Raw genomic sequence first — 45,702 nt, 5'->3', positions numbered from 1 at the left:
GCGGTCATCGCGTCGAACTCCTGAAGGACTGTGAGAGGTCTCCCAGAAGATCACGCGGTGGCCGCCTCGACGTTCAGGGCCCGCTACTCACCGGGCCGTCGCACACCACCCTGGTGGACGCCACTCAGGCGCGGAAGGTGAGCGCGAGAGCTCACCCGATGACCCACCCGCTCACGCTGATGCGCGACCTGCGGTTTCACTGCTCTGAACAGCGCTCTCGGGTCCCGCTCGCCGAGGATGCCGGAGGAACCGATGCGGGTGCACCCAGCCGCGCCAAGCGTCCTACCAGCGAGAACAAATGAACAGACCGTCGAGGCAGAGGGCAAGCACAGCGCTCACTTGCCGGACAACCCGGCCACATGCCGATTCGCCTTGACGCCTACGCCCTCTGTCCGGCGAAACCTGCGAGCCGCCACCAAGGTGCCCCCAACGACCGAGCTCTACCTACAGCCAGCGGTCCGGTACTTGCCCCAGTGGCTGGCCGCGCAGGGGCCGCTCGAAGTCACCCATGGGGACGGGCGCCTTGGTGTGCCCCGACTCCGGGGGCCAGGGGACACACCAAGGCGCCCGCCTGACGGGGGTCACGTCACCGGCCCCGTTGATGGAGGAAAGGGCCAGGCGGGCTCTGCCGGTGCGGTCGCTGAACGGCTTGGCCATGAGGGTCCCCGACCTGCCACGCCGCTCTGCCAGCACGCTGAGCAGGTACCGCAGGGTGACCACCCGGTCGGCGGTCGAGAGCGCGTCGGCGTCGGCGTCGGCGAAGGCCTGCTCGAGCCGGCCCGGGTCAGGCCACCGGGCAGTCACCCCCGGGCGCGGTGTCAGCCACCATCTGCGCCAGTCGTCGCAGGAGCTGGTGGCCCGACCAGTCACCGACCTCGAGGCGTCGGGTCAGCAAGGGCGGGTCGCCGCAGCCCGCCAGCGGCACGTCGTCCTGGACGTCCTGGTGAAAGGCCACGTCGAAGCGACTGGCCAGCACCTCGGCGAGCACTCCCTGCACCCGGGGATCGTTCGTGCGGTCCCCGCCGTAGGCACCGAACGGGTAGGCGAACGCCACCGGTTCGACCCCGGTGTTCTCCTCGATGGCCCGCCGTGAGGCATCCAGGTCGGCACTGAGCCGCTCCCGGTACTCGGCCAGCGTCTCGTTCGGCCGCAGACTGGTCAGCGCGGGCAGTCGATGGCCTCCCGCGGCACCCTGCTCGTGGTGGAGGCCGGCGGTGTGCGACTGGATGTCCCACCGGCCGGTCGCAGCGAGGTCAGCGATCGTCTCCCAGCCTTCGTAGTACAGCCCCCGCCGGGAGGCCTCGTCGGTGATGACGAACATCGTCGCGGGCCAGCCCGCGTCCGCCAGGACCGGGTCCGCCCACAGGAATGCGTCGGTTCGGCCGTCGTCGAACGTGATCATCACTGCGTTCGGCGGCAGCGCCCGTTCGCCACGGCGGGCGGCGGCGAAGTCGGCGGCGGTGACGGGGTTCAGGCCGGCGGCTCGCATCGCCGCGAGCTGGTCAGCGAATGCCTCCACCGGGACGGTGAACCGCTGCTCACCGTTGCCGGCGCCCAGACCGTGGTAGACGAGGACGGCGACCTTGCCGGACCAGGACGGCGCGGTTGCCTCGTACCGGGCGGACACCGCGTCGGTCAACCGCGGGAGCGACGGTGGCGCGATCTGCACCCGTGCTTGCGCGGCCAGCAACTGCCCCTCGGGGGTCAACTGCCCGTAGGCCACCATGGGGACCATCGAGAGCGGGATCGCCAGCACGCCGATGAGGACCTGACGCAGCGAACGACGGCCGCCGCCGTCCCTCCGGGCGGAGCGACTCATGCGTCCGACTCCACGAGGTCACGATCGTCGCTGGTCACGTGTGGGACGAGCGGTGTCCCAGGGAGCAGATCTGTGACCCGCTGTTGATCGACCGGCCGGTGTTCGACCGTCGAGTCACGGGTGCCCCACCGGGTGTCGCGCATCGTGAGCACGCCCCAGTACGTCTGGAACACCAGAGTGGTCATGTAGAGGGCGACGAACGTCATCCCGTGGAACCAGAGCCCGTCGCGTCGCACGAAGGCGTAGTACAGCGAGTACAGGACCGCCATCGCGTAGGACCCCACAGCGTAGAACCAGAAGGTCCCCGCGCCACCGGCCACTCCAGACCACACGGCGTGGACGACGACGACCGGCGCGAAGAGGGGGAAGCCGATGCTGGCGTAGGTGAACAGCGCCGCCAGCGGGTTCTTGCGCCAGAAGTAGCGCACGACGTACAGCGACTCGCGCAGCCACGACTTCTTCCACCGCAGCTGCTGGCGCAGGAATCGGCGCAACGAGTCCGGCGCAACCGTCTCGGCGCGGGCCGTCGACTGATACACCACTCGATGCGTCTGCAGCACCCGGTTCGTCAGCGCCCTGTCGTCCCCGAACGTGGCCGGCCGGCCGAGAAAGGTCTGGAACTCCCAGTCGTGCAGGAACGGGGTGAGCACGTCGCGGCGGTACGCGGCGCAACATCCGGAGGCGCAGATGACGGTCCCGGACAGCAACGACTCCGTGCCCTTGATGATGCGGAAGGCGGCGTAGTAGCGGACCTGCTGCATCTTGGTGATCCATGTGGCCTGCCGGTTCTTGACCTCGGCGTGCCCGACCACGCCACCGACCCGGTCATCGGTGAACGGCGCGACGAGATGGACCAACGCATCGGCACGGAGGTAGGAGTCGGAGTCCACGAAGACGAGGACGTCCCCGTCGGACCGGCGGATGCCCTCGGCCATCGCCGCCCGCTTGCCGTAGTTGGCGTTCAGGTCCACCGCCCGAACCGGCGGCCAGCGCGCCTTGGCGGCCACGATCTGCGACCAGGTGCCATCGGTGGACCCGTCGTTGACCACCACCACCTCGACCCGCTCGGGGGGATAGTCCGCCCGCACGATCGACTCGATCGTGCCGAGGATGCCGTCCTCCTCGTTGAACGCAGGGATGATCACACTGACGCGCGGGCGGTATCCGCTGTCCTTCGTAGGCCGGTAGAGCAGCGCGAGCGCGAAGCGACCGAGCACGTAGCACAGCACCGCGATGGAGTAGCTGGCGAAGAGCGGATCCCGCGTCAGGCTGGCGATCGTCAGCTCCCGCGCCATCCAGATCGCGTAGAGGATGGCGACGGCGTATCCGAGGATCACCACCCTCAGCGCGGAGCCGAGCGAGGCGTCGAGATGCTTCACAGCAGGACCAGCCGTCCGGCGTCCACGGCGTCGGTCCGGTTCCGGAGACGGCCGGTGGCGTCCAGCAGCCGCGGTGCCGCGTCGAGGACGGCGTCGTAATCGAGGCCGCGGTGGTGGGTGAGGAGCACCACGAGGTCGCAGTCGGCGATCAGGTCCGCGGTGGCGTCGTCGGAGACGAACGTCCGGCCGGCGAGGCGGATCTGACGGATGTGGGCGTCGGTGTACGACAACTCGGCCCCGCCACGCAGCAGCCGCTCCGCGACGATGACCGCCGGGGACTCCCGAGCGTCGTTCACGTCCGGCTTGTAGGCCATGCCGAGGACGTGGATCCGAGCGCGGCGCAGCGGTTTGCCCATCTCGCCGAGCACATCCCGGACCCGGCTGACGACGTGCGCCGGCATGCGGTTGTTGACGGCGCGGGCGTGCTCGATGAACCCGATGCCGTACCCGAGCCGCTGCTCGGTGCGCCACGACAGATAGCTCGGGTCGACCGCGATGCAGTGACCGCCGACGCCGGGACCGGGCCAGAACGGCATGTAGCCGAACGGCTTGGTGGCCGCGGCGTCGAGCGAGGCCCAGAGGTCCACACCGAGGTCTGGAGCGATCGTGGCCAGCTCGTTGACGAGGGCGATGTTGACCTGCCGAAACGTGTTCTCGATCAGCTTGGCCATCTCCGCCTCTCGTGGGCCACGGGTGGTGACGACCTCGTCCACGACGGTCGCGTAGAAGGCGGCCGCGAGTGCGGTGCACGACGATGTGAGCCCACCGACGACCTTCGGGGTGGCGCTCAGCGTGTGCGTGGATCCGGGATCGACCCGTTCGGGCGAGAACGCGACGGCGAAGTCGCAGCCGGCGCGAAGGCCCCCGCGCTCGAGGAGCGGAACCAGCAGCTCGTCCGTCGTCCCTGGGTAGGTGGTCGACTCGAGGACGACGAGGGCACCGCGGCGCAGGACCGGCCCGATGGCGGCACCGGCCTGCTCGACCAGCGACAGGTCGGGGGAGCCGTCCCGAAGGGGGGTCGGAACGGCGATGAGGATCACGTCCGCGTCGCCCGCCGCAGCCGGGTCGGTGGTGAAGCGCTCGGTGGACAGCGGAGCCAGGTCGGCGTCAGTCAGATCGCTGATGTAGCTGCGACCCGACCGCAGGGCCACGACCTTGTCCGGCACGGCATCGATCCCGATCACACCGAATCCGGCCCGGGCGACGGCCAGGGCGAGGGGCAGGCCGACGTAGCCGAGCCCGACGACGGCCACGGTGGCGGTGCGCTCCGTGATGGCTCTGGCCAGGCCGGCCAGCGGGTCCGAGTGGGTCAGGGGCAGGTCGGTGGGCGCGGCAGTGGACATACGGACAACAGCTCCTCGTCACCGGCGGGCTGAGGCGCCCGCGACGTGCCATGGCCGAGCGGCGATCGCGCGGCCATGTCTGTGGCACCGCGGACGGCACCACCTGGCAGGGCCGATGTAGCCGTTGTTGCGTTGAGTATACTTTCAGTTACCGAACGTCACCCTGGTGAGGCATGTATCGGACCTGATCGGGGGACGGTCGTCGTCCTCCGGCACCTACTCGTAGCGGCGCCTCCCCGGGGGCGACCGCCTGACCCGCCCGTAGGGGCGCTTCACACCCGAAGACTGTGCGATCTCAGCGCGGCGCGTGGGGCTGCTGCAGGAGGACAGGAGCTCCGGGCCCTCCATCAGCCGGTTCGGTGCAGGAGCCGCCTTGCCGCGGAAGGACTGGAGACCGGAACGGCCGCCCGGACCGGCCGGACGAGGACCAGCAGCAGTCGACGGGCTCGTCCCCGGAAGGACCTGCGGAAGTCGCGTCGGGACGTCCCGACGGTCGTCCGGCGTGACTCGAGCGACCTCCTCACGAGCCGGCCCCCGTCACCCGGTCCCCAGCGTGTGCGAATGGTGGCCCGGTCGAGCGTCGTGCCTCGGCCAGCACGGATCCCGTGGGCAGCGTCGTGGGTTCCTGCGCGGATCCCAGGGGCGAGAACCCGCCCGATAACTCACCCGCTCACGCCCATGCGCCACCTGTAGTTTGCCGCTCTGAACAGCGCTTTCCGGTTTCGCACCCCGAAGGATGCCGGGCGAGCCGATGCGGGTGCCGCCCAGCCGGGCCAGGCGCCCCACCAGCGAGGACGGCTGCGGCGGGCTGCTCAGCCAGAACCCGGGTCAGCTGCCCATCGATCTCGAGCTCGGTCGAGCGGTCACCGCACGCGTCGACGGTGAGATCGGGCGACCAGCCAGGTCGACAACCCGACCGCGGGCAGGGTTCTCCCGTCGACGGCGGCGGATCACCTCCGGCCCGTCCCAGGTCGGCGCGCCCCCTCGATCTTGACTCGTTCCAGAGAAGATCCCAGGATGGGCCTGTGCCGGACACCGCCGACCTCGAACGTGCACTGCGCGCGGCGGGTCTGCGGGTCACCCGCCCGCGCCTGGCGGTGCTGGACGCCGTCCACGCGCATCCGCACGTCGACACCGAGACGCTGATCGGCGCCGCCCGCGCCCGCGTGGGTGCGGTGTCACACCAGGCCGTGTACGACGTGCTGCGCGCTCTGACCGACAGCGGGCTGGTGCGGCGCATCCAGCCGGAAGGCTCGGTCGCGCGCTACGAGGCGCGGGTCGGCGACAACCACCACCACCTGGTCTGCCGCTCCTGCGGCGCCATCGCCGACGTCGACTGCGCCACCGGTGTCGCGCCCTGCCTGACCCCCTCCGACGACGGCGGCTTCGTCATCGACGAGGCCGAGGTCATCTACTGGGGCCGCTGCCCCACCTGCGCCGCACGCCCGTCCGCTCCCTGATTCCCCGACAGATCCGCAGCACAGAGAGGCACACCGTGAAGGACGAGACCAACAAGGTCCAGACCGAGAGCACCAGCGAGAGCGAGAACCCGGCGATCCCCTCGCCGGAGGCGCACACCGGGGGGCGCCCTCGCACGAACCGGGACTGGTGGCCGAACCAGGTCGACCTGTCGGTGCTGAACAAGCCCTCGAAGGACTCCGACCCGCTGGGTGAGGACTTCGACTACAAGGCGGCCTTCGCCGAGCTGGACGTCGAGGCGGTCAAGCGCGACGTCGTCGAGGTCATGCGCACGTCGCAGGACTGGTGGCCGGCCGACTGGGGCCACTACGGCCCGCTGTTCATCCGCATGTCGTGGCACGCCGCCGGCACCTACCGCATCGCCGACGGCCGCGGCGGCGGCGGGCAGGGCGGCCAGCGCTTCGCCCCGCTCAACAGCTGGCCGGACAACGCCAACCTGGACAAGGCCCGCCGCCTGCTGCTGCCGATCAAGCAGAAGTACGGCCGCAAGCTCTCTTGGGCCGACCTGCTCGTGCTCGCCGGCAACGTGGCGCACGACGACATGGGCCTGCCGACCTTCGGCTTCGCCTTCGGGCGCGAGGACACCTGGCAGCCTGAGGAGGTCTTCTGGGGTCCCGAGGACACCTGGCTCGGCGACGAGCGCTACACGGGCGACGACCCGCTGGACCTCGACGAGGGTCCGCTGGCGAACGTGACCATGGGCCTCATCTACGTCAACCCGGAGGGCCCGAAGGGCAAGCCGGACCCGCTGGGTTCCGGGCACGACATCAAGCAGACGTTCCGCCGCATGGGCATGACCGACGAGGAGACCGTCGCCCTGATCGCCGGCGGTCACACGTTCGGCAAGACCCACGGCGCGGGCAACCCCGAGCTCGTCGGCCCGGAGCCCGAGGGCTGCCCCGTCCACGGCAACGGCCTCGGCTGGATCAGCCAGCACGGCACCGGCAAGGGCGCCGACACCATCACCAGCGGTCTCGAGGGCGCCTGGACCCCGACGCCCACCACCTGGGACCACTCCTACTGGGAGACGCTCTTCGGCTTCGACTGGGAGCTCGTCGAGAGCCCGGCGGGCGCCAAGCAGTGGCAGCCCAAGAACCCCGAGGCGCAGGAGCTCGTGCCCGACGCGCACATCGAGGGCAAGAAGAACCCGCCGATGATGTCCACCGCGGACATGGCCCTCAAGGTCGACCCCGAGCTCCGGGCGTACGCCGAGCGGTTCCGGGACGACCCGGAGTACTTCGCCGACCAGTACGCCCGCGCCTGGTTCAAGCTGCTCCACCGTGACATGGGCCCGAAGGTCCGCTACCTCGGCCCCGACGTCCCGGCCGAGGACCTGATCTGGCAGGACCCTGTCCCCGCCGTCGACCACGAGCTCGTGGGCGAGGCCGAGATCGCCGACCTGAAGCAGCGCCTGCTGTCCTCCGGGCTGACCGTGTCGCAGCTGGTGCACACCGCCTGGTCCGCCGCCGCGTCCTACCGCGGCACGGACAAGCGCGGCGGCGCCAACGGCGCCCGGATCCGGCTCGAGCCGCAGATCGGCTGGGCGGCCAACGCCGGCGTGCAGGACGTGCTGCCGGTGCTGGAGCGGGTCAAGGGCGAGTTCGAGCAGCAGACCGGCGGGAAGGTCTCGCTCGCCGACCTGATCGTCCTCGGCGGCAGCGCCGCCGTGGAGAAGGCGGCGGCGGACGCGGGCGTGCCGGTGACCGTGCCGTTCCACCCCGGCCGCACCGACGCCTCCCAGGAGCAGACCGACGTCGACAACTTCCGCTGGCTCGAGCCGCGGGCCGACGGCTTCCGCAACTGGATCGCGCCGGGCAGCAAGCTCGCGCAGGAGACGCTGCTGGTCGACCGGGCCTACATGCTGGAGCTCACCGCCAAGGAGATGACCCTGCTGGTCGGTGGCCTGCGGGTCCTCGGTGCCAACACCGGCGGGGTGCAGCACGGCGTGTTCACCGACCGGCCGGGCGTCCTGTCGCAGGACTTCTTCCGCAACCTGCTCGACCTGGGCATCTCGTGGCGGACCGCGGTCGAGGGCGAGGGCGTCTACGAGGGGCTGGACGCCGACGGCAACGTCGTGCGCACCGCCACCGCGGCTGACCTCGTGTTCAACTCGAACTCGGTCCTCCGCGGCATCGTCGAGGTCTACTCGGCCGACGACGCGAAGGAGAAGTTCGTGCGGGACTTCGCCGCGGCGTGGGTCAAGGTCATGGAGCTCGACCGCTTCGACCTGCGGTAGACACCGCCTGTCCGGACGCCCCGGCCCGCATCCCGCGGGCCGGGGCGTCCGCGCGTCCGGCTGGGTCCGCCGAGGGTGCGCTGCCCGGGCTCCCGGTGGTGAGCAGCCCGGACCGACGCGCTGGAGAGGCGCAGTCATCGTCTCGGCTGGGATCATCAGCGGGGTGTGCACTGTGGTCGTCCGGTGGGCCGAGGGCGCGCCCACGGCGATCCTCGCCCTGCGCGACGAGCTGACCAGCCGCGCCTTCGACGACCCAGGTGCCTGGTGGCCGGAGTTCCCGGGCCTCGTCGGCGGCCGGGACCGCACCGCCGGAGGGACGTGGTGCGCGACCCGGGTCGCCACCGGCGTCACCGCGCTGGTGCTCAACCGGCCCCAGAAGCGCGACGCCGACCCGGGCGCGCCCAGCCGCGGGGTGCTGCCGCTGCTCGGTGCGGTGCACGAGGAGGACTGGCTCGGACACGTCCGACTCGACGGCATGGCCAGCTTCCTGCTGGTGCTGGCCGCGCCGGACCGCCTGGTCACCTGGGACTTCGACGGGGCGCAGCTCACCACCACGCACCACCCCGCCGGCACGTGGATGGTCACGTCCGGTGGGCCGGAGGACCTCAAGTCCGACCGCTTCCTCCCCGCCTTCGTCACGTCCGAGTTCCCCGACGGCTGGCGGCGGCTCACGGCGAAGGAACCACCGCAGGACGACCCCGGCGCACTGGTGGTGCGCCACCAGCAGGACGGACTGGTCTACGCCACCGTCTTCGGCCAGCTCATCGAGGCCGCGCCGGGACGGCTGCACCTGGAGCACAGCCGACGGCCGTGGACCGGCGAGCCCTGGGAGGTGCTCGACGTGGGCTGACGCTCGGACGGCCGCCGGAGGACGGCCGTGCGTCGGGAAGAGGCAGGAGAGCAGCCCGCCCACCGGGCCCGTGTCGTCGTCGGGGGTCCCCCTGCTCGATCGGCCCGGCTGCGCCGTCGGCAACGCCCCGTCGTTCCCGCACCTGGGTGCTCATCCGCCGGCTCGGCGAGGACACCCGGCGAGGTCACGGAGCCAGGAGTCCGCCCCGCGGGCGAGGCGCGCCGACCCGCCGGACCGTCAGCCGACGTGCACGGAGTCGCCGACCGAGACCGTGCCGGGCTCGACCACCTCGCAGTACAGGCCGAAGGTCGCACCCACGCCGAGCTCGCTGGCCCGTCGCCCGCGGTAGGCCGTGATCAGCCGGAGCGTCTGCAGGTCGACGGCACCGGACGCCGGATCGCGCGTGGTCGCCGCGCAGCGCTTGACCGGGCCGCCGCCGCGCAGCACCGCACCGCCGATGCGCAGGAGCGTGCCGCCCCACGAGTCCTCGAGGTGCGGCTCTCCGCCCGAGAACTCGATGAGCATGCGGAAGCGCCGTGGATCGACCGCGGCGAGGCCGGACCGGCGAGCGAGCTCGGCGACGGAGCTGCTGCCGAGGATCGTCGCGGGGTGCACGTCGTAGGCGGACTGCCGGGCCTGCACCAGGCGCACCCGCTTGCCGAGCAGATCGGAGAAGAAGGTGCTCCACCGCGGGTCGGCGACGACGTCCGCAGCGATCGTCCTCAGCCCCCACATGTCGGTGTCGACGGCGGCGCCGGGATCGACACTGCCCGCGCACAGCACCTCGTCACCGCGGACGACCTCGAGGCGGCGGCTGCGCTCGTTGAACCGCGCCGCGAGCGGCAGCAGGTCGGCGTTGGCGGTGCAGCTCTGGATCCGCCCGTCGTCGTCGACGAGGTAGAAGCGCCGGTCACCGGCGGCGCCGTGCGCCGTCAGCTCGATCGAGGACGGATGGGCCAGCGAGAGCCCCTTGATCGGCGTGGTCGACAGGCGGACGACGCCCAGTGCGGCCGGCATGCGCGCACCCTGCCACGCGCGTCGCCGTGCGACAGTGGCAGGCCAGTAGGGTCCCGGCCATGGGCAACCCCGAGGACGTCAGGGGCAGCTCCGTCTCCTCGGTCGAACGAGCGGTGGCCGTCCTGCAGGTGCTCCGTCGCCTCGGCGCGGCCGCCGTCTCCGAGATCGCCGCCGAGGTGGGCCTGCACAAGTCCACGGTCTCCCGGTTGCTCAGCACCCTCGAGGCGCGCGGCATGGTCGAGCAGAGCGGCAGCCGGGGGCGCTACCGGCTCGGGTACGGCGTGGCGCAGATCGCCGCGGGTGTCGCCGGACGGCACGACCTGACGGTCATCGCCCGGCCGGTCTGCGAGGAGCTCGCGCGAACCGTCGGCGAGACCGTGAACATCGTCGTCCCGGACGGTCGTGAGGTCGTCAGCATCGACCAGGTCATCGGCGCCTCCGCCGTCACGACGGTGAACTGGGTGGGTCAGCGCAACCCGCTCCACGTCACCTCAGCCGGCAAGGTCTTCCTGGCCTGGCTCCCGCCCGAGCGGCTCGAGGAGGTGCTGTCCGACGGCCTGCAGCGGTACACCGAGCACACCGTGGTGGACCCCTCCGAGCTGCGTGCCCAGCTGGCCGACGTGCGCAGGCGCGGGTACGGGTCCACGCGCGACGAGTACGAGATCGGGCTGGCGGCGGTCGCCGCGCCCATCCGCAACGCCGACGGCGAGGTCGTCGCCGCCGTCGGCGTCTCGGGCCCCACGTTCCGGCTCGATCCGACCGCGCTCCCCGCCATGGCCGGGCGCGTCGTGGCGGCCGCGGCCGAGATCTCCGAGCGCAACGGTTCGCCGCGCGCCTGACCGCGCCGGCACGGAGCACGATCAGCAGCGACACGGTCGCCAGGCATTGACAGCCGGACGGCGCTGTCGCCATGCTTGTCCCGTCTAGAACGCCGGTTTCGCGATGCGAGACAGCGAGCCGGGCACATCCCCAACGCCTTCCCGTGCAGGAGGAACGCCGTGACCACGAGCATCGAGAAGCCGGCGGCAGCAGACGTCGCCTCCCTGGTGCAGCGGCGGCCGGTGGGCTACAGCCTCGAGGCGCCCTTCTACACCAGCCAGGAGATCTTCGACCTCGACGTCGACGTCATCTTCGGCCGGCACTGGCTGTTCTGCGCCGCCGAGGCCGAGCTGCCCGACGCCGGCGACTTCATCACCGTCGACGTGGGCCCGCACTCGGTGATCGTCGTCCGGGACGACGACGAGAACGTCCGGGCGTTCCACAACGTCTGCCGCCACCGCGGTTCGCGGCTGCTCGACGCGCCCTGCGGGTCGGTCGGCAACGTCGTCTGCCCGTACCACCAGTGGACCTACCGCGTCGACGGCGAGCTCGTGTACGCGGAGTCCCAGCCGCCCACCTTCGACCGCAGCAAGTTCGGCCTGCGCCCGGTGAACGTCCGCACCGTCGGTGGCCTCATCTTCATCTGCTTCGCCGACGAGCCGCCCACCGACTTCGCCGAGGTGGCCGACTTCATCGAGCCGTACCTGACGCCGTACGACCTGAAGAACGCCAAGATCGCCCACCAGACGGACACCGTCGAGAGCGGCAACTGGAAGCTGGTGATGGAGAACAACCGGGAGTGCCAGCACTGCGACGCCTCGCACCCCGAGCTCGTCACCGCCTACTTCCCGCTCTTCGGCTACACCGAGGCCGACATCACCCCGCGCCTGCGGCCGGTCTTCGACCGGTACCAGGCGGCCGAGGCCGCACTCGACTCGGCCTGCGCGGTCGCCCGGTTCCCCCGCGAGACCCGGCGCGAGCTGGACAACCGCCCGACCGGCTTCCAGCTCTCCCACGCCCCGCTGGACGGAGAAGGGGCCTCGTTCAGCCCCGGCGGCCGGCCGGTGTGCACGAAGCTGATGGGCTCCATCGGCGAGGCCGCCTTCGGCGACCTGTCCCTGCACACGCAGCCGAACGCGTGGTTCCACTTCCTCAGCGACCACGCCGTGGTGTTCCGGGTCCTCCCGCTCGCGCCGGACAAGACCCTCGTCCGCTCGACGTGGCTGGTGCACCCCGACGCGGTGGAGGGCGTCGACTACGACGTCGACTCGCTGACCGCGGTGTGGCGCGCCACCAACGACCAGGACCGCGTGCTCGTCGAGGGCACCCAGCGGGGCGTGTCCAGCCCGGGCTACGAGCCGGGCCCCTACTCGCTGGTCGAGGACGACGTCGAGGCGTTCGTCAACTGGTACATCGGCCGCATCCGCCCCCACGTCTCGCTGTGACCGTGACCGAGCTGCCGTCCGGCACCGTGGAGTGCTGGGCGGACTCCGACGTGGCCGAGCTGGTGTGCTGCTCGGTCCAGGACGTCACCCACGACGTGAAGAACTTCGTGTTCGCCGCGCCGGAGGGCCGTTCCTTCGAGTTCGAGGCCGGGCAGTTCCTGACCCTGCAGCTGGAGGTCGGAGGGGAGGCGGTCAGCCGCTGCTACACCGTCTCCTCTCCCCCGACCCGGCCGCACCGGCTGGCGATCACCGTCAAGCGCGTCCAGGGCGGACCGGTCTCGAACTGGCTCCACGACACCGTCCGACCCGGCACCCGGGTCACCGCTCTCGCCCCGGTCGGTTCGTTCACGATGACCGACCGGCCGGCCGGCAAGTACCTCTTCCTGTCGGCCGGCAGCGGCATCACGCCGCTGATGTCGATGACGCGGACGCTGTTCGACCTCGGGTCGGACGCCGACGTGCTGTTCGTGCACAGCGCGCGCACACCGGCCGACATCATCTTCCGGCGCGAGCTCGACGCCATGGAGACGGTGATGCCGAACCTGCGGATCGTGCACGTCTGCGAGAGCGACTACCCGTCGGACCGGTGGCCGGGGCTGCGCGGCCGGCTCTCCGCCGCGCACCTGCAGTCGCTGGCTCCCGACCTCGCCGAGCGGGTGACCTTCACCTGCGGCCCCGCTCCCTACATGTCCTCCGTGCGCCGGATCCTCGACTCGCTCGGGTACGACCTGCGCAACTACCACGAAGAGAGCTTCACGTTCGGTGAGCTGCCCGCCGCCGACCGGGAGGCGGTGGCCGCCGAGTCCGACGGCGGCGCCTCCGGGGCGGACGGCGGGACCGACGGCGGGCAGCCGGCCGGGGCCACCTTCACGATCGAGTTCACCCGCAGCGGGCGCACGGTCACCTGCGGAGCCGACCAGTTCGTCCTGGACGCCGCCTTCGCCGCCGGTCTGCGACCGCCGTCGGCGTGCAGTCAGGGCATGTGCGGCACCTGCAAGACCACCCTGGTGTCCGGCGACGTCGACATGCAGCACAACGGCGGCATCCGGCCCAAGGAGGTCGCGCAGGGCAAGGTGCTCATCTGCTGCTCGCGACCGCTCAGCGATCTGGTCATCGACAGCTGAGTCATCGCGGTCGGAGCGCGGCGAGGAACCGCTCCCCCGCCGGGGACGTCCCGGTGGTCGGCCAGGCCGCGCGCACGGTGCTCCGGTGGTCGCCGGCGATGGCGACGGCCCGGACGGCTGTGGGCATGAAGGTCGAGACCGACTCCGGCAGCACGGTGAAGCCCAGGCCCGCGGCGACGAAGCCGAGCGCGGTCTCCTGGTGCACCACCCGGGCCCGGACCGCCGGAGACGGGAGGCCGGCGAAGACCGGCCGGATCTCGTCGAGGTAGCCCGGCATGTCGGCGGAGGGGAACGAGATCATCGGCTCACCGCTGAGTTCCTCGGGCGTCACCACGTCGCGCCGGGCGAGCGGGGAGTCGGCCGGCAGGCAGGCGACCAGGCGCTCGGAGTAGATGTGCTCGGTCGGCAGGCCGCCCGGGGCGGCGCCGCGCAGGATGCCGAGGTCGAGGTCGCCGTCGTGGAGGCGGTCGACCTGTGCGGCGCTGGTCAGCGGCAGCAGGTCCAGGTCCACCAGCGGAGCGGCGTCCCGGAACCGGCGCACCGCGTGCGGCAGCACCGAGTAGCTGGCGGAGCTGACGAAACCGACGCGCAGGCTGCCCGCGGAGCCCTCCGCCACCTGTCGCAGGCCGGCCACCGTCGAGTCGACCCGCGCCAGGATGTCGACGGCGCGGCGGTACAGCTCGGCTCCCACCGGTGTGAGCCGCACGCTCCGGGTGGTCCGGTCGAACAGCCGGTGCCCCACCTCGCGCTCGATGCGCTGGATCTGCGCGCTCAACGGCGCCTGCGACATGTGCAGCCGCTGGGCGGCCCGGCCGAAGTGCAGCTCCTCGGCCACGGCGACGACGCTGCGCAGGTGCCGGAGTTCCACCCACCGATCATATCGACCAACGATGTGAATCCCACCTGTATTGGTATTGGACGGGAGCACAGTCTGTCGTCTTGACTGGGTCCGACCACCTCGCCCCGGGAGAAGGCACGGATGAACACGGAGCAGTCCCGATTCGTCGTCGTGGGCGCCGGCCTGGCCGGGGCCGCCACCGCCTGGCAGCTCGCCGCCGCAGGGCACGACGTGACCGTCGTCGAGCGGGGGCGCCCGGCCGATCCGGCCGGCAGCTCGCACGGCTCGGCCCGGATCTTCCGGCACGCCTACCCGTCGGAGCTGTACACCCGGCTGGTGCGGCGCAGCCGCGCCCTGTGGTCCCTGCTCGAGTCGCTCAGCGAGAGGCAGCTCATCACCCCGACCGGGTCGCTGGACTTCGGCACCCTGCGCGAGCCCGACCAGCTGGCGCGCACGCTCGAGCGGGTCGGCATCGAGCACGAGCTCCTGGACCCCGACCAGGCGGCCGCGCGCTGGCCGCAGTTCGCCTTCGACAGCCCGGTGCTGTGGCACGCCGACGCCGGCGTCATCGACGCCGAGAACGCGGTGGGCAGCATGCTCGGGCAGGCGCAGGCGCACGGCGCCCGCCTGGAGACCGGATGGGAGCTGGACTCGGTCCGCCGGACCGCGACCGGCTACGACCTGAGGAGTCGCGACGGCCGAGCTCTGGACGCCGAGCGACTCGTCGTCGCGGCCGGCGGCTGGCTGCCGCGGCTGCTGGGCTCCCTGGGCCTGCCGGGCAGCTTCCTCGACCGGTTCCCCGCCCTGGAGGTGCGCCAGGAGCAGGCGTACCACTTCCCCTACCTCGACGACTCCGGTGGCGAGGCCTCGATCCCGTGGCCGACGTTCATCCACAAGTCCGAGGCGATGCAGACCTACGGGCTGCCCGGTGGCCGCGACGCGGACTTCCGCGGGCAGAAGGTGGCCGAGTACAACGGCGGCAAGGTGCTGCCCTCGGCGGCCGATCAGGACGGCACCGTCAGCGCGGCCAACCGGGAGCGGGTCGTCGAGTACGTGCGCCGGCACCTGCCGGGGGTCGCGCCCCAGTCGTACGCGGAGACCACGTGCATCTTCACCAACACGCCGACGCAGGACTTCGTGCTCGACCGCTGCGAGGGGATCACCGTGCTCTCGCCGTGCTCCGGTCACGGCGCGAAGTTCGCGCCGTTGATCGGCGCCCACGCCGCCGCGACGGCCGCGGCGAGCGGGGACGAGGCGGGGCGCGTCCTCCTCCCGGAGGAGTGGCTGGTGCGCGCGGCATGAGGGCCGTCGACCTGATGGCGGGCATCCGCGACGTCGGGCGCGACCCCCTCCGCGGGGGCTACAGCCGGCCGGTCTTCTCCGACGCCGAGCTGTCGCTGCGCGACTGGTTCGTCGAGCAGGCCGAGCGCCTCGACCTCGAGGTGGAGACCGACCGCAACGGGGCCCTGTGGGCGTGGCAGGACGTGCCCGGCGCGCCGCGCCGGAACGCCGTCGTGACCGGCAGCCACCTCGACTCCGTGCCCGGCGGCGGCGCCTTCGACGGTCCGCTGGGCGTCGCCTCGGCACTCGCCGCGGTCGCCCGGCTCCGGGCGCAGGGCCACTCCCCCACCCGGCCGATCGCCGTGGTGGTCTTCCCGGAGGAGGAGGGGTCCCGCTTCGGGCTCGCCTGCCTGGGCTCGGGACTGATGGCCGGCACCGTCGACCCGGGTCGGGCGCTGGGCCTGCGGGACGACGACGGCACCAGCCTCGCCGACCTCGCCCGGCGCAACGGGCTGGACCCCGACGCGATGGGGCCCGATCCCGAGCGACTGGCCGCCATCGGCGCCTTCGTCGAACTGCACGTGGAGCAGGGCCGCGGGCTGGTCGACCTCGGGTCACCGGTTGCCATCGGCACCAGCATCCTCGGCCACGGCCGGTGGTCGCTGCGGCTGGACGGCCAGGGCAACCACGCGGGCACCACGCTCATGGCCGACCGCCGTGACCCGATGACCGCGGCCGCCCGGGTGGTCCTCGCCGTCCGGGACGCCGCCTGCGGCGTGCCGGACGCCCGCGCCACCGTGGGCAAGCTCCGGCCGGTGCCGGGCGGCTCGAACGTGATCGCCTCGTCGGTGCGGCTGTCGCTCGACGTCCGTCATCCCGACGACGGGGTCGTGCGGGACCTGGTGAGGACGATCGGCCGGCGCGCCGAGGAGATCGCCCTCGACGAAGGCTGCTCGAGCACGCTCACCGAGGAGTCGTACAGCCCGACGGCGCACTTCGACCCGAGGCTGCGGGACGAGCTGTCGACCGCCCTGCCGTCGGCTCCGCTGCTGCCCACCGGGGCGGGTCACGACGCCGGCGTGCTCGCGCCGTTCGTGCCGACCGCGATGCTGTTCGTCCGCAACCCCAGCGGCGTCTCGCACGCCCCCGACGAGCACGCCGAGGACGCCGACGTCGAGGCCGGCGCCGAGGCCCTGGCTCGGGTGCTGACCCGGCTGACCTGAGCCCTGCTCAGGGGTACAGGCCGCGGCGCAGGTGTGCCTCGGCGACGCGCTTGACGGCGAGGACGGTGGCCGCCTGGCGCAGCGTCAGCGAGTAGTCGGCGGAGGTCTCGAGCACGTCCCTCCAGGCCGCCGCCATCCGTGCCCGCAGCCGCTCCTCGACCTCGGCCTGGGTCCACCAGTACGCCTGGTTGGCCTGCACCCACTCGAAGTAGGACACGACGACCCCGCCGGCGTTGGCGAGGATGTCGGGCACGACCAGGACGTCGCGGTCGTCCAGGATCTCGTCGGCCTCCGTCGTGGTGGGGCCGTTGGCCCCCTCGACGACGACCTCGGCCCGGACCCGGGCGGCGTTCTCCCTGGTCAGCACGCTCTCCACCGCCGCCGGCACCAGCAGGGTGACGTCCAGGGTGAGCAGCTCGGCCGGGTCGAGCGGCTCCGCCCCGGCGAAGCCGACGACGGTGCCGGTGCGCGCGCAGTGGGCACGGAGGGCCTCGACGTCCAGCCCCGTCGCGTTGTGGACGGCGCCGAAGCGGTCGCTGACCGCTCGGACCGTGACGCCGGCCTCGGCGAGGTACCCGGCGGCGTCCGCCCCCACCTTGCCGAAGCCCTGGACCGCCGCGGTGCAGCTGCTCAGCGGGATGCCGCGGTGCGCGAGAGCGAGGCGCGCGGCCTCGAATACGCCGAGCGAGGTCGCCGACGGCCGGCCTCGCGACCCGCCGAGGCTGAACGGCTTGCCCGTGACCACCCCCGGCACGGTGTAGCCCTGGGAGACGGAGTAGGTGTCCATCACCCAGGCCATCGTGGTCTCGTCGGTGCCGATGTCGGGGGCGGGGATGTCGCGCTCGGGCCCGATGATCGGCAGGATCTCGCTGGTGTAGCGCCGGGTCACCCGCTCGAGCTCGCGGCGCGAGTACCGGCTGGGGTCGATGGTGACCCCGCCCTTGGCGCCCCCGTAGGGCAGGTCGACCAGGGCGCACTTCCAGGTCATCCAGATGGCCAGCGCGCGCACCTCGTCGAGGCTGACGTCGGGCGAGTAGCGCAGGCCGCCCTTGGCCGGCCCCCGGGCCAGGTTGTGCTGCACCCGGTAGCCGGTGAGCACCTCGTACTCGCCGCTGTCCCGGCGCAGGGGCACGCACACCCGCAGCTCCCGGCGCGAGCTGGCCAGCATGTCGTGCAGGCCGCGGTCGTAGTCGAGCACCGACACCGCGTGGGCGAGCTGGCTGCGGGCGTCCTGCAGCGCCTGGTTGCCTGCGGTACCGGCGTCCGGACCGGGCGGGCGGACGGGCAGGTCGGTGGTGGCCGAGGGAGACATCGTCGTCGGTGCTCCAGGTTTGTCCGGGCGGCGGGTGTGGTCAGCGCGCGAGGTAGGGATAGGTCCAGTCGGTCGCGGGGCTGAGGTTCTCCTTGATGAACCGCGGCGAGATCCACCGCTGCAGCGCCAGCCGCGACCCGGTCTTGTCGTTCGTGCCCGAGCCGCGGCCGCCACCGAAGGAGACCTGGCCCATGAGGGCGCCGGTGGGCTTGTCGTTGACGTAGGTCATGCCCGAGGCGTTGCGCAGGACGTCCAGCGCCGTCGAGATGGCCCTGCGGTCGGCGGCGAAGACCGACATGGTGAGGGCGTAGTCGCTCGTGGCGTCGACGGTGCGCAGCACCTGCGCCCAGTCGCCGTCGTCGAACACGTGGACGGTCAGCATGGGCCCGAAGAACTCCTCGCACATGCTGAACGCCGACGGGTCGGTGCTGGTGTAGAGGGTCGGCCGAACGAACCAGCCAGTGTCGGTGTCGGTGGTGCCGCCGGCCAGCAGCGTGTGGGTGCCGGTGGCCTCGGCGCGGTCGAAGGCGTCCTGCAGGCGACGAGCGGCCGTCTGGTCGATGACGGCGCCGACGTACGTCTCGTGGCGGGTGGGGTCGCCGACCGGCAGGGACCGCACGACGTCGACCAGCTCGTCGGAGATCTTGTCCCAGATCGAGCGGGCGACGTAGGCGCGCGACGCCGCCGAGCACTTCTGCCCCTGGTACTCGTAGGCCGACCGCACCAGCGCGGTGCGCACCGCGTCCGGGTCGGCGGACGGGTGCACCACGACGGCGTTCTTGCCCCCGGTCTCGCCGACGAGCCGGGGGAAGGAGCGGTAGGCGTCGATGTTGGTGCCGACGGCCTTCCAGAGGTTCTTGAACACGGTGGTGGAACCGGTGAAGGACAGCCCCGCGAAGTCCCGGCTGGCGACGGCGGTCTCCGCCACCAGCTGGCCGGATCCGTTGACCACGTTGATGACGCCGGGCGGCAGGCCGGCCTCCTCGAGGACCCGCATGCTCACCTCGCTGCTGAGCGCGGACTTCTCCGAGGGCTTCCAGACCACCGTGTTGCCCATGAGCGCGGGCGTGGAGGGCAGGTTGACGCCGATCGCGGTGAAGTTGAACGGCGTCAGCGCCAGCACGAAGCCCTCGAGGGGCCGCTGGTCGAGGGTGTTGATGTCGCCCGGCAGGGACGCCGGCTGGTCGGCGTAGATCTGCTGCGCCAGGTGGGTGTTGTAGCGCATGAAGTCGGCGAACTCGCAGGCCGCGTCGATCTCGGCCTGGTGGAAGGTCTTGGACTGCCCCACCATCGTGGTGGCGACGAGCTCGTCCCGGTACTTGCCGGCCGCCAGGTCGCCCGCGCGCAGGAAGATCGCCGCGCGCTCCCACCACGGGGTGCGCGACCAGGACGCCTGGGCGTCGAGGGCCGCCTCGATCGCCGCCTTCGTCACGTCCTCGTCGGCCTCGGCCAGCCGGCCGACCACGCTGCGGTGGGCGTGCGGCTCGACGACGTCGGTGCCGGCGCCGGTGAACCGTCGCTCCCCGGCGATCACGTGCGGGATCTCGGTCACGGTCGACCGGAGTTCGGCGATCCGCACGGACACGGCGGCGGACTCCGGCGAGCCGGGCCGGAAGTCGCGGACGGGCTCGTTGACGGGCGCGGGCACCCGGGGGTTCGCGGCGACGCTGGTCATGGGGGTCCTTCTCTCGTCCTGGGCCGGGGCCCAACGGTTGGGGGTTGGAACGGCCCCCTGCGGGGTCCTTGGATGGCGGGGAGCAGGGGGTCCTTCCTCAGGCGATCTCGGTCTCGAGCCGCCGGCGGGCGGCCTCGACCGACTCCTGGGTGATGCGCACGGCCAGGCCGGTGTCGCGCGCGGCGAGCGCCTCGATGAGCAGGCCCTGCGGCCGCCACAGGGAGGTGTCGTGCTGGTGGAGGGCGGCCCGGGCGCCGATCACCTTGTAGGCGCGGCACTGGCTCCACAGGGTGCTGATCGTGTCGGACAGGACCTGGTTGCCGCCGCGCCGGTACAGGCACGACAGCAACGCCTCGTCCTCGTCGAGGGCGTCGTGGATGCGGTGCTCGACCACCGCCCGGTACATGCGGTTGCCGGCGGCGCGCATGTGCTCGAGGTCGTCGTCGGTGACGGCCGCCGCGCCCTGCCGGGTCGCCTCCACCTCGAGGAGTGCGCGGACCTCGTAGATGTGGATCAGCTCGCGGGTCGTGAACTCGCGCACGCGGGCGCCGCGGTGGGGGTGGCTGACCGCCAGGCCGGTGCGGACCAGCCGGGCGACGGCCTCGCGCACCGGCATGACGCTGGTGCCGAACTGCTCGGCGAGCTCGCGCACCCGCAGCCGACTCCCGGCGGCGCGCTCGCCGGTGAAGATCTGCTCGGCCAGGGCCTCGTGCACCCGGTCGGCCAGCAGCGTCGGCACGACCTCGAGCCGGGCCGGTGCACTCACCTGCTGACGACCGAGCGCAGGAAGAGCAGCAGGTTCGCCGGCTTCTCCGCCATCCGGCGCATGAGGTAGGGGTACCACTGCTCGCCGTAGGGCAGGTAGACGCGCACCCGGTAGCCCTCGCGGACGAGCTGCTCCTGCAGGGGACGGCGCACGCCGTGCAGCATCTGGAACTCGAAGTCCCGCTTGCCGATCCCCAGCTCGGCGGCAGCCCGCTTCACCTCGTCGATGCAGGCGTCGTCGTGGGTGCCGAAGGCCGGGTCGGGCAGGCGCTGCAGCGCCCAGCGAGCCAGGTACCTGTACTGGGCCGTGACGTCGTCCCGGTTGCGGATGGCGAGATCCGGCCGCTCGTCGAACGCTCCCTTGACCAGGCGGATCTTCAGCGGCGCGCCGCCGAAGTCGGCCAGGTCCTGCAGGGTGGAGCGCATGCAGGCCTGCACGGCCAGCCGGGTCTCGGGGTACTCGGCGTGGATCCGGCGGACGATGGCGAAGGTCTCGCGGCCGGCCGAGCTGTGTTCCATGTCGACCTCGACCTCGCTGCCGCGCTGCCGTGCCGCCTCCAGCAGCCGGCGGAGGTTGGCCTCGCACTCGGCGGGCGACAGCGTGACGCCCAGCTGCGACAGCTTGACCGACAGCGTCGAGTCCTTGGTCCTCGTCACCATCTGCTCGATGGCGCGGAGGTACTCCTCCGTGGCGCGACGGGACTCCGCGAGATCGGTGACCGACTCACCGAGCAGGTCGAGGCTCACCTGGATGCCGAGCTCGTTGAGCTGCTCGGTCACGGTCAGCGCCTCGTCCAGCGTCGTGCCGGCCACGTAGCGCTGCACGATGGGGCGGGTGAGCCGGCTCGAACTCGTCACCTTCTCGAGGGTCTTGTTCTCCGAGGCGGCGAGCAGAAGGCGGTTCGGCATGGTTCCTCCGGGGATCCGCAAGGGCGGTTCGCATGTGACGCGCTGCACTTAAACCTAATCTGTGATCACACATCACACAAGACCCTGCATCCAGCCGCCTCGAAGTCGGCCCTCTTGCCGCCCCGGTGTGATCACATCTATGTTCCGCCGGGTCCCGCCGTCCGGCCGTGCCGGCCGCACGAACCCGCCGCCCGTGGGCGGCCGAGCCCCCGAGGTCCGATGCCGACTCCTCCCCGCCGTCCTGGATCCCGTCCCGGTGCACGAGACACCGACACCGATCCCGTGGTCCTCGACCGGGGCGCGCTCACGACACTGTGCGAGCGCGCGCTCCGGGCGGCCGGCGCTGCCCCGGCACAGGCGACGGTGCTCGCCGAGGCGGCGGTCCAGGCCGAGCTGCTCGGCCGGTCCGCTCTCGGCCTGACGCACCTGCTGGACTACGTCGACGGCTTCGGGACCGGGCGGATCGCGGCCGGCGTCGAACCCGAGGTGCGACAGGTCTCGGCGGTGATCTCCGCGGTCGACTGCCGGGGTGGCGTGGCGCAGCACGGCTTCGACGTCGCCCTGGCCGGGCTGTGCCGCGCCGCGGCCGAGTACGGGCTGGCCGCGGTGGCCCTGCGGCGGAGCTTCACCGCCGGTGAGCTGGACCACTACGTGCGCCGGCTCAACCGGCGCGGGCTCCTGGGCCTGGCGTGCGCGAACTCCCCCGCGCTCATGACGGTGGCCGGGGCGCGCGGCCCGGTGCTGGGGTCCAACCCGTTCGCCTTCGGCGTGCCGCTGCCCGGGGGCCGGCGGCTCGCCGTCGACCAGGCCACGAGCGCGACAGCGTGGGTGACGGTGCGCGACGCCGCGCTCCGCGGGGAGCAGATCCCCGACACGTGGGCGGTCGACCGCGAGGGTGGACCGACCACGTCTGCGGCAGCCGGCCTCGAGGGCGCACTCCTGCCGTTCGGCGGCTACAAGGGCGGCAACGTCGCCCTGCTCGTCGAGCTGCTGGCGACGCTGGCCGGCGGCCGGTTCTCCAGCGACGCGGCACCGTTCGACCGGGGGGCCGAGTCGCCCTCGATCGGCGTGGTCGTCGTCGCGGTGTCGACCGATCTGCTCGACCCCGGCTACGGCGCCCGCCTGGCCGCGCAGCTCGAGCGGTGGCGCACCGAGCACGGCGCCCAGCCCGACGTCTGGACGACGTTCCGCGAGGCGACGTCCTGCCCCGTGCCGCGCGACCTGCACGACCGCCTCGCAGCCCTGGCCGCGGCGGCCGGCTGACCCGCTCTCGCCCTCACCTCATCGTGTCGACCGTGGGAGTGAGGTGTGCTGTCCGGGTCGGGGAACGGCGCAGCGCCCCGCCTCCGGCTGACCGAGCCAGGAGACGGGGCGCTGTACCGCGGTGCGTCAGCCCTGGAGGTGGCTGGCGAGGGCCGTGCCGTAGTCCGGGTTCTGCTCGAGCCACGCCGCGACGGCCTTCTCCTCCTCGCCCTCGCCGAACTCGTTGACGACCATGTTCTCGAGGCTGCCGAACTGCTCGTCGGTGAGCGTGAAGTTCTCCAGCATCGCCGCGACCTCGGGCTGGTCCTCGGAGAAACCCTCCCGCGCGAGGACGTGCAGGTTCTCCGGCTCGCCGTAGGCGCCCTTCGGGTCCTCGAGCGCCCGGATGGGGAAGGTCAGGTTCGCCCAGAACGGCTTCCACATCGTCACCACGATCGGCTCCTCCGCGTCGATGGCGTTCTGGAGCTCGGTGAGCATCGCGGCCGTCGAGGACAGCTGCAGCTCGAAGCCCTCGTCGAGCCCGTAGGCCGGGAAGACGCTCTCCTGCGTCATCTTCGTGAGCCCTGCCCCCGGCTCGATGCCGACGACCCGGCCGCCGAACTCGTCGGCGCGGGCGGGCAGCTCCTCGATGGAGGTGATGTCGACGTAGTCGGGCACGGCGAGGAAGGAGGTCGCCCCCTCGTAGTAGACGCCCAGGTCCTCGAGGTTCTCGCCGTACTCGTCCATGTAGGTCTTGTGCGTCATCTCCAGCCAGGAGGACGACAGGACGTCGATGTCCCCGTTGGCCAGAGCCGTGTACATCGGCGCGTTGTCGCTGAGCTCGGTGACCTCGACGGTGTAGCCGTTGTCCTCCAGGACGTCCTTGAGCAGGTACGTCGTGGCGGTCTCGTCGGTCCAGCCGGGGATGACGCCCATGGTGATGGTCGTGCCGCCCGCGGCACTGTCGCCGCCCTCCCCACTGCCGCTCTCGCTGCCGCCGCCGCAGGCGGCCGTCGTCATGGCGAGCGCCGTCACGGCCACGCCGAGCCGGAGCCGGAAGGTCAGGTGTCGCTGGGTCATTCGCGTTCCTCTCGATGGGTGGGGAAGCTGTCCGGCGCTACGCGCCGATCTTGCTGGGGACCTCGTCCGGTACGGCCGGCTCCTCCTCCTGCCACGTCTCGTCCTCGACGGAGGTCTCCTCGGCGGCCGGCCGCCTCCTGCGGCGCAGCTTGCGGAGCACACCCCCGCCCTTCCCGTGCCCGATGGAGGCCGTGACGCGGTCGAGGTAGATGGCGAGGACGACCACGGACAGTCCCGCCTCGAACCCGAGACCGAGGTTCAGCGTCGCGATGGCTGCCGTCACCGCCCCGCCGAGCCCCTCGGCTCCCACGAGGCCGGCGATCACCGCCATGGAGAGGGCCAGCATGATGACCTGGTTGACGCCGGCCATGATCGTCGGCAGCGCCAGCGGCAGTTGCACGCCGAAGAGCGTCTGCCGCGGGGTGGAGCCGAACGCGTGGGAGGCCTCGACGATCTCGTGGTCGACGTGGCGGATGCCGAGCTCGGTGAGCCGGACGCCGGGCGGCAGGGCGAAGATGATCGTCGCGATGACGCCGGGCACGACGCCGATGCTGAACAGCGTGACCACGGGGACCAGCCACACGAAGGCCGGCATGGTCTGCATCAGGTCCATGACCGGTCGGAGGACCGCGCTGGCCCGTCGACTGCTGGCCGCCCAGATGCCCAGCGGGATCGCCACGATCAACGCCCCCAGGGCGGAGACCAGGACCAGGGCCAACGTCTGCATGGCGGCGTCCCACTGCTCCATGCTGATGACCAGCAGCAGGCCCAGGAGCGAGACGAGTCCCAGCCGCCATCCGCCCATCAGCAGGCCGAACAGGGCGAAGACCACCGCCAGGACGACCGGGTCGGGCGCCTGGAGCAGCGCGATGAACCCGTCGACGACCGAGCCCAGGACGTCACTGAGCACGTCGAAGAAGGCGCCGAGCGCCGTGGTCAGCCAGTCGAAGAACTGTTCGATCGTGTCGCCGACGGGAACCCGGGGCACCTCGATCGCCAGTGGGGTCGTGTTCATCGCGCCATCGCCTCCGTGCGCGCCGAGAGCGGGGCCCGGCCGCTCACCTCGTGGGTCGTGTCGTCGTCCTGCGCCGTGTTCGAGCACTGGGCCAGGGCCCTCAGCACGGTGACTCGCGCGATCGCGCCCATGAGGTGCCGTCCGCCGTCGACCACCGCGAGGGCATCGGGGCTCGCCGCGCTCATCGACAGCAGCTCGGACAGCCGGGCGTCCGGGGACACGCTGAGCACCCGGTCGTCCACGATGTCGTCGAGGGTGCGGGCACCGTCGCGCACGGCGGCCGCCACCCGTTCCTCGTCGACGGCGCCGCGCAGGGTCTGGTCGCGGTCGACGACGAAGAGGCGGGTCGTCCGGTGCTGGCGCATCAACTGCTGTGCGACGTCCGGGCCCTGGTCCTGGCCGACGGCCACCGGCGGCACCATGACGCTCCCGGCGGTCAGCACCCGGGTGCGGTCGACGTCCTGGACGAACTGGGAGACGTAGTCGTCAGCGGGTTCGTTGAGGATCTGCTCGGCCGTGCCGATCTGGACGATCCGGCCGTCCTTCATCATGGCGATCCGGTCGCCGAGGCGCATGGCCTCGTTCAGGTCGTGCGTGATGAAGAGGATCGTCTTGCCCAGCTTGTGCTGCAGGTCGACCAGCTGGTCCTGCATCTCGCGCTTGATGAGCGGGTCCAGGGCACTGAACGCCTCGTCCATCAGCATGATGTTGGTGCCCGCCGCCAGGGCCCTGGCCAGGCCGACGCGCTGGCGCATGCCGCCGGACAGCTGACCGGGGAACGAGTCCTCCCAGCCCTTGAGGCCGACCAGGCGCAGGGCCTCCTTGGCGCGGGGCTCGCACTCGTGCTTCGGGATGCCCTGGACGTGCAGGCCGTAGGCGGCGTTCTGCCCCACCGTGCGGTGCGGGAAGAGCGCGAAGTGCTGGAAGACCATGCTGACCTTCTCGCGGCGCATGACCCGCAGCTGCTGCTGGTTCATCGTCACCACGTCGTCGCCGTAGACGAGCAGCTCGCCGGCCGTCGGCTCCAGCAGCCCGTTCACCATGCGGATCAGCGTCGACTTCCCCGAACCCGACAGCCCCATGACCACGAAGATCTCGCCCTCGCGGACGTCGAAGCTCGCGTCGATCACCGCGGCGGTGAGGCCGTCCTTGCGGAGGTCCTCGCGGGTCGCGCCGTCACGCAGCCGCGCGACCCCCCGCTCGGGTCGTTTGCCGAAGACCTTGTAGGTGTCGCGTGCCACGATGGCGTTCATGGCGGGCTCCCGTCGGTGAGTGTGGTCGGCCGCTGCAGGGCCGGAGAGCTGAACGAGTACCTCGTGCACTCGATGGCGATCCTCGTGCGTGCCGTCAGGCCGGGGAAGTCACCGTTGTCGAACGGAGACGGTCACCGGCGTCGAGCCGCCGTCGCGCGGGCGCCCGTTCGCCGAGCGGCTCCCGGTGCTGCCCGCGTCCGGCAGGACCCGCTGGGTCGTCGTCCCCATACACCGCAACGCCACCCCTCCGGCCCGTCCGACGCAGGTCACTGTGCCTCTTGAAGTGATCTGTGATCACACCCTAGGGTGATCTGCGTCATGTCGTCAACGCCCCGTCGACCGCGACCGGAGTCGATCGGTCCCGGCGTCTTGAGGGCAACGGCCTCAGCACCGATCCCTGGAGGATGCAGTGAAGGACGTGGTGGTGGTCGGGGGTGGCATCGCCGGCCTGGCGGCGGCATGGAGGCTGCGCGACCGGGACACCGTGCTGCTCGAGGCCGGCGATCGGGTCGGCGGCCGCATCCGCTCCGAGCGTCGTGGCCGCTACTGGATGAACTGGGGCGGGCACGTCTACGACGGCAGCCCCGCCTCGTCGACCCAGTGGCTGCTGCAGGACACCGGGTTCGAGTCGCGGCCGGTGCCCGGGAACCTGGCAGGCCTGAGCATGAACGGCCGCCTGCTGCTCAGCGGCCGGGTGGAGACCTTCCCGTTCCGGGTGCCCATGTCGTGGCGGGACCGCGCGAGCCTGATCCGGGCCGGCGCCAAGGTGCGCCTGGGCGTGGCGCGCTACGGCCGGCTGGTCAAGCGCCGCCCGGGCGAGGACGAGGCCACCCGGCAGCAGCGGGTCTACGACTTCAAGAACGACATCTCCTTCGCCGACTACGTCGGTGAGCTGACCGAGGACGCCGAGGCGCTCTTCAAGCCCACGGTCACCAGGTCGTCGGCGGAGATGCACGAGATCTCCGCCGGGGCCGGCATCGGGTACTTCAACCTCGTCTGGAACCTGGGCGCGGGCCTGTCGCACAGCATCGTCGGCGGACCCTCCACGCTCACCGAGGGGATCGCCGCGGCGCTCGGCGCACGGGTGCAGCTCGGCGCCGCGGTGCAGGAGGTGGTGCACCGGAAGGGCTCGGTGGTCGTGCGCTACACCCAGGGCGGCGTCGACCACGAGGTCCAGGCCCGGTGCGTCGTGCTGGCCACCCCGGCCGGCGTGAGCTCCCGGATCGCGGTCGACCTCGACGCCGACGTCACGGAGGCCCTCGCGCAGGTCAGGTACGGCCCGTTCGTGAGTGCGGCGTTCCTCACCGACGAGGCCGGCCCGTGCCCGTGGGACGGCACCTACGCGATCGCCACCCCCAAGCGCTCCTTCAACGTGGTGCTCAACATGAGCAACAACGTGCACGGCGTCAGTCCGGAGCGACTCCCGGGCAGCAGCTTCATGGCCTTCTCCCCCGCCGGGCTCGCCCGACAGCTCCTCGAGCAGGACGACGAGACCATCCTCAAGACCTACGTCGACGACCTCGACCAGGTGCTGCCCGGCTCGATGTCCTCCCTGGTGGAGGCCGAGGTGGCCCGGTGGCCCGAGGGGTCGGTGTACAGCTTCCCCGGCCGCGCCAAGCTGCAGCCGATCCTCACCCGCCGCGACAGCCGGGTGCTGCTCGCCGGCGACTACCTCGGCACCCAGTACACCGAGACCGCGGTGTACACGGGCCTGGCCGCGGCCGGTGCCGCAGAGCTCGCCCTGGACGCCGACCGGGTCGCCCCTCCGACGCCCCCGGTCCCGCCGGCCGCGTCGCCGTCCTGACCCCCGCCCTCATCGACCCCCAGCAGCAAGGAGCCCTCGTCATGTCCGCACCGCTTCGCGGCGTCCTGTCCGCCCTGCTCACCCCCTTCGACGGCGACCAGCGCGTCGACGAGGCCACCCTGCGACGCGTGGTCGACCGCAACATCGACGGCGGCGTGCACGGCGTCGTGGCGTGCGGGTCGACCGGCGAGTTCACCACGCTGAGCGGCGCCGAGCGCCGACACGTCGTCGAGACGGTGATCGACCAGACGGCGGGCCGGGTGCCGGTGGTGGCACAGACCGGCGCCCAGTCGACGGCCGAGGCCATCGAGCTGTCCCGCCACGCCGAGCAGGCGGGCGCCTCCGTGCTGATGGTGGTGGCGCCGTACTACGAGCCGCTCACCATCGAGGAGACGAAGCGCTACCTGCGCACCGTCGCCGAGTCGGTGGGCATCCCGGTCATGCTGTACAACCTGCCGGTCGCGACGGGGGTCGACATGACGCCGGACCTGGTCGGCGAACTCGCCCGCGAGGTCGAGAACATCCGGTACGTCAAGAACACCTCCCCCGACCTCGCGCAGGCCGGGCAGCTCATCCACAACCACGGCGACGTGGTGTCGACCTTCGTCGGCTGGGACTCGCTGCTGCTCGCCGCACTGGCGGAGGGGGCGGCGGGAGTCATGGCCGGCACCGCCAACGTGATCGCAGCCCAGCTGGTCTCCATCCACGCCGCCATGAGCGACGGCGACCTGGACCGGGCGCGTGGCGAGTGGGAGCAGGTGTACCCGCTGATCGACGCGATCATGGCCGCGCCGTTCAGCGCCGCGGTCAAGACCGCGCTCGGCGCGACGGGCTTCGCGATCGGCAACCCGCGGCTGCCCGTGCTGCCCCTCGACGGCGAGGTGGCCGCGACCATCTCGCGGCTCGCGTCGGCCCTCCCGCCGGCCCCCGTCCGGGAGCCGGTGACCGTCGGCTGACGACGTCGATCCAGCCGGTCCGTCGCCGTCCCCCTACGACCACCCACGACCCGAGGAGGAAGTCCATGTCCCTCACCGCCCCGCGCGCCGACGTCGTCCGGCGCGCCGGAGGAGCCCACACCTTCGACCCGGCCTCGCTGCCACCGGCCGGGCACTTCATCGACGGGTCCTTCCGCGACACCCCGGACGCCGAGCTGCTCGACGTCGTCGACCCCGCGTCGGAGGAGGTGATCGCGCGCGTCGCCCAGGGCACCGCTGCCGATGTCGATGCCGCGGTGGCCGCCGCGCTGCGGGCCCGGCCCGCGTGGGCCGGTCTCGTGCCCAAGGAGCGTTCGGAGCTGCTGCACGCCGTGGCCGACCGCATCGCGCAGCACCACGACGTCCTGGTCTCGCTGGAGTCGGCCAACACGGGCAAGCCGATGTCGGTGGCCCGCGACGACGTCGACGGCACCATCGACACCTTCCGCTTCATGGCCGGCGCGCTGCGCGCGACCACGTCGCTGGCTGCCGGGGACTACGCCAAGGACCACCTGTCGGTGATCCTGCGCGAGCCGCTCGGCGTGGTGGGCGTCGTCACCCCGTGGAACTACCCGCTGCTGATGGCGGCCTGGAAGCTCGCGCCGATCCTCGCGGCCGGCAACACCGTCGTGATCAAGCCGTCCGAGCAGACGCCGCTGACCACGCTGAAGCTGGCCGAGCTGGTCGCCGACCTGCTCCCCGCCGGCGTGCTGAACGTCGTGACCGGCCTCGGCCCCGTCGTCGGGGAGGCCCTGGCGGCCCACCCCGACATCGACATGATCGCGCTGACCGGGTCGGTCGGCAGCGGCCGAGCGGTGGCGCGCGCCGCCGCCGAGAGCCTCAAGCGGGTCCACCTGGAGCTGGGCGGCAAGGCGCCGGTGCTGGTCTTCGAGGACGCCGACCTCGACCTGGCGGCCACGTCGCTGCGCGCGGCCAGCTTCTACAACAGCGGGCAGGAGTGCGGCGCCGCCTGCCGGGTGCTCGTGCACGAGTCGGTCGCCGACGCGTTCGTCGAGCGTCTGGTGGCGCAGGTGCGCGAGCTGGTCGTCGGCGAGCCGGCCGCGGGCGACGACGTGGAGGTCGGCCCGCTGGTGTCCAAGGCGCACTACGACCGCGTGCTCGGCCACCTCGAGCGGGCCGTCAGCGAGGGCGCCCGCGCGGCGGTCGGCGGTGGGGCGGTCGACGGAACGGGCTTCTTCGTCGAGCCGACCGTGCTGGTCGACGTGCCCGCCCGCGCGGCGTGCACGGTGGAGGAGATCTTCGGTCCCGTGGTGACGGTCGAGACCTTCTCCGACGAGGACGAGGCCGTCGAACGGGCCAACAGCGTGCGGCTCGGCCTGTCCGCCTCGGTGTGGACGAACGACGCCCGTCGCAGCCACGCCGTGGCGGCGCGCCTCGACGCCGGCACGGTCTGGGTGAACTCCCACCTCGTGCTCGCCAACGAGGTGCCCTGGGGAGGGTTCAAGGGCTCGGGGTACGGCCGCGACCTGTCGATCTACGCGCTCGACGACTACTCCCGCACCAAGCACGTGATGCACAACCACGGCCGCTGACCGGTTCTTGCGTGTGCGGCAGCGGCGCCCGCCGGGACCCGGCGGGCGCCGCTCACCGGAGCCGGTCGTCCCCCGGAGCGTGCGAGATGAGCTCCGGGGCGCCGTCGGTGACGACGATCTGCTCCTCGTACTTGGCGCCCACGGTGCCGCCGACCGCGCCCATGTACCCCTCGACGCTGAGCACCATCCCCGGCTCGAGCACGCCCGCGTGGTGGTCACCGGCCTTGATCACGGGGTACTCGTCGACGGCGCCGCAGCCGTGCGCGATGAAGGGGTACTTCTGCTGCCGGTACCGCTCGGGGATGCGGGGGCCGAGCAGCTCCCCCAGCTCCCCGAAGCTGCGTCCGGCGACGAACTCCGGGATGCTCTCGTGCACGAAGTCGTAGGCGGCCGAGTAGACCTCGCGCTGCTCCCTCGTGGGCGGACGGTCGCCGCACAGGTAGGTGCGCGAGATGTCGGTCAGGTAGCCGTACGGGCCGACCAGGTCGGTGTCGAACGCCACCAGGTCGCCGTCCTCGACCGCGCGATGGGTCGCCTCCTGCATCCACGGGTTGGTGCGGGGCCCCGAGCAGAGCAGCCTCGCCTCGGCGTGCAGCGAGCCGTGCGCGTACGTCTCGCGGGCCAGCAGGGCCCACAGCTCGTTCTCGGTGCGGCCGGGCGTCAGGTGCGGCAGGAAGGCGACGATCGCCTCGTCGACCAGGCGCGCGTTGTCGCGGTGGATCGCCAGTTCCAGTGGCGTCTTGACGGCGCGCGCGGTCTCGAGGACCGGCACCGCGTCGACGACGCGGACCCCACGGGCGGCCAGCTCGACGAAGGCGACCGCCTCGGCACGGTCCACCCCGAGCGGCTCGTCCCGCAGGCCCCGGGCGGTCAGCTCGGCGACCACCTCGTCGATGGCCGTGGCGGCGTCCCGACCGGTGTTCGGGCCGGAGCCGAAGAACGTGAAGCCGGTCGCCTCCCGGATCTCGCCGTCCCACCGCGAGCGGGCCACGTGCACCTGGTCGCCGCCCTCCCACAGGACCGGATCGCCCTCGGCGAAGACCAGGGCCCACCGGTGCGAGCAGTGCATGTTGAAGACCAGGAACTGCCCGTCGCAGGTGGCGTACCGGACGTTGGCCGGATCGAAGAGCAACGCCGCGGGCAGGTCGGCCGCGTGCATCGCTGCTCGCGCGCGCGCCAGGCGCTCGGCGGAGAGCGCCCGGACGTCCACGGTCATCGGCCCCTGCACGGTCAGCCCCACGTCCTCCCGCATCAGCTGCGGCGTCGCGCATCGCACAACATCTCGCACAGCGGGACAGACGCTAGAGTTGCCGGCGTGGCCGGTCAAGGACGACGGGATGCCGCGTCAGCCCCTCTTCGGGTAACCGTTGCGCTCGGAGATCGAGGCGGCCGCGGCCAGGAGGGGCTCGGCGATCCGAGGTATGGCGGCCTCGTCGATCCGCAGCGTCGGCCCCGAGACCGCCAGGGCCGCGATGACCCGGCCGTCCAGGGAGCGGATCGGCGCGGCGACGGCCGTCAACCCCGGCTCCTGCTCCTCCACCGCGCACGCGTAGCCCTGGTCGCGCACGACGGCGAGCTCGCTCACCAGCCGCTCCGGATCGGTGATGGTGTGCTCGGTGAAGCGGGGCAGCCCGGCGCGCAGGAACGCCTGCAGTTCGACCGGCGGCATGCTGGCCAGGAAGACCTTGCCGCTCGAGGTGACGTGCAGCGGACTGTGCTGACCCACCCAGTTCACGGTGGTGATGGCCGAGGAGCCGATCACCTGGTCGACGGAGACGACGCCGTGCCCCTGCCGCACGACGACGTTGACCGTCTCGCCGACGTCCGAGGCGAGCGCGTTGCACACCGCGCGGCTGATGACCGTCAGGTCGTGCCGCTTGGTCACACCCTCGGCCAGTCGCACGACCCCGTCGGCCAGCCGGTACCCACCGCGGCTGGAGGTCTGCTCCACCAGCCCCGCGGACTCCAGGGTGCCGATCAGCCGGCCCACCGTGGACTTGTGCACGGAGAGTTCCACGGAGATCTCCGTGACGCCCGACACCCCGCGGCGGGCGAGCACCTGCAGGATCGAGATCGCCCGGTCCACCGACTGGACCGCGTTGTCCCTCGCCGGACCAGTGCCTTCGCTCACGAACCGACAAGGTACAAGCCACCGGTCCCCATCCGACGTGCCGGCGGACGCGGCCGGAACCGCCCAGAGAGGACTGGCCTCCGATGACCTTCACGCGGATGTTGCACGCCGTGGAGACGCACTCCGGCGAGCCGATGCGAGTCATCACCGGTGGGGTGCCGCACATCCCCGGCGACTCGGTGTACGAGCAGATGAAGTGGCTCGAGGGCAACGACGACCAGATCCGGATGCTCATGCTGCGGGAGCCCCGCGGCTACCCGCCGCTGTGCTGCAACCTGATCGTCCCGCCCAAGCACCTCGAGGCCGCGGCGGGCTACATCATCATGGAGCAGGTCGAGTACCCCGTGATGAGCGGCGGCAACACGATCGCCGTGGCGACGGTCCTGCTCGAGACCGGCATGATCCCCATGCGGGAGCCCCGGACCGAGTTCACCCTCGAGGCGCCCGCCGGCCTCATCCGCATCACGGCCGAGTGCCGCGGCGGAAAGGTCCAGCAGGTGACCTTCGAGAACGTGCCCGCCTTCGCCGCCCACCTCGACGCCGTTCTCGACGTGCCGGAGCTCGGTCGGGTGACCGTCGACGTCGGCTGGGGCGGCATGTTCTACGTCATCGCCGACGTGCGCCAGTTCCCCGGGCTGGAGCTGGTCCCGTCCCGGGCTGCGGAGATCACCCGGATCTCCTCGCTCATCCTGCGCGCGGCACAGGACCAGCTGCCGGTCGAGCACCCCGACTACCCCGGCATCGGCATCACGATCTCCCAGCTGTCCGGCCCTGCGGACAGTCCGGCGGCGGACCGGAAGAACGCGGTCACCGTGGCGAGCGGCCCGGTCGACTTCGCCGACCCGTCGACCTGGACCGGCTCGGTGGACCGGTGCCCCTGCGGCACCGGGACGTGCGCACGGATGGCCACGCTGCACGCCAAGGGCGAGCTCGAGCTGAACCAGCCGTTCCGCCACCAGGGCATCCTCGGCAACGTCTACACCGGCGAGCTGCTCCGCGAGGTGACGGTGGGTCCGCACTCCGCCGTCGTGCCGACCATCAGCGGCCGGGCGTGGATCTCGGGGTTCAGCACGTGGGTCCTCGATCCCGACGACCCGTTCGCGAACGGGTTCACCGTCGGCGACCTCTGGGCATGAGGGCCGGCCGTGTCCCGCCGACGCCGGTCGAGCGACTGACTATCGTCTGTCCGTGAACCTCTCCGCGCCGCTGCAGCCGACACTCCTGGCCGACCAGGTGTACGACGTGCTGCGCGAGGCGATCATCAACGGCGAGCTGCCGGCCGGTTCCCGGTTGCGGATCCGCGACGTCGCCGCGCAGGTCGGCACCAGTGTGATGCCGGTGCGCGAAGCGATCCGCCGCCTCGAGGAGGGCGGCTTCGCGCAGCGCGAACCGCACAAGGGCGCCGTCGTCAAGGGGCTCACGCTCGAGGAGCTGGTGCACGTCTACGCCGTCCGCAAGATCCTGGAGCGCGAGGCGGCCCGGCTGGGCAGCGAGCGGATCACGCCGCAGGACTGCGACCGCATGGAGGCCGAGTACGAGCTCATCAAGGCCTCCCTCGCCGAGGAGCGGGGTGAGGACCACCTGCGGCACGACGAGGCACTGCTCACCATCCTCTACGAGGCCAGTGGCAATCCCGTCCTGGTGAGCAGCATCCGCAACCTGTGGCTGCAGTGCCGCGCGTACAAGATGGTGGGCATCAAGGCCACCCTCGAATCGGCCAAGTCCAACGAGTGGCTCTGGCGCTACCAGGGTGAGCTCGTCCAGGCCGCCCGGGCGCACGACCCCGACGCGGCAGCGGCCGCATCCGACGCCTCGCTCGACGTCGCCGCCGAGGACATCCGGCAGCGCCTCGCCGCCAAGAACCGCAAGGCCGCGATGGACGATGCCGCCGCGGCCGCGCCGGCATCCGGAGACGTCCGCTAGACCGGACCCTTGCGCCTGCCGCGGCGTGGGTAGTTGGATGTGATCTGTGATTACGCTTCCCGCGGGGCAGGTGCTCGTGGCCGGAGAGGCCGACGCGGACGTGGTCGCGACCCGGGAGATGCTGAGCTTCTGGGGTGGCGTCGATCCGGCCACGGGCACCGTGATCGACTCACGCCATCCGCTGTGCGGCCGGTCGATCGCCGGCACCGTCGTGGTGCTGCCCAAGGGCAAGGGGTCGAGCACGGGCAGCTACGTGCTGCTCGACTCGCTGGTCGCCGGCACGGGGCCGGCCGGCATCATCCTCAACCGGGTCGACGAGATCATCGCCCTCGGCGCGGTCGTCCACGAGGAGTTCCACGGCACGACGATCCCGGTGGTCGTCCTGGACGACGCCCAGTTCGAGCAGGCGCTCACCGCACGGCGGGCCGAGGTGCGGCGGGACGGGACCGTGGTGCTGCACATGGCCGAGCCGTCCGCGGCCGAGCCACCGCCGTCCGCCGAGCCGCTGCCTCCCGCCGACTCGTCCCCCGACGTCGCCCTGTCCGACCGCGACCGGGCCATGCTCGCCGGCGACGACGGCGCCGCCACCCAGGTGGCCATGCGCGTGCTCCTGCGCATGGCGTCGATCCAGCAGGCGACCGAGCTCCTCGACATCCGCCACGTGCACATCGGGGGCAGCATCTTCACCGGCCTGGGCAGCCTGTCCGCGGTCGAGCGGATGGTCGCGCTCGGGGCGACCGTCCGCGTGCCGACGACGGTGAACTCGATCTCCGTCGACCGCGGTCGGCACGACGATCGAGGACTCGACAGCGAGTTCGCCCGGAACGCCGAGCGGATGGCGACGGCCCTGGAGCGCATGGGCACCCGACCCGTGTTCTCCTGCACGCCGTACGTGTTCCCGGACGGCCCCGTCCTCGGGGACGACGTCCTGTGGGCCGAGTCCAACGCCATCGCGTACGCCAACAGCGTGATCGGCGCCCGGACCAACCGGCACGGCGACTTCCTGGACGTGTGCGCCGCCCTCACCGGCCGGGTGCCGCGCTCGGGCCTGCACCTGCCGGAGAACCGGGTCGGCGAGTTCCTCGTCCGGGTCCCCGACGTCCGGGACCCGGACCCGGCCTTCTTCACGACCCTCGGCTACCTGGTGGGCAAGCACGCCGGCGCCGACGTCCCGGTGATCGACGGCATCTCGTGGACCCCGACGACGGAGGACCTGAAGGCGTTCTGCGCGACGGTCACGACATCGGGCCCCGTGGGTCTGTTCCACATGGTCGGGGTGACTCCCGAAGCGCCGACCGTCGAGGCCGCGCTCGGCGGTCGCCCGCCGCGCCGGGTGCTGGACGTGACGACGGCGGAGCTCCGGGAGGTCTGGCGCGGCCTGTCGAGCGGGCGAGGCGACTCACTGCAGCTGGTGCTGTTCGGGAGCCCGCACGCCACCCTCGGGGATCTCGCCCGGCTCGCCGACCTGGTGCGGGGACGGCGGAAGCACCCGGGGGTCGACGTCCTCGTCACCACGAGCCGGTTCGCGCGCGAGCAGGCGAGTGCGCACGGATACCTCGGTGCGATCGAGGACTTCGGCATGCGGGTCGTCACCGACACCTGCCTGTGCATGCGGACCGAGCAGTCCCTCCCACCGGGAACGGAGGGGGTCATGACCGACTCCGGCAAGTTCGCCCACTACGGCCCGGGGCTGATCCGGCGGGGTGTCTACTTCGGCTCGACGAGCGACTGCGTGGAGTCAGCCGTCGCCGGCCGGCCGGTGCTCACAGAACCCGAGTGGCTCGGCTGAGCCCGAGAGCCGCAGCTGGTCATCGGAGGACCACGGTGCCGGAGACGTGGAGCAGCCCCGACCGCTCGCAGTGCCGCGGTCGAACGCCTGGTCCGCCCTCTCCTGTCAGCGCCCGGACCCAGGTCAGCGCAGGAGGGCTCAGCCTCCGCGGCGGCGCCTGAACCCTGAGTGCGTGCCACCGATCTCCGGTCATCCTGCAGTGCGGACGACACCGGGAGGATGCGGGCGACCGTCGACGGCGTCGTCGCCTGGGCGCTTCCTGCTTCGTGCACGGATGACACCATCGCACCTGCGGCTCCGCGGCCCCGACTCCCCAGACCCGACTCCCCGGATCCACGAGACCGATCACCCAGTGAGGAAGGCGCCATGACGCAGGACCCAGGACGCACGATCTACATCGACGGGCAGTGGCGTCCGGCCAACGGGGGTGCGCGCTTCGCCGTCACGGATCCGGCCACGGGCGAGGTCATCGGGCAGGCCGCGGACGGCGGCCGGGCCGACACCGAGGCGGCCATCGCCGCCGCTGACCGTGCCCTGCCGGCCTGGTCGGGCACGACGGCGTACCAGCGCGCGGCCGTCCTCGCGAAGGCGGACACGCTGATGCGGGAGCGCCGGCAGGAGTTGGCCACGCTGATGACCCGGGAGCAGGGCAAGCCGCTCAAGGCCTCGATGAACGAGGTGGCGTACGCCGCGGACTTCCTGGCGTGGTTCGCCGAGGAGGCCAAGCGCATCGGTGGCGTCACGATCCCCTCGGCGCGGGCCGACCAGCGGTTCGTGACGATGCGTCAGCCGGTCGGCGTGGTCGCGGCCATCACCCCGTGGAACTATCCGATCTCCATGCTGACCCGCAAGCTCGCGCCGGCCATCGCGGCCGGTTGCACCTCGGTCCTCAAGCCCGCCGACCAGACCCCCCTGTGCGCGGTGGCGACGGTGCAACTGCTCGCCGACGCCGGTGTCCCCCCAGGTGTGGTGAACATGGTCACCACCACGCGCGCGCCAGAGGTCGGCGACACGCTGCTGGAGTCCCCGGTGGTCCGGAAGCTGACGTTCACCGGTTCGACGGCGGTCGGGAAGATGCTGGCGGCGAAGGCCGGCGCCACGCTGAAGCGGGTGTCGGTGGAACTGGGCGGCCATGCACCGTTCATCGTCTTCCCCGACGCCGATCCGGTACGTGCGGCCAAGGGTGCCGCGCTGGTGAAGTTCCTCAACACCGGTCAGGCGTGCATCAGCCCCAACCGCATCTACGTGCACCGCTCCATCTACGAGACCTTCGTCGCGACGCTCGAGCAGCGCATCGCGGCGCTGCGCGTGGGCAAGGGCGACCACGACGGAGTCTCCATCGGCCCGCTGATCGACGAGCGCGCCGTGGCCAAGATGGAGGCGCAGGTGCTCGACGCACGCACCCAGGGCGCCCGGGTCGTGGCGGGAGGCGAGCGCCTGCAGGTGGACGGACTCGACGGCAAGACCTTCTTCGCGCCGACGCTGCTGGCCGACGTGACGCCGGACATGCTCATCTCCCGCGAGGAGACCTTCGGGCCCATCGCCGCGGTCACCCCCTTCGACGACGAGGACGAGGTCGTCGCCCGGGCGAACGACACCGACTACGGCCTCGCGGCGTACGTCTACACCAACGACCTGTCGACGGCGATCCGGGTCACCGAGAAGCTGCGCTTCGGGATGGTCGGGGTCAACGACATCAACCCGACGTCCGCCGCGGCACCCTTCGGCGGGGTCAAGGCCAGCGGCCTGGGACGCGAGGGCGGGTACGAGGGCATCGACGAGTACCTCGACACCAAGCTCGTCGGCATCTCGATCTGAACCGGGTCTTCGGGGCGGTCCGCCCCTCAGCCCCCAGACGGCGACGAGGGTGCGACGTCGGGCACCGTCACGCCGTCCCCGGGCTGTGCCGGTGCCGGGGCTCCTGCGACGCCGGGTGCCCCTCACCGTCGGGAGGGACGTCCCGGATCGCCGTCGGTGCGGACTGCCCGACACCACCGTCCAGCAGCGGCCAGTAACGCCACAGCAGCAACCGGGGGACGGTGGCGACGGCGATGGCCAGGCCGGCGACGGGGGCTCCGACGATGACCAGCAGGATGGCGGTGCAGCCGCCGGCGACGACCGTGGCGAGGAGGCCCACCGGCTTCGCGGATCGTGGCCGCCGGACCGTCAGGTCGAGGACCGGACGAGCGGGCTCCTCGACCTCCACCGCATAGCGACGCCGGATCTCGTCCCAGGCTCGCTGTTCGTCGCGACTGAGCATCGTCCACCTCCAGCTGCCCCAAGCCTGCCGGAGACCGGACGGGTGCACGAGGGGTCTCGCCGGTCAGCTGCAGCACTCCGCCGTTGCCGGGGACCGGCAACCGCGGCCACGGCGGGACGGCGCTGACCCACCGGGCCGCCACCGGCACCGAACCTGCCGGAACCGGGGAGGCCCGGTGAGCCCCACTGGTCGGCGGCCAGGAGCCGTCGGCCTCGTGCCCGGCGCAGGACCGGGGTCGACGCGCTGGGGCTTGACGACGCGGCCCTGTCGCGGAGGAGCACTGACAGCGGTTCTCGGGTTGGCTGACGGGGGTGGTCAACTGACGAGATCGCGTGATGTCGCACGCTTCCAGGCGTTCAGCCGTGCGAGATCACGCGATCCCGCTGCCGCGACAGCACGACCCGTCGACCAGCGGGCACACCGCTGTGAGCCCCCGGAGCTCCACCGGCGCCCGGGACCGCCCACCGGGCCCGCCGGGTCCGGCACGCCGGTCTTCCACGCGGGGGCCGGGAACAGCACCCACCCGGTCGGCCGAGTCCGGAGGAGGGGTCACCACGGAGGGTCCCCACGACATCGTCCAGACCGGGACCGGGCCGGTGTACCGGGTCCGAGCTCGTGGGACCCAGCTGACATCGCCAGCCGCTCGTCTTCCGCGGTCCGGCGTTCACCCACGAGGAGCGGGCCGCACTGGGCCTCGTGGGCCTGCTCCCCTACGGGGTCACGACGATCGACTCGCAGACGAGACGGGTCTACGCGCAGTACCTGCGGGCGCACGACGACCTGGCCGAGAACGTCTACCTGACCGCGCTGCGGGACCGCAACGAGGTGCTGTTCAACCGGCTGCTCAGTGAGCACCTCGACGAGATGCTGCCGATCATCTACACCCCGACGATCGGACAGGCGATCGAGCGCTACAGCCACGAACCGGTTGCGGGACGCCGCCCGGCGGCCCTACCTCCGGCGCTTCGGCAGGTAGAGGTCGGTGAGGGTGCCCTCGAACGCCTCCGCGGCCATCCCCACGGTCTCCGACAGCGTGGGGTGTGCGTGCACGGTCAGGCCGATGTCGGCGGCGTCGGCGCCCATCTCGATGGCCAGCCCCAGCTCGGCGATCAGCTCGCCGGCCGACGGGCCGACGACCCCGGCGCCGATCACCCGGTGGCTGGCCTCGTCGAACAGCAGCTTGGTGAACCCCTCATCGCGGCCGAGGGAGAGCGCGCGGCCGCTGGCGGCCCAGGGGAAGACGCCCTTGCCGTACGGGACCCCGGCGGCCCGGGCCTCGTTCTCCGTGACGCCGACCCAGGCCACCTCGGGGTCGGTGTAGGCCACCGAGGGGATGACCCGCGCGTCGAAGAAGCTGCTCTGCCCGGCCGCGACCTCCGCGGCGACCTTGCCCTCGTGGGTGGCCTTGTGCGCGAGCATCGGCTGCCCGACGACGTCGCCGATGGCGAAGACGTGCGGGACGTTGGTGCGCATCTGCTTGTCGACGGGCACGAAGCCGCGCTCGTCGACGACCACGCCGGCCCGGTCCGCGCCGATCGCCGCGCCGTTGGGTCGCCGGCCGACGGCCACGAGCATGCGGTCGAAGGTCGCGGTGGTGGAGGTGCTGCCCTCCAGCGTGGCCACGAGGCCCTCGGGTCGTGCCTCGACGGCGGTCACCCGGGTCTTGAGGTGGACGCCGGCGTAGGCCTGCGTGATGCGTTTGTGCAGCGGCTGGACCAGGTCCTTGTCGGCGCCCGGGATGATCTGGTCCATCAGCTCCACGACGGTGACCTCGGCGCCGAGCTCGGAGTAGACCGTCGCCATCTCCAGCCCGATGATCCCGCCACCGAGGACCAGCAGCCGCCGGGGGACGTCGGTCAGCTCCAGCGCCCCGGTGGAGTCCATCACCCGCGGGTCGTCGTGCGGGACGAACGGCAGCCGGACCGGCTCCGAGCCGGCGGCGATGATGGCGTGCTCGAAGTCGACGGTGGTCGTGCCGCCGTCGCTGAGCTCCACCCGGACCTGGTGCGGTGAGGTGAACCGGCCGTAGCCGCGGAGGGTGGTGACCTTGCGCTGCCGGGCCAGGCCGGCGAGCCCGCCGGTGAGGCGGCCGACCACCTGGTCCTTCCAGCCGCGCAGCTGGCCGACGTCGACCGTCGGCTCGCCGAAGGAGATCCCGTTCCCGGTCATCTCCCGGGTCTCGGCGATGACCCTGGCCGCGTGGAGCAGCGCCTTGGAGGGGATGCAGCCGACGTTGAGGCACACCCCGCCCAGGGCCGGCCACCGGTCGACGAGGACCACCGAGCGGCCCAGGTCGGCGGCGCGGAAGGCCGCGGTGTAGCCGCCGGGTCCGGCACCCAGGACGAGGACGTCGGCGCGGACGTCCCCGGGTCCGGTCGCGGTCGCCGGCGCGGGAGCGGTGGTCGCGGCCGGGGCAGCGGGCCCGGCCGCCGCGGGAGCCGCCGCTTCGTCGGTGCGCAGGAAGAGCAGGATGCTGCCGGCGCTTACGCGGTCACCGACCTGCACGGCCACCTGCTCGACCGTGCCGGACTGCGCGGCGGGGATCTCCATCACCGCCTTGTCCGACTCCAGGGTCACGACGGGGTTGTGCGGACCGACCCGGTCACCCGGCCCGACGAGCACCTCGGTGACGGGCACGTCGGCGAAGTCGCCGATGTCGGGCACCGTGACCTCGATGCGGTCGTAGACGCCTGCCTCCGAGCCGTAGGCGGGGCGGTCGACCGGGGCGGGGACGGCGTCCTCGTGGGTGACGGGATGGGTGGCCGGCCGGGCGCCGGCGCCGCTCTCGGTCAGGCGCAGCACCAGGTCACCGGTCGACACCCGGCTGCCGACCTGGACCAGCACCTCGTCCACGGTGCCCGCCGCCGGCGCGGGGATGTCCATGGTCGCCTTGTCCGACTCGAGGGTCAGGACGGGGTCCTCGGCGGCGACCACGTCCCCCGAGGTCACGTGTACCTCGATGACCGGCACACCGGAGAAGTCGCCGATGTCGGGGATGCGCATGTCCACGGGAAGCTCCGGAGCTGCGGGAGAGGGCCGGTCGGGGATCAGAGCACGAGGCGGCGGACGTCCTCGAGCAGGTGGCACAGGTACCGGGTGAAGCGCGCGGCGGCCGCGCCGTCGACGACCCGGTGGTCGTAGGACAGCGACAGCGGCAGCACCAGCCGGGGCACGAACGCGGTGCCGTCCCACACCGGGGCGGTCTTCGACCGGACGACGCCGAGGATGGCGACCTCGGGGGCGTTGACCAGGGGGGTGAACGACGTCCCGCCGATGCCGCCGAGGCTGGAGATGGTGAAGCAGCCGCCCTGCAGGTCGGGAGCGGTCAGCTTGCCGTCCCGGGCCCGCGCGGACACCTCGCCGAGCTCGCGGCTGAGCTCCCGGACGCCCTTGCGGTCGACGTCACGGATCACCGGCACGACGAGGCCGTCGGGGGTGTCGACGGCGACGCCGATGTGGAAGTACCGCTTGAGGACCAGGGCGTCCTTCTCCGGCGTCAGGCTGCTGTTGAACCGCGGGAACTCGCGCAGCGCCGACACCGAGGCCTTGAGCAGGAACGACAGGAGCGTGACCCGGTAGCCCTCGGCCCTGGCCTCGGCGTCGAGCTCCCTGCGGTAGGCGTCGAGCTCGGTGATGTCGGCGTCGTCGTCGTGCGTGACGTGCGGGACGTTCAGCCAGGAGCGGTGCAGGTGCGGCCCGGACAGCCGCTGGATGCGGGTCAGCGGCTGGACCTCGACCGGGCCGTACTTCGAGAAGTCCTGCGGTGGGATCTCGGGGATGCCGGCCCCCGCCGCGGCGGGTGCGGGGGCGGCCCGCTGCGGTCCGCGGACCTCCTCCAGCAGGTCGTCCTTGGTGATCCGCCCCTTCGGGCCGGAGCCGGTGACCCGGGTGAGGTCGACGCCGAGCTCTCGGGCCAGCCGGCGCACGCTGGGGCCGGCGTGCACACCGGCGAAGTCCGGCGCCGCGGCGGTCGCGCTCACCGGCGGGCCACCGGGCGCGACCGGAGGCGCCGCCGCCTCGGCGGAGCGGCGGGCGTGCTCCGTGACGACCTCGGTCGGCTCGTCCTGGTCGACCGTGTCCCCGGCGAGCTGCTCGACCGGGGCGGCCCCGTCGGACTGGTCGAGCAGGAGGATCGGCTGGCCGACGTTCACCGTGTCGCCGACGGAGATCCGCAGCTCCCGGACGGTGCCGGCAGCCGGCGACGGGATGTCCATCGTCGCCTTGTCGGACTCCAGCGTGACCAGCGGGTCCTCGGCCGCGACCGCGTCGCCGGGCTGCACGTGGATCTCGATCACCGGGATGTCCGAGAAGTCGCCGAGGTCGGGGACCGTCACTTCGGCGGGAGCGGTCATGTCAGGCCTTCCGGACGAGGGGATGCGGTCAGACGGTCCACGGCGGCGGCGCCTCCGGATCGATGCCGTACCGGCGGATGGCGTCGGCCACCGTCGTCGCCGGGACGGCGCCCTGCGCGGCCAGGGAGGCGAGCGCGGCCACGGTCACCGCATGCCGGTCGACCTCGAAGAAGCGACGCAGGGCGCGGCGGTAGTCCGAGCGCCCGTAGCCGTCGGTGCCGAGCACCCGGTAGCTGCCCGGGACGAACGGCCGGATCTGGTCGGCGAAGGCACGCATGTAGTCGCTGGCCGCCACCACCGGGCCCGGTCGGTCGGCGAGGCACTGCTCGACCCAGCTGCGACGCGGCGGCTCGGTCGGGTGCAGCAGGTTCCACCGCTCCACCTCCATCCCGTCGCGGCGCAGCTCGGTGAAGCTCGGGGCGCTCCACACGTCGGCACCCACGCCGAAGTCGGCGGCGAGCAGGTCGGCGGCGGCGATCACCTCGCGCAGGATCGTGCCGCTGCCGAGCAGCTGCACCCGCGGCGCGGCCCCGCCTCCGGAGGACCCAGCCGGCCCCTCGCGCAGCAGGTACAGCCCGCGCAGGATGCCCTCCTGCGAGCCCTCGGGCATCCCCGGGTGCTCGTAGTTCTCGTTCATCAGGGTGAGGTAGTAGAAGACGTCGTCCTGCTCGGCGACCATCCGGCGCAGCCCGTCCTGGACGATCACCGCGACCTCGTAGTGGAAGGTCGGGTCGTAGGAGACGCAGTTGGGGATCGCCGCGGCCAGCAGGTGGCTGTGGCCGTCCTCGTGCTGCAGGCCCTCGCCGTTGAGCGTGGTCCGCCCGGCGGTGGCACCGAGCAGGAAACCGCGTGCCCGGGAGTCCCCGGCCGCCCAGGCCAGGTCCATGACCCGCTGGAAGCCGAACATCGAGTAGTAGATGTAGAACGGGATCATCGGGGTGTCGCTGAGGCTGTAGGACGTCGCCGCGGCGATCCACGACGACATCGCGCCGGCCTCGTTGATGCCCTCCTGCAGCATCTGGCCGTCCGGGGCCTCGCGGTAGTACATGAGCTGGTCGGCGTCCTGGGGCCGGTAGAGCTGGCCGACCTGGCTGAAGATGCCGAACTGCCGGAACATGCCCTCCATCCCGAAGGTGCGCGACTCGTCGGGCACGATCGGGACCACCCGCCGGCCGATCGCCTTGTCGCGCAGCAGCGTGTTGAGGATCCGGACGAAGGCCATCGTGGTGGAGATCTCCCGGCCCTCGGTCGGGACCAGCTGTCCCCCGAAGGCGGAGAGGCCGGGCACCTGCAGGGTCTCGCTGGAGCGCCGCCGGCGCACCGGAAGCGGCCCGCCCAGTGCGGCCCGCCGTTCCCGCAGGTAGCGCATCTCCTCGCTGTCTTCGGCGAAGCGGACGAAGGGCACCTCGTCGAGCTGCTCGTCCGGGACCGGGATGGCGAAGCGGTCCCGGAACCGGGCCAGCGCCGCGCCCGCGACCTTCTTCTGCTGGTGGGTGATGTTCTGGCCCTCGCCGGCCTCGCCCATCCCGTAGCCCTTGACCGTCTTGGCCAGGATCACCGTGGGCCGGCCGACGGTCCGTACCGCGGCGCTGTAGGCGGCGTAGACCTTGCTGGGGTCGTGGCCGGCCCGGGTGAGCGCCCAGATCTCGTCGTCGGTCATGCCGGCGACCAGCTCGAGCAGCTCCGGGTACTTGCCGAAGAAGTGCTCCCGGACGTAGGCGCCGTTCTTGGACTTGAAGTCCTGGTACTCCCCGTCGACGCACTCCTCCATCCGCTTGAGCAGCAGGCCGGAGGTGTCCCGGGCGATCAGCGGGTCCCAGTTGCTGCCCCAGATGGTCTTGATGACGTTCCACCCGGCGCCGCGGAAGATGCCCTCGAGCTCCTGGATGATCTTGCCGTTGCCGCGGACCGGCCCGTCGAGCCGCTGCAGGTTGCAGTTGACGACGAAGATCAGGTTGTCCAGCTTCTCCCGCGCGGCCAGCGCGATGGCGCCCAGTGACTCCGGCTCGTCGGTCTCGCCGTCGCCGAGGAACGCCCAGACCTTGCGGCCCGTGGTGTCGGCCAGCCCGCGGCAGCTCAGGTACTTGAGGAACCGCGCCTGGTAGATCGCCATGATCGGACCGAGCCCCATCGACACGGTCGGCAGCTGCCAGTAGTCGGGCATCAGCCACGGGTGCGGATAGGACGACAGGCCGCCGCCGACCTCCTGGCGGAACCTGAGCACCTGCTCCTCGGTGAGCCGGCCCTCCAGGAACGAGCGGGCGTAGATGCCGGGCGAGGAGTGGCCCTGGATGAACAGCAGGTCGCCGCCGTGGGTGTCGGTCGGCGCGTGCCAGAAGTGCTGGAAGCCGACGTCGTAGAGCGTGGCCGCCGACTGGAAGCTGGCGATGTGGCCGCCGAGCTCGGAGGACTCCTTGTTGGCCCGCAGCACGATGGCCAGGGCGTTCCACCGGATGAAGGAGCGGATCCGGTGCTCGATGGCGCGGTCGCCGGGGTGCCGGTCCTCCTCGTCCGGCGGGATGGTGTTCAGGTACGGCGTGGTCGCGCTGTAGGGCACCGGCGCGCCCTTGCGCCGGGCCTCGGCGACCACCTCGTCGAGCAGGTGGAACGCCCGCTGCGCGCCCTCGAAGGCGAGCACCGAGTCCAGGGCCTCGATCCACTCCTGGGTCTCCGCGGGATCGACGTCACCGAGCATGGCCATCCTCCTACTCCTGGCGAGCCGTCAGCGGGGGATCCGGCGCGCCGGCGGTCCCACGGCCCGTGTCCGGCTGGTCCGTGCCTGCCGTGGGTGCGCCGAGCCCGGCGCACCCAC

The 45,702-nt window shown here is 72.1% G+C and carries 36 protein-coding genes; 17 read left to right on the top strand and 19 right to left on the bottom strand.

Translation table 11 applies throughout. The features are described 5' to 3' along the window. The coding region (locus tag ACI78Z_RS19050; protein ID WP_457038111.1) for a hypothetical protein at positions 1 to 302 on the top strand (302 nt) is incomplete at its 5' end. A gap of 142 nt (positions 303 to 444) precedes the next feature. On the opposite strand, the gene ACI78Z_RS19045 is transcribed toward ACI78Z_RS19050, so the two are convergent. The 4 genes from ACI78Z_RS19045 to ACI78Z_RS19030 are packed head-to-tail and all read right to left on the bottom strand — an operon-like array spanning position 445 to position 4,541. After that, positions 445 to 804: a hypothetical protein gene (locus tag ACI78Z_RS19045; RefSeq protein ID WP_457038110.1), complete on the bottom strand. Its 360-nt coding sequence runs from the start codon at positions 802 to 804 to the stop codon at positions 445 to 447. Beyond that, the gene (locus ACI78Z_RS19040) at positions 785 to 1,819 is read right to left on the bottom strand and encodes a polysaccharide deacetylase family protein (protein ID WP_457038109.1); all 1,035 of its coding nucleotides are present in this window, start codon (positions 1,817 to 1,819) and stop codon (positions 785 to 787) included. Before ACI78Z_RS19040 ends, ACI78Z_RS19045 begins: the two co-directional genes overlap by 20 nt. Further along, positions 1,816 to 3,198, bottom strand: coding sequence for a glycosyltransferase (locus tag ACI78Z_RS19035; RefSeq protein ID WP_457038108.1), 1,383 nt, complete (start codon positions 3,196 to 3,198; stop codon positions 1,816 to 1,818). The genes ACI78Z_RS19040 and ACI78Z_RS19035 overlap by 4 nt, the downstream gene beginning before the upstream one ends. Further along, complete coding sequence (locus ACI78Z_RS19030) at positions 3,195 to 4,541, bottom strand: nucleotide sugar dehydrogenase (protein WP_457038107.1); 1,347 nt, start codon at positions 4,539 to 4,541, stop codon at positions 3,195 to 3,197. Before ACI78Z_RS19030 ends, ACI78Z_RS19035 begins: the two co-directional genes overlap by 4 nt. Positions 4,542 to 5,566: 1,025 nt before the next feature. On the opposite strand from ACI78Z_RS19030, the gene ACI78Z_RS19025 reads away from it, so the two are divergent. From ACI78Z_RS19025 to ACI78Z_RS19015, 3 genes are all read left to right on the top strand, one after another. Continuing rightward, complete coding sequence (locus ACI78Z_RS19025; protein ID WP_457038106.1) at positions 5,567 to 6,001, top strand: Fur family transcriptional regulator; 435 nt, start codon at positions 5,567 to 5,569, stop codon at positions 5,999 to 6,001. Positions 6,002 to 6,036: 35 nt separating this feature from the next. After that, positions 6,037 to 8,256: a catalase/peroxidase HPI gene (katG, locus tag ACI78Z_RS19020; protein WP_457038105.1), complete on the top strand. Its 2,220-nt coding sequence runs from the start codon at positions 6,037 to 6,039 to the stop codon at positions 8,254 to 8,256. A gap of 163 nt (positions 8,257 to 8,419) precedes the next feature. After that, the gene (locus ACI78Z_RS19015) at positions 8,420 to 9,106 is read left to right on the top strand and encodes an NRDE family protein (protein WP_457038104.1); all 687 of its coding nucleotides are present in this window, start codon (positions 8,420 to 8,422) and stop codon (positions 9,104 to 9,106) included. Between the two features lie 237 nt (positions 9,107 to 9,343). On the opposite strand, the gene ACI78Z_RS19010 is transcribed toward ACI78Z_RS19015, so the two are convergent. Then, positions 9,344 to 10,123, bottom strand: a complete 780-nt coding sequence (locus tag ACI78Z_RS19010; protein ID WP_457038103.1) for an MOSC domain-containing protein — start codon at positions 10,121 to 10,123, stop codon at positions 9,344 to 9,346. A 59-nt stretch (positions 10,124 to 10,182) separates the two neighbouring features. On the opposite strand from ACI78Z_RS19010, the gene ACI78Z_RS19005 reads away from it, so the two are divergent. The 3 genes from ACI78Z_RS19005 to ACI78Z_RS18995 all read left to right on the top strand — a co-directional run bounded on the left by ACI78Z_RS19005 (position 10,183) and on the right by ACI78Z_RS18995 (position 13,511). Further along, complete coding sequence (locus ACI78Z_RS19005; RefSeq protein ID WP_457038102.1) at positions 10,183 to 10,962, top strand: IclR family transcriptional regulator; 780 nt, start codon at positions 10,183 to 10,185, stop codon at positions 10,960 to 10,962. A gap of 159 nt (positions 10,963 to 11,121) precedes the next feature. After that, entirely contained in the window at positions 11,122 to 12,387 is a 1,266-nt protein-coding gene (locus tag ACI78Z_RS19000; protein WP_457038101.1) for an aromatic ring-hydroxylating oxygenase subunit alpha, read from the top strand. A gap of 2 nt (positions 12,388 to 12,389) precedes the next feature. After that, positions 12,390 to 13,511: an FAD-binding oxidoreductase gene (locus tag ACI78Z_RS18995; RefSeq protein WP_457038100.1), complete on the top strand. Its 1,122-nt coding sequence runs from the start codon at positions 12,390 to 12,392 to the stop codon at positions 13,509 to 13,511. Between the two features lies 1 nt (position 13,512). Here ACI78Z_RS18995 and ACI78Z_RS18990 read toward each other — a convergent pair whose 3' ends face one another. After that, positions 13,513 to 14,379 (bottom strand): LysR family transcriptional regulator, encoded by an 867-nt coding sequence (locus ACI78Z_RS18990; RefSeq protein ID WP_457038099.1) that lies wholly within the window; start codon positions 14,377 to 14,379, stop codon positions 13,513 to 13,515. Positions 14,380 to 14,490: 111 nt separating this feature from the next. Here ACI78Z_RS18990 and ACI78Z_RS18985 point away from each other — a divergent pair, with 111 nt between their 5' ends. After that, positions 14,491 to 15,651 (top strand): FAD-dependent oxidoreductase, encoded by a 1,161-nt coding sequence (locus ACI78Z_RS18985; protein WP_457038098.1) that lies wholly within the window; start codon positions 14,491 to 14,493, stop codon positions 15,649 to 15,651. Further along, a complete protein-coding gene (locus ACI78Z_RS18980; protein WP_457038097.1) occupies positions 15,648 to 16,853 on the top strand; it encodes an allantoate amidohydrolase in 1,206 nt (401 codons plus the stop codon). Before ACI78Z_RS18985 ends, ACI78Z_RS18980 begins: the two co-directional genes overlap by 4 nt. A gap of 7 nt (positions 16,854 to 16,860) precedes the next feature. Here the strand turns inward: ACI78Z_RS18980 and ACI78Z_RS18975 are convergent, their stop codons facing one another. The 4 genes from ACI78Z_RS18975 to ACI78Z_RS18960 form a co-directional block, all read right to left on the bottom strand. Continuing rightward, positions 16,861 to 18,165 carry a Glu/Leu/Phe/Val family dehydrogenase gene (locus tag ACI78Z_RS18975; protein WP_457038096.1) on the bottom strand — a complete coding sequence of 435 codons (1,305 nt, stop codon included), beginning with the start codon at positions 18,163 to 18,165 and terminating at the stop codon, positions 16,861 to 16,863. A 40-nt stretch (positions 18,166 to 18,205) separates the two neighbouring features. Beyond that, a complete protein-coding gene (gene pruA, locus ACI78Z_RS18970) occupies positions 18,206 to 19,840 on the bottom strand; it encodes an L-glutamate gamma-semialdehyde dehydrogenase (RefSeq protein WP_457038095.1) in 1,635 nt (544 codons plus the stop codon). 97 nt (positions 19,841 to 19,937) lie between these two features. Beyond that, positions 19,938 to 20,606, bottom strand: a complete 669-nt coding sequence (locus ACI78Z_RS18965; RefSeq protein ID WP_457038094.1) for a GntR family transcriptional regulator — start codon at positions 20,604 to 20,606, stop codon at positions 19,938 to 19,940. Then, on the bottom strand, positions 20,603 to 21,514 hold the full coding sequence (locus tag ACI78Z_RS18960; protein ID WP_457038093.1) for a proline dehydrogenase family protein: 912 nt from the start codon (positions 21,512 to 21,514) through the stop codon (positions 20,603 to 20,605). The genes ACI78Z_RS18965 and ACI78Z_RS18960 overlap by 4 nt, the downstream gene beginning before the upstream one ends. A gap of 282 nt (positions 21,515 to 21,796) precedes the next feature. Between ACI78Z_RS18960 and ACI78Z_RS18955 the strand changes: the two genes are divergently transcribed. After that, complete coding sequence (locus ACI78Z_RS18955) at positions 21,797 to 22,777, top strand: Ldh family oxidoreductase (RefSeq protein WP_457038092.1); 981 nt, start codon at positions 21,797 to 21,799, stop codon at positions 22,775 to 22,777. Positions 22,778 to 22,903: 126 nt separating this feature from the next. Here the strand turns inward: ACI78Z_RS18955 and ACI78Z_RS18950 are convergent, their stop codons facing one another. The 3 genes from ACI78Z_RS18950 to ACI78Z_RS18940 are packed head-to-tail and all read right to left on the bottom strand — an operon-like array spanning position 22,904 to position 26,104. Continuing rightward, a complete protein-coding gene (locus ACI78Z_RS18950) occupies positions 22,904 to 23,836 on the bottom strand; it encodes a glycine betaine ABC transporter substrate-binding protein (protein ID WP_457038091.1) in 933 nt (310 codons plus the stop codon). Positions 23,837 to 23,873: 37 nt separating this feature from the next. Next, positions 23,874 to 24,851: an ABC transporter permease gene (locus ACI78Z_RS18945; protein ID WP_457038090.1), complete on the bottom strand. Its 978-nt coding sequence runs from the start codon at positions 24,849 to 24,851 to the stop codon at positions 23,874 to 23,876. After that, entirely contained in the window at positions 24,848 to 26,104 is a 1,257-nt protein-coding gene (locus ACI78Z_RS18940) for a quaternary amine ABC transporter ATP-binding protein (protein ID WP_457038089.1), read from the bottom strand. Before ACI78Z_RS18940 ends, ACI78Z_RS18945 begins: the two co-directional genes overlap by 4 nt. 409 nt (positions 26,105 to 26,513) lie before the next feature. Between ACI78Z_RS18940 and ACI78Z_RS18935 the strand changes: the two genes are divergently transcribed. From ACI78Z_RS18935 to ACI78Z_RS18925, 3 genes are all read left to right on the top strand, one after another. Continuing rightward, positions 26,514 to 27,908 carry a protoporphyrinogen/coproporphyrinogen oxidase gene (locus tag ACI78Z_RS18935; RefSeq protein ID WP_457038088.1) on the top strand — a complete coding sequence of 465 codons (1,395 nt, stop codon included), beginning with the start codon at positions 26,514 to 26,516 and terminating at the stop codon, positions 27,906 to 27,908. Between the two features lie 41 nt (positions 27,909 to 27,949). Then, complete coding sequence (gene dapA / locus ACI78Z_RS18930; RefSeq protein ID WP_457038087.1) at positions 27,950 to 28,864, top strand: 4-hydroxy-tetrahydrodipicolinate synthase; 915 nt, start codon at positions 27,950 to 27,952, stop codon at positions 28,862 to 28,864. A 65-nt stretch (positions 28,865 to 28,929) separates the two neighbouring features. Next, positions 28,930 to 30,435, top strand: a complete 1,506-nt coding sequence (locus ACI78Z_RS18925; protein WP_457038086.1) for an aldehyde dehydrogenase family protein — start codon at positions 28,930 to 28,932, stop codon at positions 30,433 to 30,435. Between the two features lie 52 nt (positions 30,436 to 30,487). Here the strand turns inward: ACI78Z_RS18925 and ACI78Z_RS18920 are convergent, their stop codons facing one another. Together ACI78Z_RS18920 and ACI78Z_RS18915 are read right to left on the bottom strand one after the other, a co-directional pair. After that, on the bottom strand, positions 30,488 to 31,687 hold the full coding sequence (locus ACI78Z_RS18920; protein WP_457038085.1) for a M24 family metallopeptidase: 1,200 nt from the start codon (positions 31,685 to 31,687) through the stop codon (positions 30,488 to 30,490). 93 nt (positions 31,688 to 31,780) lie between these two features. Further along, the gene (locus ACI78Z_RS18915) at positions 31,781 to 32,566 is read right to left on the bottom strand and encodes an IclR family transcriptional regulator (RefSeq protein WP_457038084.1); all 786 of its coding nucleotides are present in this window, start codon (positions 32,564 to 32,566) and stop codon (positions 31,781 to 31,783) included. A gap of 83 nt (positions 32,567 to 32,649) precedes the next feature. Between ACI78Z_RS18915 and ACI78Z_RS18910 the strand changes: the two genes are divergently transcribed. From ACI78Z_RS18910 to ACI78Z_RS18895, 4 genes are all read left to right on the top strand, one after another. Then, positions 32,650 to 33,702, top strand: a complete 1,053-nt coding sequence (locus ACI78Z_RS18910) for a proline racemase family protein (RefSeq protein ID WP_457038083.1) — start codon at positions 32,650 to 32,652, stop codon at positions 33,700 to 33,702. Between the two features lie 52 nt (positions 33,703 to 33,754). After that, a complete protein-coding gene (locus tag ACI78Z_RS18905) occupies positions 33,755 to 34,489 on the top strand; it encodes a GntR family transcriptional regulator (protein ID WP_457038082.1) in 735 nt (244 codons plus the stop codon). A 46-nt stretch (positions 34,490 to 34,535) separates the two neighbouring features. Continuing rightward, positions 34,536 to 36,278: an aconitase X gene (locus ACI78Z_RS18900; RefSeq protein ID WP_457038081.1), complete on the top strand. Its 1,743-nt coding sequence runs from the start codon at positions 34,536 to 34,538 to the stop codon at positions 36,276 to 36,278. Positions 36,279 to 36,644: 366 nt separating this feature from the next. Next, on the top strand, positions 36,645 to 38,096 hold the full coding sequence (locus tag ACI78Z_RS18895) for an NAD-dependent succinate-semialdehyde dehydrogenase (RefSeq protein ID WP_457038080.1): 1,452 nt from the start codon (positions 36,645 to 36,647) through the stop codon (positions 38,094 to 38,096). Between the two features lie 67 nt (positions 38,097 to 38,163). Here the strand turns inward: ACI78Z_RS18895 and ACI78Z_RS18890 are convergent, their stop codons facing one another. The 4 genes from ACI78Z_RS18890 to aceE all read right to left on the bottom strand — a co-directional run bounded on the left by ACI78Z_RS18890 (position 38,164) and on the right by aceE (position 45,591). Continuing rightward, a complete protein-coding gene (locus ACI78Z_RS18890; protein WP_457038079.1) occupies positions 38,164 to 38,538 on the bottom strand; it encodes a hypothetical protein in 375 nt (124 codons plus the stop codon). Between the two features lie 951 nt (positions 38,539 to 39,489). Beyond that, positions 39,490 to 41,541 (bottom strand): dihydrolipoyl dehydrogenase, encoded by a 2,052-nt coding sequence (lpdA, locus tag ACI78Z_RS18885; protein WP_457038112.1) that lies wholly within the window; start codon positions 41,539 to 41,541, stop codon positions 39,490 to 39,492. Between the two features lie 44 nt (positions 41,542 to 41,585). Next, positions 41,586 to 42,890, bottom strand: coding sequence for a dihydrolipoyllysine-residue acetyltransferase (gene aceF / locus ACI78Z_RS18880; RefSeq protein WP_457038078.1), 1,305 nt, complete (start codon positions 42,888 to 42,890; stop codon positions 41,586 to 41,588). A gap of 28 nt (positions 42,891 to 42,918) precedes the next feature. After that, positions 42,919 to 45,591: a pyruvate dehydrogenase (acetyl-transferring), homodimeric type gene (aceE, locus tag ACI78Z_RS18875; protein ID WP_457038077.1), complete on the bottom strand. Its 2,673-nt coding sequence runs from the start codon at positions 45,589 to 45,591 to the stop codon at positions 42,919 to 42,921. Positions 45,592 to 45,702 lie beyond the last annotated feature (111 nt).

It is taken from the genome of Geodermatophilus sp. SYSU D01176 (assembly GCF_054050015.1).
Note: the sequence above shows the minus strand (reverse complement) of the source record. Positions and strands in the feature narration are given on the sequence as shown.

What these genes read in the sequence shown, in the direction of transcription:
- ACI78Z_RS18910 (WP_457038083.1), top strand. Translation starts at nt 32,650, where the DNA reads ATGACCTTCACGCGGATGTTGCACGCCGTGGAGACGCACTCCGGCGAG.
- ACI78Z_RS18945 (WP_457038090.1), bottom strand. Translation starts at nt 24,851, where the DNA reads ATGAACACGACCCCACTGGCGATCGAGGTGCCCCGGGTTCCCGTCGGC.
- aceF (WP_457038078.1), bottom strand. Translation starts at nt 42,890, where the DNA reads ATGACCGCTCCCGCCGAAGTGACGGTCCCCGACCTCGGCGACTTCTCG.
- ACI78Z_RS19005 (WP_457038102.1), top strand. Translation starts at nt 10,183, where the DNA reads ATGGGCAACCCCGAGGACGTCAGGGGCAGCTCCGTCTCCTCGGTCGAA.
- lpdA (WP_457038112.1), bottom strand. Translation starts at nt 41,541, where the DNA reads ATGCGCATCCCCGACATCGGCGACTTCTCCGGTGTGCCGGTCATCGAG.
- pruA (WP_457038095.1), bottom strand. Translation starts at nt 19,840, where the DNA reads ATGACCAGCGTCGCCGCGAACCCCCGGGTGCCCGCGCCCGTCAACGAG.
- ACI78Z_RS18980 (WP_457038097.1), top strand. Translation starts at nt 15,648, where the DNA reads ATGAGGGCCGTCGACCTGATGGCGGGCATCCGCGACGTCGGGCGCGAC.
- ACI78Z_RS18920 (WP_457038085.1), bottom strand. Translation starts at nt 31,687, where the DNA reads ATGCGGGAGGACGTGGGGCTGACCGTGCAGGGGCCGATGACCGTGGAC.
- ACI78Z_RS19040 (WP_457038109.1), bottom strand. Translation starts at nt 1,819, where the DNA reads ATGAGTCGCTCCGCCCGGAGGGACGGCGGCGGCCGTCGTTCGCTGCGT.
- aceE (WP_457038077.1), bottom strand. Translation starts at nt 45,591, where the DNA reads ATGGCCATGCTCGGTGACGTCGATCCCGCGGAGACCCAGGAGTGGATC.
- ACI78Z_RS18890 (WP_457038079.1), bottom strand. Translation starts at nt 38,538, where the DNA reads ATGCTCAGTCGCGACGAACAGCGAGCCTGGGACGAGATCCGGCGTCGC.
- ACI78Z_RS19010 (WP_457038103.1), bottom strand. Translation starts at nt 10,123, where the DNA reads ATGCCGGCCGCACTGGGCGTCGTCCGCCTGTCGACCACGCCGATCAAG.
- ACI78Z_RS18985 (WP_457038098.1), top strand. Translation starts at nt 14,491, where the DNA reads ATGAACACGGAGCAGTCCCGATTCGTCGTCGTGGGCGCCGGCCTGGCC.
- ACI78Z_RS18960 (WP_457038093.1), bottom strand. Translation starts at nt 21,514, where the DNA reads ATGCCGAACCGCCTTCTGCTCGCCGCCTCGGAGAACAAGACCCTCGAG.
- dapA (WP_457038087.1), top strand. Translation starts at nt 27,950, where the DNA reads ATGTCCGCACCGCTTCGCGGCGTCCTGTCCGCCCTGCTCACCCCCTTC.
- ACI78Z_RS18940 (WP_457038089.1), bottom strand. Translation starts at nt 26,104, where the DNA reads ATGAACGCCATCGTGGCACGCGACACCTACAAGGTCTTCGGCAAACGA.
- ACI78Z_RS18975 (WP_457038096.1), bottom strand. Translation starts at nt 18,165, where the DNA reads ATGTCTCCCTCGGCCACCACCGACCTGCCCGTCCGCCCGCCCGGTCCG.
- ACI78Z_RS18895 (WP_457038080.1), top strand. Translation starts at nt 36,645, where the DNA reads ATGACGCAGGACCCAGGACGCACGATCTACATCGACGGGCAGTGGCGT.
- ACI78Z_RS18925 (WP_457038086.1), top strand. Translation starts at nt 28,930, where the DNA reads ATGTCCCTCACCGCCCCGCGCGCCGACGTCGTCCGGCGCGCCGGAGGA.
- ACI78Z_RS19030 (WP_457038107.1), bottom strand. Translation starts at nt 4,541, where the DNA reads ATGTCCACTGCCGCGCCCACCGACCTGCCCCTGACCCACTCGGACCCG.
- ACI78Z_RS18950 (WP_457038091.1), bottom strand. Translation starts at nt 23,836, where the DNA reads ATGACCCAGCGACACCTGACCTTCCGGCTCCGGCTCGGCGTGGCCGTG.